Source organism: Winogradskyella costae (assembly GCF_013403865.1).
Taxonomy (GTDB): Bacteria; Bacteroidota; Bacteroidia; order Flavobacteriales; family Flavobacteriaceae; genus Winogradskyella; species Winogradskyella costae.
In genome coordinates, this window is record NZ_JABFDK010000010.1 from 1 (window position 1) to 57,671 (window position 57,671).

47 protein-coding genes and 5 tRNA genes (1 of these 52 running past the window's edge) are annotated in these 57,671 nt (G+C 33.6%); 11 read left to right on the top strand and 41 right to left on the bottom strand.

Annotated elements, in window-relative coordinates; all coding sequences use genetic code 11:
* Nucleotides 1-6,111, bottom strand: a 6,111-nt coding sequence (locus HM986_RS15740) for a DUF7507 domain-containing protein (RefSeq protein ID WP_449441499.1), incomplete at its 3' end; no start/stop codon positions are given.
* A gap of 359 nt (nucleotides 6,112-6,470) precedes the next feature.
* Between HM986_RS15740 and HM986_RS15745 the strand changes: the two genes are divergently transcribed.
* Nucleotides 6,471-8,060 carry a peptide chain release factor 3 gene (locus HM986_RS15745; protein ID WP_179336033.1) on the top strand — a complete coding sequence of 530 codons (1,590 nt, stop codon included), beginning with the start codon at nucleotides 6,471-6,473 and terminating at the stop codon, nucleotides 8,058-8,060.
* 139 nt (nucleotides 8,061-8,199) lie between these two features.
* Complete coding sequence (locus HM986_RS15750; protein ID WP_179336034.1) at nucleotides 8,200-8,430, top strand: (4Fe-4S)-binding protein; 231 nt, start codon at nucleotides 8,200-8,202, stop codon at nucleotides 8,428-8,430.
* 193 nt (nucleotides 8,431-8,623) lie between these two features.
* Here HM986_RS15750 and HM986_RS15755 read toward each other — a convergent pair whose 3' ends face one another.
* From HM986_RS15755 to HM986_RS15890, 28 genes are all read right to left on the bottom strand, one after another.
* On the bottom strand, nucleotides 8,624-8,947 hold the full coding sequence (locus tag HM986_RS15755; RefSeq protein ID WP_020896672.1) for a DUF3467 domain-containing protein: 324 nt from the start codon (nucleotides 8,945-8,947) through the stop codon (nucleotides 8,624-8,626).
* A 183-nt stretch (nucleotides 8,948-9,130) separates the two neighbouring features.
* Entirely contained in the window at nucleotides 9,131-13,432 is a 4,302-nt protein-coding gene (gene rpoC, locus HM986_RS15760; protein ID WP_179336035.1) for a DNA-directed RNA polymerase subunit beta', read from the bottom strand.
* A 44-nt stretch (nucleotides 13,433-13,476) separates the two neighbouring features.
* Nucleotides 13,477-17,289, bottom strand: coding sequence for a DNA-directed RNA polymerase subunit beta (rpoB, locus tag HM986_RS15765; protein ID WP_179336036.1), 3,813 nt, complete (start codon nucleotides 17,287-17,289; stop codon nucleotides 13,477-13,479).
* A 122-nt stretch (nucleotides 17,290-17,411) separates the two neighbouring features.
* Nucleotides 17,412-17,783 (bottom strand): 50S ribosomal protein L7/L12, encoded by a 372-nt coding sequence (gene rplL, locus HM986_RS15770; RefSeq protein ID WP_020896669.1) that lies wholly within the window; start codon nucleotides 17,781-17,783, stop codon nucleotides 17,412-17,414.
* Between the two features lie 59 nt (nucleotides 17,784-17,842).
* The gene (rplJ, locus tag HM986_RS15775; protein WP_020896668.1) at nucleotides 17,843-18,364 is read right to left on the bottom strand and encodes a 50S ribosomal protein L10; all 522 of its coding nucleotides are present in this window, start codon (nucleotides 18,362-18,364) and stop codon (nucleotides 17,843-17,845) included.
* 19 nt (nucleotides 18,365-18,383) lie between these two features.
* Nucleotides 18,384-19,073, bottom strand: a complete 690-nt coding sequence (rplA, locus tag HM986_RS15780) for a 50S ribosomal protein L1 (protein WP_020896667.1) — start codon at nucleotides 19,071-19,073, stop codon at nucleotides 18,384-18,386.
* Nucleotides 19,074-19,083: 10 nt separating this feature from the next.
* Complete coding sequence (gene rplK, locus HM986_RS15785; protein WP_020896666.1) at nucleotides 19,084-19,524, bottom strand: 50S ribosomal protein L11; 441 nt, start codon at nucleotides 19,522-19,524, stop codon at nucleotides 19,084-19,086.
* Nucleotides 19,525-19,590: 66 nt separating this feature from the next.
* Entirely contained in the window at nucleotides 19,591-20,136 is a 546-nt protein-coding gene (gene nusG, locus HM986_RS15790; RefSeq protein WP_092469059.1) for a transcription termination/antitermination protein NusG, read from the bottom strand.
* Nucleotides 20,137-20,156: 20 nt separating this feature from the next.
* Nucleotides 20,157-20,351, bottom strand: coding sequence for a preprotein translocase subunit SecE (gene secE / locus HM986_RS15795; protein ID WP_179336037.1), 195 nt, complete (start codon nucleotides 20,349-20,351; stop codon nucleotides 20,157-20,159).
* Between the two features lie 52 nt (nucleotides 20,352-20,403).
* Nucleotides 20,404-20,476 (bottom strand) — tRNA-Trp (locus HM986_RS15800).
* A gap of 63 nt (nucleotides 20,477-20,539) precedes the next feature.
* Entirely contained in the window at nucleotides 20,540-21,727 is a 1,188-nt protein-coding gene (gene tuf / locus HM986_RS15805; protein ID WP_179336038.1) for an elongation factor Tu, read from the bottom strand.
* Between the two features lie 70 nt (nucleotides 21,728-21,797).
* Nucleotides 21,798-21,869 (bottom strand) — tRNA-Thr (locus HM986_RS15810).
* Between the two features lie 71 nt (nucleotides 21,870-21,940).
* Nucleotides 21,941-22,013: transfer RNA gene (locus HM986_RS15815), tRNA-Gly, on the bottom strand.
* 138 nt (nucleotides 22,014-22,151) lie between these two features.
* A tRNA-Tyr gene (locus tag HM986_RS15820) sits at nucleotides 22,152-22,233 on the bottom strand.
* Nucleotides 22,234-22,299: 66 nt separating this feature from the next.
* Nucleotides 22,300-22,373 (bottom strand) — tRNA-Thr (locus HM986_RS15825).
* A gap of 110 nt (nucleotides 22,374-22,483) precedes the next feature.
* A complete protein-coding gene (gene hpf, locus HM986_RS15830; protein WP_092469053.1) occupies nucleotides 22,484-22,786 on the bottom strand; it encodes a ribosome hibernation-promoting factor, HPF/YfiA family in 303 nt (100 codons plus the stop codon).
* Nucleotides 22,787-22,859: 73 nt separating this feature from the next.
* Nucleotides 22,860-23,750 carry a tyrosine-type recombinase/integrase gene (locus HM986_RS15835; protein ID WP_179336039.1) on the bottom strand — a complete coding sequence of 297 codons (891 nt, stop codon included), beginning with the start codon at nucleotides 23,748-23,750 and terminating at the stop codon, nucleotides 22,860-22,862.
* A 114-nt stretch (nucleotides 23,751-23,864) separates the two neighbouring features.
* Nucleotides 23,865-25,031, bottom strand: a complete 1,167-nt coding sequence (locus tag HM986_RS15840; protein WP_179336040.1) for an acyl-CoA dehydrogenase family protein — start codon at nucleotides 25,029-25,031, stop codon at nucleotides 23,865-23,867.
* Between the two features lie 14 nt (nucleotides 25,032-25,045).
* The gene (locus tag HM986_RS15845; RefSeq protein WP_179336041.1) at nucleotides 25,046-25,933 is read right to left on the bottom strand and encodes a ComEA family DNA-binding protein; all 888 of its coding nucleotides are present in this window, start codon (nucleotides 25,931-25,933) and stop codon (nucleotides 25,046-25,048) included.
* Between the two features lie 16 nt (nucleotides 25,934-25,949).
* Nucleotides 25,950-27,650 (bottom strand): alanine/glycine:cation symporter family protein, encoded by a 1,701-nt coding sequence (locus tag HM986_RS15850; protein ID WP_179336042.1) that lies wholly within the window; start codon nucleotides 27,648-27,650, stop codon nucleotides 25,950-25,952.
* Nucleotides 27,651-27,760: 110 nt separating this feature from the next.
* Nucleotides 27,761-28,783, bottom strand: a complete 1,023-nt coding sequence (locus tag HM986_RS15855) for a potassium channel family protein (protein ID WP_179336043.1) — start codon at nucleotides 28,781-28,783, stop codon at nucleotides 27,761-27,763.
* Between the two features lie 15 nt (nucleotides 28,784-28,798).
* The gene (locus HM986_RS15860; protein ID WP_020896655.1) at nucleotides 28,799-29,026 is read right to left on the bottom strand and encodes a PspC domain-containing protein; all 228 of its coding nucleotides are present in this window, start codon (nucleotides 29,024-29,026) and stop codon (nucleotides 28,799-28,801) included.
* Nucleotides 29,027-29,065: 39 nt separating this feature from the next.
* A complete protein-coding gene (locus HM986_RS15865) occupies nucleotides 29,066-30,343 on the bottom strand; it encodes a DUF2851 family protein (RefSeq protein WP_179336044.1) in 1,278 nt (425 codons plus the stop codon).
* Nucleotides 30,344-30,386: 43 nt separating this feature from the next.
* Entirely contained in the window at nucleotides 30,387-32,108 is a 1,722-nt protein-coding gene (locus tag HM986_RS15870) for a PAS domain-containing hybrid sensor histidine kinase/response regulator (protein WP_179336045.1), read from the bottom strand.
* On the bottom strand, nucleotides 32,105-33,229 hold the full coding sequence (locus tag HM986_RS15875) for an FIST signal transduction protein (RefSeq protein ID WP_179336046.1): 1,125 nt from the start codon (nucleotides 33,227-33,229) through the stop codon (nucleotides 32,105-32,107). The genes HM986_RS15870 and HM986_RS15875 overlap by 4 nt, the downstream gene beginning before the upstream one ends.
* Before the next feature lie 327 nt (nucleotides 33,230-33,556).
* Complete coding sequence (locus HM986_RS15880) at nucleotides 33,557-34,672, bottom strand: methyltransferase (RefSeq protein WP_317167406.1); 1,116 nt, start codon at nucleotides 34,670-34,672, stop codon at nucleotides 33,557-33,559.
* A gap of 167 nt (nucleotides 34,673-34,839) precedes the next feature.
* The gene (locus HM986_RS15885; RefSeq protein ID WP_179336047.1) at nucleotides 34,840-35,820 is read right to left on the bottom strand and encodes a PLP-dependent cysteine synthase family protein; all 981 of its coding nucleotides are present in this window, start codon (nucleotides 35,818-35,820) and stop codon (nucleotides 34,840-34,842) included.
* 251 nt (nucleotides 35,821-36,071) lie between these two features.
* Nucleotides 36,072-37,304, bottom strand: a complete 1,233-nt coding sequence (locus HM986_RS15890; protein WP_179336048.1) for an ABC transporter permease — start codon at nucleotides 37,302-37,304, stop codon at nucleotides 36,072-36,074.
* A gap of 8 nt (nucleotides 37,305-37,312) precedes the next feature.
* On the opposite strand from HM986_RS15890, the gene HM986_RS15895 reads away from it, so the two are divergent.
* The gene (locus tag HM986_RS15895) at nucleotides 37,313-38,590 is read left to right on the top strand and encodes an exo-beta-N-acetylmuramidase NamZ family protein (protein WP_179336049.1); all 1,278 of its coding nucleotides are present in this window, start codon (nucleotides 37,313-37,315) and stop codon (nucleotides 38,588-38,590) included.
* Between the two features lie 2 nt (nucleotides 38,591-38,592).
* Here HM986_RS15895 and HM986_RS15900 read toward each other — a convergent pair whose 3' ends face one another.
* Genes HM986_RS15900 through HM986_RS15915 form a run of 4 tightly spaced genes read right to left on the bottom strand, consistent with a single transcriptional unit; the run spans nucleotide 38,593 to nucleotide 41,740 of the window.
* Nucleotides 38,593-39,483 (bottom strand): glycerophosphodiester phosphodiesterase, encoded by an 891-nt coding sequence (locus tag HM986_RS15900; RefSeq protein WP_246288524.1) that lies wholly within the window; start codon nucleotides 39,481-39,483, stop codon nucleotides 38,593-38,595.
* A complete protein-coding gene (locus HM986_RS15905; RefSeq protein ID WP_179336050.1) occupies nucleotides 39,449-40,288 on the bottom strand; it encodes a sterol desaturase family protein in 840 nt (279 codons plus the stop codon). Before HM986_RS15905 ends, HM986_RS15900 begins: the two co-directional genes overlap by 35 nt.
* 5 nt (nucleotides 40,289-40,293) lie before the next feature.
* On the bottom strand, nucleotides 40,294-41,193 hold the full coding sequence (locus HM986_RS15910; protein ID WP_179336051.1) for a hypothetical protein: 900 nt from the start codon (nucleotides 41,191-41,193) through the stop codon (nucleotides 40,294-40,296).
* A 52-nt stretch (nucleotides 41,194-41,245) separates the two neighbouring features.
* On the bottom strand, nucleotides 41,246-41,740 hold the full coding sequence (locus tag HM986_RS15915; RefSeq protein WP_179336052.1) for a YkgJ family cysteine cluster protein: 495 nt from the start codon (nucleotides 41,738-41,740) through the stop codon (nucleotides 41,246-41,248).
* Between the two features lie 80 nt (nucleotides 41,741-41,820).
* Here HM986_RS15915 and HM986_RS15920 point away from each other — a divergent pair, with 80 nt between their 5' ends.
* Nucleotides 41,821-42,516, top strand: a complete 696-nt coding sequence (locus tag HM986_RS15920) for a class I SAM-dependent methyltransferase (protein WP_179336053.1) — start codon at nucleotides 41,821-41,823, stop codon at nucleotides 42,514-42,516.
* Between the two features lie 142 nt (nucleotides 42,517-42,658).
* On the opposite strand, the gene HM986_RS15925 is transcribed toward HM986_RS15920, so the two are convergent.
* The 3 genes from HM986_RS15925 to HM986_RS15935 all read right to left on the bottom strand — a co-directional run bounded on the left by HM986_RS15925 (nucleotide 42,659) and on the right by HM986_RS15935 (nucleotide 49,293).
* Nucleotides 42,659-44,278, bottom strand: coding sequence for an amidohydrolase (locus HM986_RS15925; RefSeq protein ID WP_179336054.1), 1,620 nt, complete (start codon nucleotides 44,276-44,278; stop codon nucleotides 42,659-42,661).
* Nucleotides 44,279-44,482: 204 nt separating this feature from the next.
* Nucleotides 44,483-46,213, bottom strand: coding sequence for a TonB-dependent receptor (locus HM986_RS15930; protein WP_179336055.1), 1,731 nt, complete (start codon nucleotides 46,211-46,213; stop codon nucleotides 44,483-44,485).
* A 56-nt stretch (nucleotides 46,214-46,269) separates the two neighbouring features.
* A complete protein-coding gene (locus HM986_RS15935) occupies nucleotides 46,270-49,293 on the bottom strand; it encodes a tetratricopeptide repeat protein (RefSeq protein WP_179336056.1) in 3,024 nt (1,007 codons plus the stop codon).
* A gap of 333 nt (nucleotides 49,294-49,626) precedes the next feature.
* Between HM986_RS15935 and trpA the strand changes: the two genes are divergently transcribed.
* The 6 genes from trpA (at nucleotide 49,627) to HM986_RS15965 (ending at nucleotide 53,999) form a co-directional block, all read left to right on the top strand.
* Nucleotides 49,627-50,397, top strand: coding sequence for a tryptophan synthase subunit alpha (gene trpA / locus HM986_RS15940; protein ID WP_179336057.1), 771 nt, complete (start codon nucleotides 49,627-49,629; stop codon nucleotides 50,395-50,397).
* Nucleotides 50,398-50,698: 301 nt separating this feature from the next.
* Entirely contained in the window at nucleotides 50,699-50,932 is a 234-nt protein-coding gene (locus HM986_RS15945; protein WP_179336058.1) for a hypothetical protein, read from the top strand.
* Nucleotides 50,933-51,245: 313 nt separating this feature from the next.
* Complete coding sequence (locus tag HM986_RS15950; protein WP_179336059.1) at nucleotides 51,246-51,632, top strand: DUF805 domain-containing protein; 387 nt, start codon at nucleotides 51,246-51,248, stop codon at nucleotides 51,630-51,632.
* Nucleotides 51,633-51,703: 71 nt separating this feature from the next.
* The gene (locus tag HM986_RS15955; RefSeq protein WP_179336060.1) at nucleotides 51,704-52,156 is read left to right on the top strand and encodes a tRNA (cytidine(34)-2'-O)-methyltransferase; all 453 of its coding nucleotides are present in this window, start codon (nucleotides 51,704-51,706) and stop codon (nucleotides 52,154-52,156) included.
* Nucleotides 52,157-52,275: 119 nt separating this feature from the next.
* Nucleotides 52,276-53,166: a YitT family protein gene (locus HM986_RS15960; RefSeq protein WP_246288525.1), complete on the top strand. Its 891-nt coding sequence runs from the start codon at nucleotides 52,276-52,278 to the stop codon at nucleotides 53,164-53,166.
* A gap of 173 nt (nucleotides 53,167-53,339) precedes the next feature.
* The gene (locus HM986_RS15965; protein ID WP_179336061.1) at nucleotides 53,340-53,999 is read left to right on the top strand and encodes a hypothetical protein; all 660 of its coding nucleotides are present in this window, start codon (nucleotides 53,340-53,342) and stop codon (nucleotides 53,997-53,999) included.
* On the opposite strand, the gene HM986_RS15970 is transcribed toward HM986_RS15965, so the two are convergent.
* The 4 genes from HM986_RS15970 to HM986_RS15985 form a co-directional block, all read right to left on the bottom strand.
* On the bottom strand, nucleotides 53,996-54,223 hold the full coding sequence (locus HM986_RS15970) for a VF530 family protein (RefSeq protein ID WP_179336062.1): 228 nt from the start codon (nucleotides 54,221-54,223) through the stop codon (nucleotides 53,996-53,998). The genes HM986_RS15965 and HM986_RS15970 overlap by 4 nt on opposite strands.
* Before the next feature lie 95 nt (nucleotides 54,224-54,318).
* A complete protein-coding gene (locus tag HM986_RS15975) occupies nucleotides 54,319-54,531 on the bottom strand; it encodes a DUF6500 family protein (protein ID WP_179336063.1) in 213 nt (70 codons plus the stop codon).
* A 3-nt stretch (nucleotides 54,532-54,534) separates the two neighbouring features.
* Complete coding sequence (locus HM986_RS15980) at nucleotides 54,535-55,824, bottom strand: DEAD/DEAH box helicase (protein WP_179336064.1); 1,290 nt, start codon at nucleotides 55,822-55,824, stop codon at nucleotides 54,535-54,537.
* A 112-nt stretch (nucleotides 55,825-55,936) separates the two neighbouring features.
* Nucleotides 55,937-56,734: a tryptophan-rich sensory protein gene (locus HM986_RS15985; RefSeq protein ID WP_179336065.1), complete on the bottom strand. Its 798-nt coding sequence runs from the start codon at nucleotides 56,732-56,734 to the stop codon at nucleotides 55,937-55,939.
* 191 nt (nucleotides 56,735-56,925) lie between these two features.
* Between HM986_RS15985 and HM986_RS15990 the strand changes: the two genes are divergently transcribed.
* On the top strand, nucleotides 56,926-57,492 hold the full coding sequence (locus tag HM986_RS15990) for a hypothetical protein (protein ID WP_179336066.1): 567 nt from the start codon (nucleotides 56,926-56,928) through the stop codon (nucleotides 57,490-57,492).
* 83 nt (nucleotides 57,493-57,575) lie between these two features.
* Here the strand turns inward: HM986_RS15990 and HM986_RS15995 are convergent, their stop codons facing one another.
* Nucleotides 57,576-57,671 carry the end of a Lipl32 family lipoprotein gene (locus HM986_RS15995; protein WP_179336067.1) on the bottom strand. The gene runs 585 nt beyond the window's last position, so the window shows 96 of its 681 coding nt (coding positions 586-681); the start codon falls outside the window, past its right edge; its stop codon occupies nucleotides 57,576-57,578.

Here is a 57,671-nt window from a genome sequence, read left to right on the forward strand (position 1 = left end):
CCCTGTTGGTGAAGCATCAGTTGTGATGGCTACCGTTTTAGTTAAAGTTAATGCTGCATCTTGAACAATTGGTGTTATTGTTGGATCATTTGTTGGATCCGTATCTACATCTGGACCATCTACTGTTTCATCGCCATTATCACTCACATCACTTACATCATCTGTTCCACTTGGACTATCGCCTGTTGCGGTGGCACTGTTAGTGATTGATCCTAAATCTACATCGTCTTGATCAATTGTATAAGTTACTGTTGCTGTTCCTGTTGCACCTGGTACTAAACTTGATGGACTAATGGCCAATCCTGTTGTTCCTGTGAAAGCATCAGCAATAGTAATATTGTCTACCGTTACGTTTCCTGTGTTTGTTACGCTAAATGTATACGTTAATACATCCCCTAAACTTGTTCCTGTTGGTGAAGCATCAGTTGTGATGGCTACCGTTTTAGTTAAAGTTAATGCTGCATCTTGAACAATTGGTGTTACTGTTGGATCATTTGTTGGATCCGTATCTGCATCGGGACCATCTGCTAATTCATCACCATTATCACTCACATCACTTACATCATCTGTTCCACTTGGACTATCGCCTGTTGCGGTAGCACTGTTAGTGATTGATCCTAAATCTACATCGTCTTGATCAATTGTATAAGTTACTGTTGCTGTTCCTGTTGCACCTGGCACTAAACTTGATGGACTAATGGCCAATCCTGTTGTTCCTGTGAAAGCATCAGCAATAGTAATATTGTCTACCGTTACGTTTCCTGTGTTTGTTACGCTAAACGTATACGTTAATACATCTCCTAAACTTGTCCCTGTTGGTGAAGCATCAGTTGTGATAGCTACCGTTTTAGTTAAAGTTAATGCTGCATCTTGAACAATTGGTGTTACTGTTGGATCATTTGTTGGATCCGTATCTGCATCTGGACCATCTACTGTTTCATCGCCATTATCACTCACATCACTTACATCATCTGTTCCACTTGGACTATCGCCTGTTGCGGTGGCACTGTTAGTGATTGATCCTAAATCTACATCGTCTTGATCAATCGTATAAGTTACTGTTGCTGTTCCTGTTGCACCTGGTACTAAACTTGATGGACTAATGGCCAATCCTGTTGTTCCTGTGAAAGCATCAGCAATAGTAATATTGTCTACCGTTACGTTTCCTGTGTTTGTTACGCTAAACGTATACGTTAATACATCTCCTAAACTTGTCCCTGCTGGTGAAGCATCAGTTGTGATAGCTACCGTTTTAGTTAAAGTTAATGCTGCATCTTGAACAATTGGTGTTATTGTTGGATCATTTGTTGGATCCGTATCTGCATCGGGACCATCTGCTAATTCATCACCATTATCACTCACATCACTTACATCATCTGTTCCACTTGGACTATCGCCTGTTGCGGTAGCACTGTTAGTGATTGATCCTAAATCTACATCATCTTGATCAATCGTATAAGTTACTGTTGCTGTTCCTGTTGCACCTGGTACTAAACTTGATGGACTAATGGCCAATCCTGTTGTTCCTGTGAAAGCATCAGCAATAGTAATATTGTCTACCGTTACGTTTCCTGTGTTTGTTACACTAAATGTATACGTTAATACATCGCCTAAACTTGTCCCTGTTGGTGAAGCATCAGTTGTGATGGCTACCGTTTTAGTTAAAGTTAATGCTGGTGTTTGATCTAAATCAGTTCGTGTTGGATCGTCTGTTGTATCTGTTCCTGAATCAGGACCATCTACTGTTTCATTATCTGTAATTGAATCACCATCAGCATCAATATCTGTATCTGAAACGTCTGAAATATCATCAGTTCCACTTGGGCTATCTCCTGTTGCGCTTGCACTATTTTCCACAAAACCAGCATCAATATTTGTTTGTGTAATAGTCTGCTCTGCAGTTACCGTTACACTAACACCTGGTGCTAAACTTGCAATCGGACTTCCTACAATACTTCCTGAATCTGCATTTATATCAGCAACATCAATATCTGTTATCGTTGAATTACCAGTATTAGTAACGACTATATTATAACTAATGACATCATCTAAATCGCCAGATGCACCTTCTGAAGATACATTACTAATAGTTTTAGTTAAAGTTAATTCTACTGAACAAGCAAATGAATTATTAGCATCAATTACAGCAGAATTGGTACCTGTAGAATAATCTACACCTGTTTCTGTAACTAAACCATTTGCTGGATTTACCGTAGCTGGATCTGAATCACCAAACTGTCCTCCGTCTGAACCAGATGCAGTTGCGCTTACATAAGCCTCATTAGCATCTGTACAGCCATCTCCATCGCTATCCGTGTTTTGAAAATCGTAGCTACCATCAGTTAACGTATCGATAGGTGTTGTTATTTCTGCATCATCATCTGCACCATTATTAGTTGAATCACTAAAATCTGCATCATTAGCATCTATTACTCCATCGTTATTAGTGTCTAATGCCGTGTTCCCTGCTTCATCTACATCATATATTCCATCGTTATCTGAATCTAAATCTAAATAATCTGGAATACCATCATTATCAGTGTCTAAATCACAATCTGGTCCGAAAGTAGCATCAGAAAAATCTACACCTATAAATTCTCTAGCATAATCATGATCTATACCATCATTATTTAAAGTTCCTGTAATTGTAATAGATGTAATCCCATCTGGCAAAGTAATTTCAAAATCAAAATCATTAATCCAATTTGTTCCTTCCAAATTAGGACTCGTAGCCTCATAAAGTTCACCATTATCATCCAATACAAATTGGTAGCCATTCGTTAAAACTGAATCTGAAAACACAGGTGTAATGCTTGTTGAAGAAGGATCATAAATATTTGGCTGACTTCCATTTCTTGGGTTATTATCAACAACGAATCCTGTAGCACCAACATTACCACCAGTCCAATTTATAGTCCAAATTATAACATCTGAATTTTTCGTACGATCAGTTGGTAAACTTACTTTTATTCCTGATACACCTGAATTGAATGTTTCTGTTGAATAAAAAGTATCACCTGTTACTGCTGAATTAATTAAATAACCAATTTCTAAAAAATTCCCATTATGTATATTTAATTCAGAAGGTATATAATCTCCCCCTGAAGCTATTGTATTATCTATTATGTTACCTAATGCGTCTGTTAAAATAAAATCGGGATTTGTACCCGTTAGAGTAAGTCCTGGAGTTGTTGAGAACCCACATTCAACAGCATCAATAATACCATCATTATCACTGTCTATGTCCGTAGAATCACCAATTAAATCTCCGTCTGTATCTTGCTCTACAGTAATTGTTACCGTAGCTATTGAACAAATAGAAACTCCATTTGAATCATTACAAACTTCATAAATAACGGTTACTACAGAACCTACCTCACTTAATAAAGGTGTATATGTTAATATACCTGTATCTGAATCGAAAGTAATTGCTCCACCAGCAGTACCTGTAGTTGTATCTGTAATAGTTGTTGTCCCAATATTATTAATATCTATATTATCTAAATAATCATCATTACCTAAAATATTTATATAGCTCGGTCCATTAAGACCGATAAAAGCTGAGTCATCTAAAGCTGTTGGTATATTGGTATTTGGATCGGACGAATTTGGATTACCATCGCCATCATCGTCATCATTACATGCTGATGAATTTAAATTGTCAGTTACGTTAGCATTGGTACCAAGTGCATAATTAACACCTGTCTCTGTAACTAAACCATTTGCAGGATTTACACTTGCAGGATCTACAGAAAATTGGCCATCATCTCCGCCATCAGCAGATGAAATCCCGTAAGCCTCATTAGCATCTGTACAGCCATCTCCATCACTATCCGTATTTTGAAAATCGTAACTATCATCAGTTAACGTATCAATAGGTGTTGTTATTTCTGCATCATCATCAGCACCATTATTATCTGAATCACTAAAATCTATATCATTAGCATCTATTACTCCATCATTATTAGTATCTAATGCCGTGTTCCCTGCTTCATCTACATCATATATTCCATCGTTATCTGAATCTAAATCTAAATAATCAGGAATACCATCATTATCAGTGTCATTATCACAAACTGTTAAAGATGAAGAAAAAGTTACATTATCTAAAGCAAAATATTCTATATCTAAACAATTACCATCATGACCGCTGCCAATATTTTCAACACGAATACTTATCTCATTTAAATCGTTTAAAACATTAGTCAAATCTTCTAATGTTCCAGAAAAAGAAGCATCATCAATATTTATCAAAATTGAATTCCATATCCCGTTTTCCCAATTATTAAGTTCTGCAGAAGTCAGTAATCTTGTTGCATTAACAAAATTCCCTGCTGTATCATAAAAATACACGTTAACAGCAGATTTAGATCCAGTTGTTAACCAACCAGGATCTCCCGTATAACCAGCTCTGTAATTGTAATGATCATAAGAAAATGTTCCACCTATTAAACCACCATAATTTAGACCTCCTAAATCTGACTTTCTTAAATATGTTAATCCTGTATCGATATCAGCATCTACAGCGTAATCAGTTGCATCAGGACTTAATCCTGCAATATTAGTATTTGCTAAACCTGTAATATCAATGGTACAACTGTGGTTCCCTGTAAATGTTGAAGTTGAATTAGATATAGGATTTGATGCAATTTTACTTAAATCATTATCATTTAGTGAATACCAGCCAGCTGTACCGGTATTAAAAGTGAATTTAGCATCACAAGAGTTCTCAACGATATCAAGAATTCCGTCATTATCGTTATCAATATCAGAAGAATCAAATATACCATCACAATCAATATCATTTTCAGAAATACTAATAGAATTATTACTAGTACTAGTATCATCTTGTAACATGTTACTAATACTATTAGTATATGCAATTGGTAAAGATAAAGTTGAGACTGATACATTTACAGTCAAAACAACACTTTCACCAGCTTCTAAGCCAGATACACTCCATAAATTTGTTGTACTATTATAACTTGCAACAGCTATACCAGAAGAAAACACAGCACTACTACTAACATAATTAAGTCCTGATTCAATGGGCATATCAACATCAAAACCATTACTATCAATACCACTATTATTATAAACTGTAGTTACAAAATCTAAAGAATTAGTAGAGCACAAATCTGAAGGTGTCTCTATTTTAGAAGTAATAGCTAGATCAACTGGACTAAAACTAAGCGTATTTTTATTAAATGCTGTAAAAGCAATATCAGTATTTCCTGATGTATTATGTATAAATTTAGTTGCTTGAGATAAGTTATCTGTAGTAATTCCGAAATCATTAAGCTCAAAAGTTAATAATCTTAAATCTCTATATGTATTAATTCCATTATTAAATGTACCTGAAACAGCACCTGTACTTGTATCAACTTCATAAATAGTCCAATCCATTCCTCCAACAATAGGAACGCCTCCAAAACCAACACTAACTGCGTTTCCGACTGTATTACCTAAATCATCAACAAATTTAAAAACATCACTTCCTGATGGAGCACCAGTCTGTGTCGCTATTAAATCAGGTATACCATCATTAACACCCGATACAGCATTAATAAGTAAGTTATCATAAACAAAATCCTGAGCTTGTATATTAAAAAAGTTAGTTCCTAGTTCTAGTCCGCTAATTCCATCTCGAATAAAAAAACTAGGAATAATAGGATCGAATGTTTTAATATAATCTGAAGCAGAATTATTTTGTGGGTTACCATCCCAATTATAAGCAACACCAATTAATTCTTCACTAGTATAAGTTATATTTCCAGGTACAGGAAAAGCTGTAAATTCAAGAGCTGTAAAAGCTACACTATTAACAGTTAAAATAGAATTATCAACCCCAGTAGAATAAGTTACTCCATTTGAAGTAAAACCAATTAAATTATTTGAACCATCTGAAGTTATTGGCGTAGTAGTAGAAGACATAAAATACCCTCCTTGATCTCCATAGATAGCTGTGACATCTTGTTGAGCATTGATTACTAAACTAAAAAGAAAAAAGAAACTTAAAATGAGAATTTTTGAATGAGAATCAAAAACTTTATTTAAATAAAGATTAACTATAGTGTTTTTTGAACACCAGAATAGAGTAAAGATTTTCATATAGTATATAGTTGAAGTATAATTCAGTTTTACATCACTCAATAAGCAATGCTTTATATCGATAAAACGGTAAACATATCCGATAAAATGCAAATACGCAAATATATTGATACGATTATTCATTAAAAATAATCATCTCAGCTAGTGAGAATAAAGGAATCAAGAGGTAAATTTGTAACTTGCGTTACTGTAACAGACTAATTTTTAATAAAATAACACAAAAACTACACTATTTTATTTTATGTTAATTTTAACAAAAAAAAATATTATTTTTTTTTATTTTCTTCGCTTACAACTTAATTATTTTACGTTTTCTATATTTATACACCTATATTTGCACTCGATTTTTAAAACTATTTATGAGCTTTTTAGAGGAGATTAATAGAAGGAGAACATTTGGGATTATCTCTCACCCTGATGCAGGAAAGACAACTTTAACAGAAAAACTACTTTTATTTGGTGGTGCTATACAAGAAGCAGGTGCCGTAAAAAGTAATAAAATAAAAAAAGGAGCTACAAGTGACTTTATGGAAATTGAGCGTCAGCGTGGTATTTCTGTAGCAACATCTGTTTTAGCATTTGAATATAACGGGATAAAAATCAATATTTTAGATACACCTGGTCATAAAGATTTTGCTGAGGACACCTTTAGAACTTTAACTGCTGTAGATAGCGTTATTGTTGTAATTGATGTAGCAAAAGGTGTTGAGGAGCAAACTGAAAAGTTAGTAGAAGTTTGTAGAATGCGTAATATCCCGATGATTGTTTTTATCAATAAAATGGATAGAGAAGGTAAAGATGCCTTTGATCTATTAGATGAAATTGAACAAAAGCTTGGATTAAAAGTTGTGCCTTTAAGTTTTCCTATCGGAATGGGTTATGACTTTAAAGGGATCTACAACATCTGGGAAAAAAACATCAATCTATTTTCTGGAGATAATCGAAAAGATATTGAAGAAACTATCGAAATTTCAGATTTGTCCTCACCAGAATTGGATAAACTCGTAGGTGAAAAAGCAGCCAATACATTAAGAGAAGAAATAGAGTTAGTAGATGGCATTTATCCCCATTTTAATAAAGAAGATTATTTAAGTGGTAAGCAACAACCTGTTTTCTTTGGTTCTGCTTTAAACAATTTTGGAGTAAGAGAACTCTTAGATTGTTTTGTTGATATAGCACCCAAACCTAGATCAAAAAATAGTGAAGAGCGTTTAGTTAAACCAGAAGAAGCGCAATTTAGTGGATTCGTTTTTAAGATTCATGCAAACATGGATCCTAATCACAGAAACCGATTAGCATTCATAAAGATTGTTTCTGGTGAATTTAAGCGTAATACTCCCTATTTGCATGTAAGACATAATAAGAAAATGAAGTTCTCTAGTCCTAACGCCTTTTTTGCTGAAAAAAAAGAAATAGTTGATATTTCTTACCCTGGTGATATAGTTGGATTACAGGACACCGGAAGTTTTAAAATTGGAGATACACTAACGGAAGGAGAAATATTAAATTATAAAGGTGTGCCAAGCTTCTCACCAGAACACTTTAGGTACATTAACAATGCGGATCCCATGAAAGCCAAACAACTGTATAAAGGTATAGATCAGTTAATGGATGAAGGGGTTGCGCAATTATTCACTTTAGATTTAAACGGTCGAAAAGTAATTGGTACAGTTGGTGCTTTACAATATGAAGTTATTCAATACCGATTAGAGCATGAATATGGAGCTAAATGTACTTATGAGAACTTAAATGTACATAAAGCATGTTGGGTTGAAACTAAAGATAAAAAAAGCGAAGAATTTAAAGAGTTCTTACGTGTAAAACAGCGTTTCTTAGCTAAAGACAAACAAAATCAGCTTGTGTTTTTAGCTGATTCCATGTTTTCTTTACAAATGACACAGCAAAAATACCCAAGTATCATATTTCACATGACATCAGAATTTGAATAGAATTAGTAGCAACGTCTGCATAAAATGTTAAAACAATACACATTTTATCGAAGATTATTGTTTTTATATTTTGTTTCAATTAGGTTTGCTAACTATTTACAGCTTAAAACTAGGATTACCCCAAACTAATCTACTTATTATGGATAATAACGAAAACGTTTTCACTAACCGGGAGATAACTGTTACTTACGCACCTCGATGTTGTGTTAATGCAGGATTATGTGCAAACCAACTCTCAAATGTATTTAGAAGTTCTGTAATTCCTTGGATAGATTTAGAGGGTGCTCAAACTGATGTTATTATTAAACAGATAAACAAATGCCCGTCTGGTGCTTTAAAATATCACTTGAATAAAAAGGAAGTAGCTTAGACTTCAAAAATTAAATAAAAAAAACCTTTGAATGTTAAATTCAAAGGTTTTTCTGTTTAAAATACAACTCTATTTAAAACCGAAGCTTCACCAATTGGACCGATAGTCAACGGTGTTGATGGTTATAGTTGATGGTTATAATTAATCATTTCTCGACCACTCTAAAGTCATATATTAAATACAATCCTCTCAATTAAGCTTGACCAGTTGGGCCGAAATTCAACGGAATTGGGGGTTGTTCGTAATCTTTAATTTCACCATGTGCCTTTTCAAAGCGTGTTACATTTTCGCCTAATGCTTTTAATAATCGCTTGGCGTGTTGAGGCGTTAAGATAATCCGAGACTTTACTTTGCTTTTTGGTGTCCCTGGCATTATACTTACAAAATCTACCACAAATTCTGATACCGAGTGATTAATTATTGCCAAGTTAGAGTATGTCCCTTCTGCTATTTTCTCATCTAGCTCAATATTAATTTGTCCTTTTTTATTATTAGGATTGTTTTTTTCGTCTGCCATTATAAATTTATTTTATGCTTTCAAATGGTTGAAAACTTGTTTTTATTTTAATTAAATCAAAAAGCCTTCATGCAAATAAATGCTTGAAGGCCTTTTTGTTATTTAGATTTCTAGCGCAATCTTTGATTAATTATTCAAAATTAATGAATTTCTTAACGTCAGATTTCGTAGGAAAGACAAATACTAGTTGAAGTTCATTTCTTCTTTAGCCTTCATCATTTCATTAAACTCTTCTCTAGAACCTACAATGATGTTTTCGTATTCTCTAACACCTGTACCTGCTGGTATTCTATGACCAACAATTACATTTTCTTTAAGTCCTTCAAGTGAATCAACTTTACCATTTACCGCTGCTTCGTTAAGAACCTTAGTCGTTTCCTGGAACGATGCCGCAGATATAAACGACTTAGTTTGTAATGACGCTCTAGTAATACCTTGTAATATTGGAGTTGCAGTCGCAGAACTAGCATCTCTAGCGGTTACTAGATTTTTATCTTCTCTACGTAAGCTTGAGTTTTCGTCTCTTAAATCTCTAACTGTTACGATTTGACCAGATTTTAAATTCACAGAATCACCAGCATCTTCAACCACTTTCATTCCGAAAATTTTATCATTTTCTTCAATGAAGTCAGATTTATGAACCAATTGGTTTTCTAAGAAAATAGTATCACCAGAATCAATGATTCTAACTTTACGCATCATTTGTCTTACAACAACTTCGAAGTGCTTATCATTAATCTTCACACCTTGTAAACGATATACTTCTTGTACTTCATTAACTAAGTATTGTTGAACCGCAGATGGGCCTTTAATGTTAAGAATATCGTTTGGTGTTATAGAACCATCAGATAAAGGCATACCAGCTTTTACGTAATCATTTTCTTGAACAAGAATCTGGTTAGATAATTTAACTAAGTATTTCTTAACCTCACCTAATTTAGACTCAATAATGATTTCACGGTTACCACGCTTAATTTTACCGAACGAAACAACACCATCAATCTCACTTACAACAGCAGGATTAGAAGGGTTACGAGCTTCAAACAATTCTGTTACTCGAGGAAGACCACCTGTAATATCACCCGCTTTTGCAGATTTACGAGGTATCTTAACCAAAATCTTACCGATATCAATAGCGTCGCCATCATCAATCATAATGTGTGCGCCAACTGGTAAGTTGTATGAACGGATGGTTTCACCTTTCTTATCTACAATTAATAAGGTTGGGATTAACTTCTTGTTTCTAGATTCAGAAATTACTTTCTCTTGGAAACCTGTTTGTTCATCAATCTCTACTTGGTAAGTGATACCTTGTTCGATGTTTTCATACTTCACTTGACCAGCAAATTCAGATATAATTACACCGTTATATGGATCCCAAGAACAAACAACATCATCTTTCTTCAGTTTATCACCTGGTTTCACATAAATAAATGAACCGTAAGGAATATTATTTGTACTTAAAACAATTCCTGTTTTAGCATCCATTAACTTCAATTCTGAGGTTCTAGAGATTACTACATCAACCTCCTTACCTTCATTATCTTTAGACTTAACAGTTTTTAAATCTTCAATTTCTGCGATACCATCAAACTTAACAGTTAACTTATTATCTTCAGAAATGTTACCTGCAATACCACCTACGTGGAATGTACGTAATGTTAACTGTGTACCTGGTTCACCAATAGATTGGGCAGCAACTACACCTACAGCTTCACCTCTTTGTACTAATTTCCCAGTAGCAAGGTTACGTCCATAACATTTAACACAAATACCTTTCTTAGCTTCACAAGTTAACGGAGAACGCACTTCTATAGAATCTAATGGAGAGTTTCCAATTTTCTTAGCTATTGCATCATTAATATGACCGCCTGCTTCTACTAATAATTCTTCGGTTAATGGGTTATATACATCATTAAGAGAAGTTCTACCAACGATTCTATTTTCTAAGCTTTCAACGATTTCTTCATTTTTCTTAAGAGCAGAAACTTCAATTCCTCTTAATGTACCACAATCCTCTTCGTAAACGATTACATCTTGTGACACATCTACCAAACGACGTGTTAAGTAACCTGCATCGGCAGTTTTAAGAGCCGTATCCGCAAGTCCTTTACGTGCACCGTGTGTAGAAATAAAGTATTCTAAAATAGAAAGTCCTTCCTTAAAGTTAGAAAGAATTGGATTTTCAATAATTTCACCACCACCTGCATTAGATTTCTTAGGCTTAGCCATTAATCCACGCATACCTGTTAACTGACGAATCTGTTCTTTAGAACCCCTTGCACCAGAATCAAGCATCATAAACACCGAGTTAAATCCTTGTTGATCTTCACGAATACGCTTCATTGACAATTCAGTCAATTCAGCATTTGTAGACGTCCAGATATCAATAACTTGGTTATAACGTTCGTTGTTAGTAATAAGTCCCATGTTATAGTTACCCATAATACCATCAACCTGCTTGTTAGCAGCATCAATCATACCTTGCTTCTCCTTTGGAATAATAATATCACCTAAACTAAATGATAATCCACCTTGGAATGCAAACTTATAACCTTGAGTTTTAATAGCATCCAAGAAATCAGCTGTTTCAGGTACACTTGTCTTTTTAAGAATACCGTGAATAATTTCTCTTAAGGATTTCTTCGTTAAAACCTCATTTATATAACCAGCAGCTTCAGGTACATGTTCATTAAATAATACACGACCAACTGTAGTTTCAATAATTTGAGTAGTTAACTCTCCTTCGTCATTAAAGTCTTTTGTTCTTACTTTAATACCAGCATTTAAGTCAACTTTTCTCTCATTATAAGCAATATTTACTTCTTCTGGAGAATAGAACGTTAAACCTTCACCTTTTACAGTATAAGTTTCATCCGTTACACGCAGCTTAGTCATATAATATAAACCAAGTACCATATCCTGAGAAGGTACAGTTACTGGCGAACCATTTGCAGGGTTCAATATATTATGTGAAGCCAACATTAAAAGTTGACATTCTAAAATAGCTTCTGGCCCTAATGGTAAATGCACAGCCATCTGGTCACCATCGAAATCGGCATTAAATGCAGTACACACTAATGGGTGTAATTGAATTGCTTTACCTTCAATAAGTTTCGGTTGGAATGCTTGTATACCAAGTCTGTGTAACGTAGGAGCACGGTTTAAAAGAACTGGATGTCCTTTTAAAACATTCTCTAAGATATCCCAAACTACAGGCTCTTTTCTATCTATAATTTTCTTCGCAGATTTTACAGTTTTTACAATTCCTCTTTCAATTAGTTTTCTAATAACAAAAGGCTTGTAAAGCTCAGCAGCCATATCTTTTGGTAAACCACATTCGAATAATCTCAATTCTGGTCCAACAACAATTACAGAACGTGCTGAATAATCCACACGCTTACCAAGTAAGTTTTGACGGAAACGTCCTTGCTTACCTTTAAGTGAATCTGATAATGATTTTAATGGTCTGTTAGAATCTGTTTTTACTGCAGATGATTTACGTGTGTTATCAAACAATGAATCTACTGATTCTTGTAACATACGTTTTTCATTACGTAAAATAACTTCTGGTGCTTTTATCTCAACTAATCTCTTAAGACGGTTGTTACGGATAATGACACGACGGTATAAATCATTTAAATCTGAAGTCGCAAAACGACCACCATCTAAAGGCACTAAAGGTCTTAATTCTGGTGGAATTACAGGAACAGCCTTCATGATCATCCATTCTGGTCTGTTTTCTCTGTTTAAGTTCGAATCTCTAAACGCTTCAACAACTTGTAAACGTTTTAAAGCTTCTGTTTTACGTTGCTTAGATGTTTCATTATTAGCTTTATGTCTTAAATCGTAAGATAATTGATCTAAATCAATACGCGCTAATAAATCGATAAGACACTCAGCACCCATCTTAGCGATGAATTTGTTAGGATCTGTATCGTCTAAGTATTGGTTTTCTTTTTGAAGAGATTCTAAAATATTTAGATATTCTTCTTCAGTTAAGAAATCCATTTTTTGAACTGGTTCTCCTTCTGCATTAATGGCAATACCTGGTTGAATAACCACGTAACGCTCATAATAGATAATCATATCTAATTTCTTAGATGGTAATCCAAGAAGGTAACCTATTTTATTTGGTAACGAACGGAAGTACCAGATATGCGCAACAGGTACCACTAAATTAATGTGCCCTACTCTATCTCTACGTACTTTCTTTTCTGTTACTTCTACACCACAACGGTCACAAACAATACCTTTGTAACGGATTCTTTTATATTTACCACAAGCACATTCAAAATCCTTCACAGGACCAAAAATACGCTCACAGAACAAACCATCTCTTTCTGGTTTGTGTGTTCGATAATTAATAGTTTCTGGCTTTAATACCTCACCACGAGACGCTCCTAAAACAGACTCAGGTGACGCTAAACCAATAGAAATTTTGTTAAATTTCTGCACTGTATTTTTATCTTGTCTTCTTGCCATGTTATTTTTTGTTATGTATGGGCAACTCGAAAGTTGCCCTTACATTATTCTTCTAATCTAATATCTAATCCTAAACCTTTCAATTCGTGCATAAGTACGTTGAACGATTCTGGAAGTCCTGGTTCTGGCATTGGCTCTCCCTTAACGATTGCTTCGTAAGTTTTAGCTCTACCAATAACATCATCTGATTTTACAGTAAGGATCTCACGTAGTGTGCTTGATGCTCCATATGCCTCAAGTGCCCATACTTCCATCTCACCAAAACGTTGACCACCAAATTGTGCTTTACCACCTAATGGTTGTTGTGTAATTAATGAGTATGGTCCTATTGAACGTGCGTGCATTTTATCATCAATCATGTGACCAAGTTTAATCATATAAATCACACCAACTGTTGCTGGTTGATCAAAACGATCACCTGTTCCACCATCATAAAGATATGTATGTCCAAATCTTGGAATACCAGCTTCATCTGTGTAAGCATTAATTTGATCTAAAGTAGCACCATCAAAAATTGGAGTCGCATACTTTTTACCTAAATCTTTACCTGCCCAACCTAAAACGGTTTCATATATCTGACCAATATTCATACGAGACGGTACACCAAGTGGATTTAATACAATATCAACAGGAGTTCCATCTTCTAAGAATGGCATATCTTCTTGACGAACGATACGAGCAACAATACCTTTGTTACCGTGACGACCTGCCATTTTATCACCAACTTTTAGTTTACGTTTTTTAGCAATATAAACTTTAGCTAACTTAATGATACCTGCAGGTAATTCATCTCCAACAGAGATTGTAAACTTCTCACGTCTTAAAGAGCCTTGAAGATCATTTTCCTTAATCTTATAGTTATGGATTAAATCTGCAACAAGTTCATTTGTATGATCATCAGTAGTCCATTTTCCTGATGTTAAGTGCGTATAATCATCTACAGCATTTAACATTTTTAATGTATACTTCTTACCTTTAGGAATAATTTCTTCTCCTAAATCATTATAGATACCTTGAGCTGTTTTACCATTAACGATGTTGAATAATTTATCAACAAGAACATTTTTAAGATCATCGAATCTATTATCGTAAGCATCTTCTAGCTTTTCGATATCTTCTTTATCTTGTGCTCTCTTACGTTTATCTTTAACGGCTCTAGCAAATAATTTTTTATCAATAACAACACCATGAAGCGATGGAGACGCTTTTAAAGAAGCATCTTTAACATCACCTGCTTTATCACCGAAGATTGCTCTTAAAAGTTTTTCTTCAGGTGTAGGATCTGACTCCCCTTTAGGCGTAATTTTACCGATTAAGATATCACCTGGTTTGATTTCCGCACCAATGCGAATCATACCATTTTCATCTAAATCTTTGGTTGCTTCTTCAGAAACATTAGGAATATCATTAGTTAACTCTTCGTTACCTAATTTTGTATCTCTAACCTCTAAAGAATATTCATCAATATGGATAGATGTAAAAACATCTTCTCTAACAACTTTTTCTGAAATTACAATAGCATCCTCAAAGTTATACCCTTTCCAAGGCATAAAGGCCACTTTCATATTTCTACCAAGTGCTAATTCTCCATTTTCAGTAGCATAACCTTCACAAAGTACTTGTCCTTTTTCAACTTTATCACCTTTCTCAACGATTGGCTTTAAGTTAATAGACGTCCCTTGATTCGTTTTTCTGAATTTCACTAATGGATACGTTTTAGTATCACTCTCAAAGCTAACCATTGCAGCTTCTTCAGTGCGTTCGTATCTAATAGTAACTTTTTGAGCATCTACATACTCTACAGTACCAGCTCCTTCCGCATTAATTAATACTCTTGAATCTGACGCTACTTGACGCTCTAAACCAGTACCTACAATTGGTGCTTCAGGACGTAATAATGGTACAGCCTGACGCATCATGTTAGACCCCATCAATGCACGGTTGGCATCATCATGTTCCAAGAACGGAATTAATGACGCTGAAATCGATGCAATTTGGTTTGGTGCAACATCGGTATAGTTAACACTTGTTGGCTCAATAACAGGAAAATCTCCTTCTTGACGAGAAATAATTTTATCTGCTAATATCTTTCCATCTTCATCAACTTTAATCGTTGCCTGAGCAATCAACATATCCTCTTCCTCTTCTGCACTTAAGTATATAGGAGTATTCTTAATATCTACAACACCATTGTCAACTTTACGATATGGAGTTTCAATGAATCCCATAGCATTCACTTTCGCGAAACAAGATAAAGAAGAAATTAAACCAATGTTTGGTCCTTCTGGTGTTTCAATAGGACATAAACGACCGTAGTGTGTATAGTGAACATCACGTACTTCGAAACCGGCTCTTTCTCTAGATAAACCACCTGGTCCTAATGCTGAAAGACGACGCTTATGCGTAATCTCTGCAAGAGGATTCGTTTGATCCATAAATTGAGATAACTGATTTGTTCCAAAGAAAGAATTAATTACAGACGATAAAGTCTTCGCATTAATTAAATCAATAGGAGTAAACACTTCATTATCACGAACGTTCATACGTTCACGAATAGTACGTGCCATACGTGCTAAACCAACACCAAACTGAGAAGATAATTGTTCACCTACTGTACGTACACGACGGTTAGATAAGTGATCGATATCATCAATCTCTGCTTTTGAGTTGATAAGTTCAATTAAATATTTTATAATAGTTATGATATCTAATTTGGTCAAAACTTGTTTGTCCATTCCAATATCTAACTGTAATTTCTTGTTCATTCTATAACGACCTACTTCACCTAATGAGTAACGTTGGTCAGAGAAGAATAATTTGTCAATAATACCACGTGCAGTCTCTTCATCTGGCGGCTCAGCATTACGCAGTTGACGGTAAATGTGTTCAACAGCTTCTTTTTCAGAGTTTGTTGGATCCTTCTGTAATGTATTATGAATAATTGCGTAATCTCCTTGTTGCGCGCTTTCTTTATGTAAAAGAATCGTTTTTACATCTGCTTCAAGAATTTCTTCAATATTGTCTTTGTCTATAATTGTATCACGATCTAATACAATTTCGTTACGCTCAATAGATACAACTTCACCTGTATCTTCATCAACGAAATCTTCGTGCCATGTATTCAATACACGAGCAGCTAATTTACGACCGATAACTTTCTTTAATCCAGATTTTGAAACCTTTACTTCTTCAGCAAGGTCAAAAATCTCTAAAATATCTTTATCACGCTCAAAACCGATAGCACGGAAAAGCGTCGTAACTGGTAATTTTTTCTTTCTATCAATGTAAGCATACATTACTTGATTGATATCTGTGGCAAATTCTATCCAAGATCCTTTAAAAGGAATAACTCTAGCAGAATATAATTTTGTTCCATTAGCATGGAAAGACTGGCTAAAGAATACACCAGGTGATCTATGCAATTGAGAAACTACAACACGCTCTGCACCATTAATACAAAATGTACCGCTTGGAGTCATGTATGGAATAGTACCTAAATATACATCTTGAACGATTGTTTCGAAATCCTCATGCTCTGGATCCGTACAATACAATTTCAATCTTGCTTTTAAAGGCACACTGTATGTTAATCCTCTTTCAATACATTCTTCTATAGAATATCTAGGTGGATCGATAAAGTAATCTAAAAATTCTAGTACGAATTGATTACGCGTGTCTGTGATTGGGAAGTTCTCCATGAAGGTATTGTATAAACCTTCTGTACCTCTTTCTTCTGACTTTGTTTCTAATTGGAAAAAATCCTGGAAGGATTTAATTTGGATATCCAAAAAGTCTGGGTAATCTGTCCTATTTACAATAGAAGAGAAATTAATTCTTTCAGCCTTTTTTGCTAACATTGATGAACGAGATTTTATTAAAATAAAAACTAAAAAATGTATATAACGTTTATATACACAAAAGGGTTTAGGTCTTAGAGTACGACTCCAGACCTAAACCTTGTAGTGTTAAATGAGTAAGCTTACTTAAGCTCAACTTCAGCTCCAGCCTCTTCTAATTGAGATTTTAAAGCTTCTGCTTCGTCTTTTGTTACACCTTCCTTAATTGGGCTTGGTGCATCATCAACTAATCCTTTAGCTTCTTTTAAACCTAAACCAGTTAATTCTTTAACTAATTTTACAACAGCTAACTTAGAAGCACCTGCTGCTTTTAAGATAACATCAAATTCAGTTTGCTCTTCAGCAGCTTCTGCACCTGCAGCTGGACCAGCCATAGCTACTGCAGCAGCAGCAGGCTCGATACCGTACTCATCTTTTAATATTGTTGCTAATTCGTTAACTTCTTTTACTGTTAAGTTAACTAATTGTTCTGCGAAATCTTTTAAATCTGCCATTTTTCTATTGTTTAATAATGTGTGTTATAATATAATTTTCTATGTGTGTAATTCTAAAATTATCCTTCTCTTTCGGATAATGTTTTAACGATCCCTGCAATAGTTCCTCCACTTGATTTAAGTGCTGAGATAACGTTCTTAGCAGGAGACTGTAATAAGCCTACTATTTCGCCAATAAGTTCTTCTCTAGACTTAATATCAACTAAAGTATCTAATAAATCGTCGCCAATGTAAACCGTCTCCTCAATAAATGCTCCTTTTAATAAAGGCTTTTCAGATTTTTTACGGAATTCCTTGATTACTTTGGCTGGACCGTTACCTGTTTCAGAATACATTACTGATGTATTTCCTTTTAAAGTTGTAGGTAAGTCACCGAATTCTCTATCCGACGCTTCCATAGCTTTCTCTAAAAGTGTATTCTTTACAACTGCTAATTTGATGTTAGCTTTGAAACATGCTCTTCTTAAGTTTGAAGTTGCTACAGCATTTAATCCCGAAATATCTGTTAAATAGATATTTGAATTATCTGCTAATTGAGCAGTCAACTCTTCAATTACTTGGGATTTTTCTTCTCTTGTCATAATATTCTAAGTTTAACTACTATCCTATTTTTGTATCAACTGCTATACTTGGGCTCATAGTACTAGACATATAAATGCTCTTTACATAAACACCCTTTGAAGCGGTTGGCTTTAATTTCATAATTGTAGATAATAATTCTTGAGCATTCCCAATAATTTTATCAGTATCAAACGATGCTTTCCCTATTGGTGCATGTACGATACCTGTTTTATCTACTTTAAAATCTATCTTACCAGCTTTTACTTCTGCAACTGCTTTAGCTACATCCATAGTTACTGTTCCTGTCTTAGGGTTAGGCATAAGACCTCTTGGTCCTAATACTCTACCTAATGGTCCTAACTTACCCATAATGCTTGGCATAGTAACGATAACGTCAACATCTGTCCAACCATCTTTAATTTTCTGTAAGTATTCATCTAACCCAACATAATCCGCGCCAGCTGCTTTAGCCTCTTCTTCTTTATCTGGAGTTACAAGTGCAAGAACCTTCATATCTTTACCTGTACCGTGTGGTAATGAAACTACACCACGAACCATTTGATTGGCTTTACGCGGATCTACACCTAATCTGATTGCTAAATCAATAGAAGCATCAAACTTTGTGTATGTAATTTCTTTTAGTAAAGCTGAAGCTTCTTCTAAAGAGTAAATCTTGTTATTATCAACCTTTGCTCTTGCTTCTTTTTGCTTCTTTGTTAATCTTGCCATTTCTAAAAATTTAGTTTGGAGCTTCTCCTCCTTTAACAGTGATACCCATCGATCTTGCTGTACCGGCAACCATTTTCATAGCTGATCCGATTTCAAAGGCATTTAAATCTACCATCTTGTCTTCAGCAATCGCTTTTACTTGATCCCAAGTTACTTTTGCTACTTTACGTCGGTTTGGTTCTCCTGATCCTTTCTTTACTTTGGCCGCTTCTAATAATTGTACTGCTGCTGGTGGTGTCTTGATTACAAAGTCAAATGATTTGTCTTTGTAAACAGAGATTGCCACAGGTAAAACTTTACCTTGTTTATCTTGTGTTCTAGCATTAAACTGCTTACAGAACTCCATGATATTAACTCCAGCGGCACCTAAAGCGGGTCCTACCGGTGGCGATGGATTCGCAGCACCTCCCCGAACTTGTAGCTTAACTACTTTGTCTATTTCTTTTGCCATTTCTTAATGTTTATTACGCTTATCTATATTGGAAGCATAGATAATACGCTCTTTATGTAACAATTATTAAACTTTTTCTACTTGCATATAGCTTAACTCTAATGGCGTTTTTCTTCCAAAAATCTTAACCATCACTTCAAGCTTACGCTTTTCTTCATTAATTTTCTCGATCGTACCATCAAAACCATTGAATGGACCATCGATAACTTTAACAGTTTCACCTTTTGTAAACGGAATTGCTACATTAGCATCTGCTTCTACAGACAATTCATCCACTTTACCTAACATTCTGTTTACTTCAGACTGTCTTAACGGCACAGGATCACCTCCTTTTGTTTCACCTAAGAAACCGATGACATTTGTAATCGATTTAATAATGTGAGGAATTTCACCACTTAAATTGGCTTGAACCATAATGTAACCTGGAAAATAAACCTTCTCTTTGTTTATTTTTTTTCCGTTACGTATTTGAATTACTTTTTCGGTTGGGACTAAAACTTGATCAACAAAATCTTCTAAACCTAATCTTGAAATTTCATTTTCAATATAAGTTTTAATTTTGTTTTCTTGACCGCTTACCGCTCTAACAACATACCATTTTTTATCAGACATACTCTCTTCTTGTATAATTGTTAGTGAATCATTTCAAAATAAGCTTTTACTGCTCTACTAAAAACAGTATCAACTCCCCAAATGGCTAATGAAAAAATAATTGAAAACACAGCAACAATCACTGCTAATTTTTGAGCTTCTGGCCATGGTGTCCAAGACACGTTGTTCTTTAACTCTCCAAACGATTCCTTTATATATGTTATTAATCCTGCCATTTGATTATTACGTTTATTAAGGATTAAAAAAATAATCCATTTATACTTTTTGCACGGGTTGAGAGACTCGAACTCACGACACCTGGTTTTGGAGACCAGTGCTCTACCAACTGAGCTAAACCCGTAAACAATAATCAAGGCGTCCCGAATTATCGAGACACCTTAATTAAATATTTTAACTATATAGATTAGTCTAAAATCTCAGTAACCTGTCCAGCACCAACTGTTCTACCACCTTCACGGATAGCGAAACGTAAACCTACGTTCATTGCAATTGGTTGAATCAACTCAACAGTAATTGTTAAGTTATCTCCTGGCATTACCATTTCAACTCCATCAGGAAGCATAATGTTTCCAGTTACGTCAGTTGTACGAACGTAAAACTGTGGACGGTAGTTATTATGGAATGGTGTATGACGACCACCTTCTTCTTTCTTAAGAACGTAAACCTCAGCTTTAAATTTAGAGTGTGGTGTTACAGAACCTGGCTTAGTAATTACCATACCTCTAGAGATTTGAGACTTCTCAATACCTCTTAATAGGATACCAGCATTATCACCAGCTTCACCTCTATCTAATATTTGACGGAACATTTCAATACCAGTTATAGTAGATGTTAATTTCTCAGCACCCATACCAATAATCTCAACAGGATCACCTGTGTTAGCTACACCAGTTTCAATACGACCAGTTGCAACAGTACCACGACCAGTAATAGAGAATACATCTTCGATTGGCATTAAGAAAGGCTTGTCCATATCACGAACTGGCTCTTCAATCCAAGCATCAACTTCTTTCATTAACTCTAATACAGTATCAACCCACTTTTGCTCACCGTTAAGTGCACCTAAAGCAGAACCTGCTACTACAGGACCATTATCACCATCATATTCGTAGAATGATAATAAATCTCTGATTTCCATTTCAACTAACTCTAATAACTCTTCATCATCAACCATATCCACTTTATTCATGAATACAACCATACGAGGAATACCTACCTGACGACCAAGTAAGATATGCTCACGAGTTTGTGGCATAGGACCATCAGTTGCAGCAACAACTAAAATAGCACCATCCATTTGAGCAGCACCAGTAACCATGTTCTTTACGTAATCCGCGTGACCTGGACAGTCAACGTGCGCGTAGTGACGATTTAAAGTTGCATATTCTACGTGTGAAGTATTAATTGTAATACCTCTTTCTTTTTCTTCTGGTGCATTATCAATTTGATCAAATGATCTTGCTTCAGAATAACCTGCATCAGCTAATACTTTAGTAATAGCAGCAGTTAAAGTTGTTTTACCGTGATCTACGTGTCCAATAGTACCTATGTTTAAGTGCGGTTTTGAACGATCGAAAGTTGCCTTTGCCATGTTTAATTTATTTTAATCTTATTATATTATTAGTGTTCAATTGTTATTCTAAATGTATCTTAGAAAAAAGAGCCAATGACGAGAATTGAACTCGTGACCTCTTCCTTACCAAGGAAACGCTCTACCCCTGAGCTACACCGGCATTTCATTTACGATTACCGATTGGTTAGATTTACGAAGTGAAAATCACGCGTCTTAATTCGCAAATTTTAGAGCGAGAGACCGGGTTCGAACCGGCGACATTCAGCTTGGAAGGCTGACGCTCTACCAACTGAGCTACTCTCGCATTTCTTAATTAATCTTACTTAATTAATGGTTTTCAATATTTCAACATTAATCACTTCACTATACGTGTTGATTAACCCTCAACCTTTAGCTTTTTCAAAAACCAACCTTTGATTAACTAACTGTAAAAAATATTTTGTGGGGAGAGCAGGATTCGAACCTGCGAAGACGTAGTCAGCAGATTTACAGTCTGCCCTCGTTGGCCGCTTGAGTATCTCCCCAAAACTTAATATCAATATTTCAAAAAACATTAAGTGTTCGTTTAATTAAAAACCAAACTCTTAAAGAGCCGATGGAGGGACTCGAACCCACGACCTGCTGATTACAAATCAGCTGCTCTAGCCAGCTGAGCTACATCGGCTTTTTTTACTTTTTCATCTTCTAAAAGAGAGTATAAAAAAGTCCGCTATTTCTAACGGACTGCAAATGTAAGACTTTATTTTACTATTCAAAACATTTTTTAAAAAAAATTTAACTATGCGCCCTTAATTTTTCTTTTCGCTTTTTAATTTGCCTTCCTAATGAGGCAATTGCGGCATCTGCACCTTCTTCAAAAGATTTACATTGTTTCTTTACTACGAAGCTATCTCCTGGTACACTTAGCTTAACTTCAAAGATTTTATTCTCTTTATCGCTTGTATTTTCAACTTTCAGATATACATCTGACTGAATAATTTTATCATAGAACATATCTAGTTTGTCCATTCGTTTCTGAATAAACTCTATTAACTTGCTATCTGCTGTGAAATTTACGGATTGGGTGTTTACTTTCATTTAGTTTATTTTTAATTAAACATTAGCGTTAGATGGTTTTATCTAACACGGATTTGTATAAATTAAGCTAGGCTTAACTTTGATTTCTTGGATGTGCCTTAGTATGAACTTTTTTTAATTCGGCAATACTATTATGCGTATAGACTTGCGTTGCTGCCAAACTAGTATGTCCAAGAAGTTCCTTTATTGCGTTTAAATCTGCACCTTTATTTAGTAAGTGCGTTGCAAACGAATGTCTTAATACATGAGGGCTGCATTTTGCTTTCGTAGACGCCATACTAAAATACTTATTTATTATTCTGTAAACAAGCTTTTCGTAAATTTTAAGACCTTTTTTAGTTAAAAACAAAGCCTCCCTATCTTCTATATTAGTCAATTCGCTTCTATAACTTAAATAACGTTTTAATGATATAGTTATGGAACCGATCAAAGGAATATAACGCTCTTTGTTGCGTTTACCGACTACTTTTATCTGATCATTGCCATTATTGATATCTGACAACTTTAGGTCTACAAGTTCTATACGTCTAATTCCGGTGGCATAAAATAATTCAATAATTAAGTGATTTCTCGCGCTTTCAAAATCATCGATAATAATAGTGTCTTCTAACACCAATTTTAATTCTTGTTCTGAAAATGGCAGCTGAACCTTCTTCCCGACTTTTAAGGCTTTATGTTTTTTTAGAGGATTGACATCAATATCTTCCGTTTTTAGTAAGAATTTATAATAACTATTTAGCGATGATATTTTTCTATTAATCGTTCGATTAGAAATTTTGCGATCTACGAGCTCTACAATCCACTGCCTTAATTCAGAATACCCTACCTGAGATACATTTTCTGAATCGTGATGCTTATTCAAAAAATCTTGAAAATTATCAATATCTCTTGCATAAGCTAATACAGTATGCTTAGAGTATGCTTTTTCTAATAATAAATAATCTGAAAACGATTGTAGACTCATTAAACTTGTTTGATGAATTTTAAATATAACTATTAACTTCAACTAATATTGAGTATGTGCAAAAAAAATCCTGCCGATTAGCAGGATTTAGATTTATACATTCTGAATATTCTATTAAGTAGAAGGCTTATAATCCTTGTTGTCGATTACCATCTTAGCGATGATTTCTTTTAATATTTCTGATGTGCCACCACCTATTGGCCCTAATCGACTATCTCTAGACATTCTTGCGAGTGGATAATCTTCCATATAGCCATAACCTCCTAAAAATTGAAGACATTGGTAAATAACATCATCCGCCATCTTTGTTGATTGTAATTTAGACATCGTTGCTTCTTTTACCACATAGTCTCCCATGTCTAGACGTTTTGCGACATAATAGTTAAATTGTTTGCAAATTTCCATTTGCGTTTCACAATCGGCATATGTATGTCTTAAGGCCTGAAACTTATCTATAGTCCGTCCAAAAGCTGTTCTTTCAGACATATATTGTTTTGCATATTCCAATGCATATTGTGCTCTTGCATGAGAATTAATTCCCATAATTAATCTTTCTAAGGCAAAATGCTGCATTATATAAGGAAAGCCTAAATTTTCTTCTCCCATTAAGTTAGATGTTGGGATTACGACATTATCAAACGCAATTTCTCCTGTATCTGAAGCTCTCCAGCCTAATTTATCTAATTTGGTTGCAGATATACCAGGCGTATCTCTATCCATCACAAAAATACTAATCCCTTTATTTCCTAATTCAGGACTAGTTTTAGCTGCAACGACTAAATAATCGCTATAAACACCATTTGTAATAAAGGTTTTAGAACCGTTAATAACATAAGTATCTCCTTTCTTAACAGCTGTTGTGCGCATACCCGCCACATCACTTCCGCCAAAAGGTTCCGTAATACAGAGACAACCTATAGCATCACCTAACGCACTTGGTGTAAGATACTTTTCTTTTTGCTCGTGATTTCCTTCTTTATTTAAATGGGTCATCGCCAAATACGCATGTGCCCACATTGCTGCTGCAAAACCACCGGAGTTAATGCGTTGCATTTCTTCAAGAAAAATCACTGTGTAAAATAAATCTAAATCGAGTCCACCATAAGCTTCTGGCGTAGCAAGTCCAAAATACCCCATATCCCCAAACTTCTTCCAAATGAAACGCTCTATATGACCTGTCTCTTCCCACTTATCAATATGCGGTACCACTTCTTTTTGTAAGAAACTCCTGAGACTTTCTCGGAATAAATTGTGTTCTTCTGTGAAATATAAATTAGACATAAATTAGTGTTTATTTAGAGGTGCAAATATAACTTAATTATCTCGATTTTTTTAACAGGAAAATCTTCAACTTTTGATAATTCTTCTAAAGAATTAAAGCCATCCCTTAGTGTTCGCTCTTCAATAATATTATTAGCAACTTCGTAGTCTATATATTGAATGGTTACTAATTCATCTCTAGTTGCAGTATTGATATTAAAGGTTTGGATTGTTCTTGGTGTTTTAACCGTGAAGTCATTTTGAATACGTTCAATCACCTCTGGAGATAAACCATAAACTTCACTTAACTGCACATCTGCAATAAAACCACCGTTAAATTTATTACGATACGTAATAATGCGCTCTGATAACTTCTCACCCACTCCATAAACTTTCTTTAATTGCGTTTCTGTAGCTGTATTTAAGTCTGTTTTTTGAGTATACGACTTTGGTTTTGTAGTATTTGGATACGAATTATTAAAACTTTGAGATTTTGGTTTTGGATTGGTAACCCACTCTGGAAACTTAAAATATGGAGATATAGTTTTTAAGAAAGAATCTGAAACTTTAGTAACGTCTTGAAACTGCTTGACTGAATTTACCCATTGATTTGTTTCTCTAAACTTATGAAGCCTATCAATTTCTTCATTGGTCATACCTAATGAATACCCTTTATAATCTGTAATATAATTTGGATTGAAAGGATATATTTTCGGTTTATTATTCTCTATTTCAACTAAACGAAGGGAATCTAATTCGCTTTTAAAAGCCTTTAACTGATTGTTTTTTTTAGATAGTTCTTTATTTGAGATAGAAAAAATATTAGGTGCCAACCAATATACACATTGACCAATGAGCACAATTGCTAATAAAGACAAAATCCCATTCCGTTGTTGATTAGAAAACTGGAAATGGGATTTCATATGAGATTATTTTTATTTACAATATTTCATTTAGATCTTCTGCTCCTTCTTCAATAGCATCTTCCTTAACGTTAATTGCTTTATAGTATTTCTTTAGTTCCATTTTAATAACTGGTGACAATATAATAACACCAATTATGTTAGGCACCACCATTGCAAAAATCATAGCATCAGAGAAATTAATAACAGCACCTAAACTAATAGATGCACCCACAACTACAAAGAATAAGAATAAAACCTTATAAGCTAAGTCTGATATTTTACCTTTTCCGAATAAAAACACCCAACCTTGCATACCGTAGTACGACCAAGAAATCATAGTTGAAAATGCAAATAATATTACGGCGATTGTAAGTATGATTGAAAAGTGTGGAATTACAGAATCGAAAGCCGTAGCTGTAATTTCTACACCCTCTGTAATTTCAACGCCATACTCCATAAAACCACCATCAAAATTAGTGATCACAATTACTAAAGCCGTCATTGTACAAATTACAACCGTATCTACAAATGGTTCTAAAAGTGCCACAATTCCTTCTGATGCTGGGTATTTTGTACGAACAGCTGAATGTGCAATTGCTGCAGACCCCACACCTGCCTCGTTAGAGAAAGCACCTCTTCTAATACCTTGTATCATTACACCTACAAGTCCACCTGCTATTCCCAATCCTGAGAATGCACCTTCATATATTAATGCAAACGCATCATCAATTAAACTGAAATTAGCTCCTAATATAATTAAGGATGCTAGTACATATATTCCTGCCATAAACGGCACTACTTTTTCAGTCACTTTAGCAATACGCTTAATTCCACCGATAATTACGATAGCAACAAGCACAGCCATAACAATACCAAAATACATACCTGCGTTAGATGCTGGGTCTAAATCGAATACCTTAACAAATTGAGCAGCAGCTTGATTGGCTTGAAACATGTTTCCACCTCCAAAAGATCCTCCGATAACAAAAATGGCAAACAACACAGCCAACACTTTACCAAAACCACCCATACCTTTGGCTTTTAAACCTTTGGTTAAATAGTACATTGGACCACCGTAAACCGTACCATCTTCACCAACATCTCTATATTTTACACCAAGTGTACATTCTGCAAATTTTGAAGCCATACCTAATAAACCAGCAACAATCATCCAAAACGTTGCGCCAGGACCACCAATAGATAAGGCTACGGCAACACCTGCGATATTACCTAGACCTACCGTGGCAGATAGTGCTGCTGTTAAAGCTTGAAAGTGCGAAACTTCCCCGTCTGCACTTTCATCTCTTATCGTTTCAATCACATCTTCACCTTCATTACTTGTACTATCTCCATAAAGCGTATCTGCATTGGATTTCTCAGTTTCTATTTGTTGAATGTCAGCTAAATTATCTGATGCATTTTCTCCATATAAATTATCTGCTCCATGCTTTTCAATATCTTCATACTGTCCTCTAACAACTCTAATGGCCATTCTAAAACCTGTGACATTAATAAATTTAAAATAAATCGTAAAAAATAATGCACCACTAATTAATACTATAAGTACCCATGGAATTTTATAAGTTTCTGAAAATGGAATTTCGTAAAAAATAGCGTCAACAAACCAGCCTGTATAATCCTTGAAAATAGCATCAATCTTTTCGGAAGTTGTTTCTTGCGCGAAAGTCAAAAACGGTAATGAAATTGTAAAAATTGATAGAAGATATTTCTTCATGAGTTGTAGTTGTTAGTTAGTTTTAAGGTTAGTTATTGTATTTTAAAGATGACAAGATGCAAAAAAAAAATGAGCTTGTAAAGTATCGACTCATAAAATGGTTGCATTAATTATTCAATATTGTACTGAGAATTCAATTTTATAATCTGTTCGGGGCGTCCTAAAACAATGATTTTTGAGCCAGAAATCAATTTTGTATCTGCCTCAGGATTTACTATATATTCTCCTTTATCATCCTTAAATCCAATAACAGTACAACCTGTATTTTTACGTAAATCTAAGTCTCTTATTGTTTTAACTTCGCTCATATCATAAAGTTGTTCTACTTTTACTTCTTCGATATTAATGTTGCGTTCTCCTACAATACCTAAGTTATCAATAAACTCTACTAAGTCTGGAATCACCACCAAAGATGCCATATGATCTCCTCCTATTTTATCGGGTAAAATAACATTATTAGCACCTGCTAATTTCAATTTATTATAGGATGTCTCCTCTGAAGCTCTACTAATAATTGATAATTTTGCATTAATCTGGCGAGCCGACAATACCACAAATAAATTATCTGCATCATTTGGTAAGGCGCAAATGAGCGTACTAGCTTTTTCAATACCTGCAGTAAAAAGGGTTTCGTCCTCGTTGGCATTTCCTTCAATAAATGCTATAGTATCGTCTTGACATTTTTCTATAATATCCTTATCACGCTCTATAATAACGAACGGCTTTCCGTAATCACTTAACTTCTTTGCTGCTTGTTTACCGTTACGACCATACCCACATATAATGATATGATTAGTCATTGCATCAATTTTCTTTTGCATTTTTCGTTGTTTAATGTCTTCCATATTATTTCTACTAAGAATATAATCGGTAATGATTGAAATGGCATAACCAACAATTACCACACTCGTTAAAATTAAAAAAATAGTAAAAATTTTAGAGGTAGGATCGAGAGGAATTACTTCTGCAAAACCAACAGTTGTTACGGTAATTACTGTCATATAAACAGCATCGAGCCATAAATAGCCAGAAATAAATCTATACCCTAAAATACCAATGCAAAGCAATAACACCAACATCATTATAGCTGTGTATATCTTAGATCTATAAAGTTTTAATAACGGATTATCCATATTACACTAACAACATTATAAATCGAAAACTGAAGACCGTTTTGTGTAAACGATATCTTTAATACGCATCCAAAAGGCTAAGAATAAATAGAGTGCGAACCCAAAACCGACCGTAACAAACGTAAGGTATATAAAAGAAGTTCTTACAATTTTAGCTCTAATTCCTAAACGATCTGCTATACGTTGACAAACATAATAGCCGCGTTTCTGAAAATATAATAAGAGATTGTAAAACCAATTCATAAGTTTAATCTAATAATTAATTAGGGTAGATGTTGCAAGTTACTTATTTTTTACGATAAAGTTATTACCTATAGCACACTGCAAACACTTATTTTTATCACAATACTGATGTTTTAATTGCAATAAGGCTTGAGAGTTTAAGGCGTTTTTCTCTATAGGTTTTAAGTTTAGAAATTTAGATACAATACTATTGTTTTCCATTTTAATATCTTTTATAAGCTGAAAAACAATGTCGTCAATCGATTTTCCTTGAGCTTTTGCGTAACTAAATTTCAATGGAATAAGTGTATTGATAATTAATAAATCTATAAAGGACTTGGTAATTCCCTTTTTAAAAGGTTTAGACGTTTTAGCAAATGTGTAATGCGTCATCCAAAATTGCGTAACACCTTTATCGAAGAATTTATAAAACTCCTCCTTTGTATTTAAATTCATGACTTTTGAAAACAAATTAGGTTCTGAATTATATAAATTAGCAAATTGAGATAACCGTATTGTTGGAAAATTTGGAGGCCGTAATCTAAAAAACTGTAACGGTAAAACCCCGTTGTTGTCTAAGTCAAATTTTCGCTTCAGAAATCCATATCGTTGTTTTAGGTCTAAAAAATAAATATCTTCAATAATATTTTCCCCTAGTAAACCCGATTGTCCAAAAAACAATGCTTCTAGATTTAAAACATCATTCCGTAATTTCCGAATTATAGAAAAATCAAAAGAATTTGCCAAACTTAAGAAAGGATCACTATTTATTTTTAATCCAAAATTTTTCAATAGCATTTTGAATAATACCGCTTCCCAATCGTTATTAGAAGATTTTAATAAATGTTGAATCGTTTTTGATTTCGCCTCTAAGCGTTCTATATAGAGACGTTCTAACCAATTATGAAGCAAAAAATCATCAATGTCATTAAAATCAGATTCACAATTAATCCACGACTTTGATTGCATCAACTTTTGATACTTATGAAGTAGCGATTTATCAACATAATGTTTTAACTCTAAGGTTGGAATTTCTGAATTATCTTTCCTAAAAATCTCAGTATCATGTTCCCAAACCACATGAAGAATTACATTATCATAAGCTTTGTCTGTTTCATGATTATGAACATACCAATCTGAAGATTTAATATGAATTTCCACATTACCCGCCCAAAGCTGATTAGCAATGTGTAATTGTGCATTGAAGAAATCTGGACCTGCATTATGATTGTGTTGTCCTAAATTTGAAATACTAATTTGTTCATCTTTTGTAGATTTTAACAAGGATGAATCGAAGGCTTTATGTTTCCAGATATAATGAAGAAAATCTTCTTGCATCGACCTAAAGTACTAAAATCTTAAATAAAAACAATTATAATAATTATTGTTTCTTAAAACTGTAAAGACTAAGGACATCATATAATTCATTAACATCTAAAGGTTTGCTTAGATATCCATTCATTTTATACCGCTTTGTTTTATCTCTAACTTCGGACTCAGCAAAAGCTGTTAATGCAACAATTGGAATCGTAGATTTAACGTCATCTGACATTTTTCTGATTCTCATTGTTGTTTCGTAACCACATAAAATAGGCATTTGTAAATCCATTAAGATTAAATCGAAATCTTCATTTATATATATGTCTAAAAGTTCCTGTCCATTTTTAGCTATAGTATAATCCACTTTCCATTTTTTAAACAGTTTTTTAAGTAATAATGCATTGAGATTGTTGTCTTCTGCGACCAATACTTTTATATCAATTGGTTCTGTTTTAGACACATAATTGTGCCCATCAACTAATTTTACTTTAGAGTGCTTGTATGAAATTTCAAACCAGAATTTAGCCCCTCTTCCCTCTTCACTTTCTATGTGTAAATTACTACCATGAATTTTTATAAGTTCCTTACTAATATATAACCCTAAACCAGAACCGCCATAAAGCGCAGATGTATTATCATTGGCCTGAACAAAACTTTTAAATATATCTTTTTGCTTATTATACGAAACTCCAATTCCCGTATCTATAATACTAAAACGTATTTTAGTTTTATTTGAAACAGTTTCAACTACCTCTACTTTAAATACAACACCACCTTCATCTGTGAATTTAAAAGCATTACTTAATAAATTTCTTAAAACTTGTGATAATTTCAGACTATCTCCTTTTAAAACTAAAGGAATGTTACTATCAATAATGGTATCGAAATTGAGTTTCTTTTTTGTTGCTGTTTGCTTAAAGTGTAGTTGGATATTCTGAATAAATTCTGGAAGATTAAAATCTTTTTCAATAAGTTTTATTTCATCTGACTTAAATCTATTGAGATCTAGCAGATCATTAATTAATTCTAATAAATGTTCACCAGAATATTTTAATATTTGCAAATTCTCTAATTGTTCTGGTAAGTAATTCTCTAACAATAAGATATCAGACATACCAATTACAGCATTTAAAGGCGTCCTTATTTCGTGAGACATTGTAGACACAAATTCATCTTTTGTTTTATTAGCCTCACTTAACTCTAGTTCAATTTCTTTTAACTGAGTTACATCTGTCATAGTACCTATAGTGCCATTATACGCACCATTTGTATCGCTAAAAATGACTAATCGTAATTGAATCCAAATTTTTTCACCTGTGGATTTATTAAAACAAAATAAAGAGTTATAGTCATTCTCTTTTCCTCTTAAAAATTTCGAAATTTTAACTTGTTCTTTTTTATTAATTCCTATTGATAAATCTCTATAGTTCTTACCCAATACATCTTTAATAGGTATACCAATTAAATCTTCCCACGCTTTGTTTAGATATATAAAATTCCCATCCATATCTGTTTTAAAGATGACACCTTCAATAGTATTTACAATGGCATTTAAATTAGTCTCTACACTATTAACTTTAGATTTTAAAGCTAGATTGGCTCTGTAAAGTTCGTTAGAGCTTTGTTCAAAAATGATTTCATGATGTTTTACATCATCATCAAAACTTTTATAAGCTTCATTAACGACTTCAAAAAAGTCTTTAAACTTTCCTAAATCTGCTTCTTCAAAGCCTGCTTTGCGAATTTGTCTTCGTAATAATCTGTGCATGTTAGAATTTATCATTCTGATAATGTCGTAATTGTCATTGTTTGATTATGAAGCTCACAAGGTGAATGCAGCCCAAATGGGGCAATTTCTCCATAAGAATAAAAACCTGTAATTTTAGAATCTTTACCTATTACATCTCTAACAACCTCGACTTCTTCTTCTATCAGTTGTTTTAGCACCAATCTGCGACCAATACAACTAATTAATATTGCCAATTTCGTATCTTGCTTTGTAACTTCTAATGCTTTTTTTGCAGAATCTTCTGCGCCACCTATAAGCCGATCAACGTTTGCTTTCATTAAGCGTACATAAGAGCCTTCGGGTATATTACCTGCAAAAGTTAAACTTTGTTCTTCTTCATTAATGCCTAAAATAGTTCTTACAACAGGTGCATCTGTTTCATTTACACGCATACTTAAAGGAAATAATAAGCCTGAACTGGGTAGCTTTGTTGCATTACTTCCTAAAAAAGATTTATATAATTCTAGTGCTGGTAAGCCATCTAATTCATATAATACGTTTTTTTTAGATCTACTGACTAAGCGATCAATGCCGAAACTGTCCCATCCGCCTTTAGAGCTATAACCAATTTTTAACTGGTCTCCATAAAACCCTAACCCTACAATTATCTTATCCGTTATAGTGCTATTTGCTATTACAAACGTTTCGCTAAAATCGGCACCATCTGCCGCTAAACCACCAGTAATACTGACTTCTGACAAAACACTTTTTAAGCCTTCAACTAATTCAGCACCATTAACATTTAAGCCATCACTAAATACCAAAACATGTTTAAGATTCTCTGTATTAAGTTTTTTTGCGAGAGCAGCAGCGGCTTCATAACTCTTGTCCATGCTATCAACGCCAACTTTTACTAATCTATGATTTGTCTTTTCAAGTTCAATTGCTGTAAGTGAGACAGAATTATCAGATACATTTGTATTAGATATTTCTCCAGCTGTAGAGCAGCCTACAATTGTAGCTTCAGGATAAAGTTTAATTAATTTATTTACCAAATCATTCTTAGGAACAAATAAGGGCGATACAAATAATAAGAAAATAGTAGGTGCAATCTTAATATTATTTACCTCGTCATTCCATGTAGAATCGTTTAAGGATAGTTGTTCTACTTTCATGTTATATTAGGGCTAATTTCAAAAACACTTTGTCGATAAAAAATGCTCTTTAGCCAATATATAATAAATTATTGATACTTTCTAAAATCTATGATGAATACATCACATATTTAATATTTATGAGAAATTAATCTAATTAATTTTACAAATATTTACTAGAGGTGTCTAAATATTAAGATTTTAAATATTGCATAAAGTGCTTGAATTTCTTTCTTTAACCTTATTTATAGCCACAACGAACCGTTCATGAACTATTTAATTAATTAAAATTTAAAACAAAAAAGTCCTCATGTATTTACGTCTAAAAAAACTTAGCGTTACATCTTTTTACTTAACATGAGTGAGTACCCACAACTGAACCTCTTCCGTTTTTCGATAATGAGAATCGCGAGTTGTTTTGTTCGATGCTTTTTTAACGTTTTTTGTATAACATTTTTCTAACTGAAAGCGCCCGCCTACTGCTATTTCTCGTTCAATAGGATTTAATTTAGAGAAGCCAGTTATTTCTGCTAAATTAGAAAAGATGAGTACCAGCTTACCGTCTGGCAATAGCATTTCTTTTGCTGCCTCAAAGAAGTTTGAAAATAAGGGGTCATTATAATAAATAGCTTCATCTAAATTATTTGAATCTCTTGTTTCTGCCAACCAAGGCGGATTAAAAACAATTAATTCTGTTTTATTTTTCCACTTACCAAAAAGAGATCCAAAATCTAACTCTATTTTTCGAGAGAGTTTGGTATCTCTCATCATTTCAGCTAAACCAATTATAGCATTCGGATTTGTATCTGTTGCAAAAACCTTTTGAAAACCGTGTTTAATCATTTGTAATGCTAAAACACCGCTACCAACACCAACATCCACCGCTGTTTTTTTTGGGCCACCGTAACGTTTTAACCAATTATCAAACAATTCTAAATGCTCAAAGCGTGTTGGAAAATAGGTGCCATAATACGGATGAATTTTATTTCGTAATCCTGGTATTGAAATGCCATTTATGTACCATTGCCATGCACTGTTTAAACCTTGCACTTGCGGGAGTGTTAATAAAAAATCACTAGTTTCTGGATACAATTTCTTAAGCCAGCCTATAACTGGTGCCTTTTTTGCTACTATTTTATGGTTTTCAATTTCTACAATAATAAGGTTTGAAAGTTTATGGTAAACAGCTCTAAACGCACGTTGTTCTTTAAACGAAGTATTGGGCAAGGTTCGGGTGAGATGCTCTTGCAAACCATTAAGTAGTACGGATCCATTATTATAAAACTCAGTAATTAAAACAGGGCTTCCAGCTTCTAGTACATTTATTATGTTTTTAATATCTTCTCCTCTATTATATATAGTGACATCTTTAAGTGCTAAAAATGGATTTGGTTTATTTACTTTAAGATCCGTCATAATAGTAGGTTTCCCTTTTTGGTGAAGGTAGGCAAATGCTTCTGCCAACTATGATGAATTCAAAAATAATTGAAGTAAAACTATTTGTTATTTCACTGATATCAAATCAATTGGGAATTAGTGGGGCTTTTAAAATACTGGAAATAAAAAAAATCCTGATAATTACATCAGGATTTTTTTTTATGAGGTGAAATTCATGTATTAGCAGGAATTTGTTAATCAATATACCCCCTCTTACGCATCCAATCGTCATTAAACATTTTACCAACATAACGACTGCCATGATCATGAAATAAAACAACAACCACATCGTCTGGTTTAAAATGCTCTTTTAACTGCAAGACTCCTTTAATGGCAGAACCTGCAGAGTTCCCTAAAAACATTCCTTCTTCTTTGGCCAAGCGCTGCGTGTAAACACAAGCATCTTTATCTGTTACTTTAGTAAACCCATCAATAAGACTAAAATCTACATTCTTAGGTAAGATGTCTTCACCAATACCTTCGGTAACGTAAGGATAAATTTCTTTTTCATCGAATATTCCAGTTTCGTGATATTTTTTAAATACAGAACCATAAGTATCTACTCCCCAAACTTTAATATTCGGGTTTTGCTCTTTTAAGTATTTTCCAACACCTGAAATCGTACCGCCTGTACCCACTCCAACCACAAAATGCGTGATTTTACCGTCGGTTTGTTTCCAAATTTCTGGACCTGTACTTTCGTAATGTGCTTTGGTATTACTGGGGTTATCGTATTGGTTAACATACCAAGAATTTGGTGTTTCTTCTCCTAAACGTTTTGATACCGAATAATAACTACGAGGATCAGTTGGTTCTACATCTGTTGGACAAACAATAACTTCTGCACCTACAGCACGCATAATATCTACTTTTTCTTTAGATTGTTTATCTGCCATTACAAAAATACATTTGTAACCTTTTACAATGGCAGCCAATGCTAATCCCATTCCGGTGTTTCCAGATGTTCCTTCAATGATTGTTCCACCAGGCTTTAATCGTCCATCAGCTTCAGCATCTTCTATCATCTGTAAAGCCATTCGGTCTTTTACTGAATTCCCTGGGTTAAAAGTCTCGTATTTAGCAAGTACCAAACAAGGTAAATCCTCTACTAGTTTATTCATCTTCACTAGAGGTGTATTTCCTATTGTACCTAATATATTTTCTACGTAATCCATAATTTTATTTTGCGGAGCAAAGTTACGTTAAATGTTGTGTTATAAAAATCCAAAAAAAGTTAAATTCCATTAATCAAAAACTGTTACATTAAGTTTCAAAAAGAAATTACAGAGGTGCATGGAGAAATTGATTTTAAACGATACGCTGAATATTTCAAATTAAAACATTCTTACGAAGACGATAAGGCTCCAAGTTGAAATGGAAAAGTAAATATTAAATCTAATGTGGCGACTGAGGAATTTCCTCTTTATTAATCAAATCGAATCGCTTTTACAGGCGAGATTTTTGAAATAATCACCGAAGGGATTAAGAGCATTAGTAAACATGCGACAAATGTGCCTATATTTAGTAGAATTATATAATCCCAACTGATATAAACCGGAGCGTTATTTACATAATAGGTGTCCGGATTTAATGGAAATAATTTGAAGTACTTCTGCGCAAACAACAAGCCTAAGCCTATCGTATTTCCCCATAGTAAACCTAAACCAATTAAGTAAGATGCATTATAAAGAAATACTTTTCTAATCGTCCAATTAGAACTTCCTAAGGCTTTTAAAATGCCTATCATCTGGGTACGTTCTAAAATTAATACGAGTAATGCAGTAATCATGTTAATACCAGCTACAATAATCATAATAGCGATAATACCATATGTATTGTTATCAAAGATCTTAATCCATTCAAAAATTGTATAATATTTTCTAGTTATAGACGTGGCATTCATTAAGGAAGGAATCTCTTTAAAGATATCAACCGTTTTTTCTTCAATCTGGGAAAAGTCATCTATAAAAACTTCAAAGCTTCCTATTTGGTCAGATTCCCATTTATTGATGCGTTGAATATGTCTTAAATCTGCAATGCAAAACTTTTCATCGAGCTCTTGAAAACCAGAATTATATATGCCTACAATTTCATAGTTAATAATACGTGGTCTATCATTTAATGGATTGCCGAATAAGGTCTGAAATTTATCACCAACGCTAAAGCCTAGACGATTGGCTAAATAGTTAGAAATTAAAATTTCTTGGTTTATTTCTTTTGTAAAATCGGGGAGTCGGCCTTCAACTAAAAATTCTTTAAAATAGTCCCAATTATAATCGGATCCTACTCCTTTTACAACCACACCTTCAAAATCGGTTTCGGTTCTAATAACAGCAAACTTCTGAGCAACACCTTGTATATGCTTAACCCCTTCTACAGCCGTAAAATCTGGATAAAAATCTTGATTTATGGAAATTGCTACTTGTGATTCGTCTGAAGCATTAGAATCATAATTTGTAATTTCTATATGACCGTTAAATGCTACAACTTTATCTCTAATCTTTTGTTGCAAACCAATACCTGTTGCAATAGCAATGAGCATTACAATAATTCCAATAGCAATTGCTGCGATACCAATTTTAATTATTGGTGCCGAAACACTACTTTTATACGTTTTATTGCCAATTATACGTTTAGCTATAAATAACTCGAAATTCACTCTTAGATATGCTTTTAAAGGTTTTCAAAAATACAGTTTTATTCTCTATAATTATTGGGATTTCCCTTGTAACATTTTCATGCGGAAATAGTGTAAAGCGAGACGTTGAAAGCTCTGCTCTAAAAGACTTAGCAGATAACGATATTTCTACTCCTTATATGGTAAACAACGAAGTTGATAAACCAATTATTGTTGGAGCCAACAGAACATCAACATATTTACCGCTATTAAAAGGAAAGCGTGTTGCTGTAGTTGCTAATCAGACGAGTGTCATTTTTAAAAACCAAGGCTATACTCATATTGTAGATTCCTTGTTGAGTTTAGATGTAGATATCAAAAAAGTATTTTCTCCAGAACATGGTTTTAGAGGGACTGCTGATGCTGGTGAATTAGTAAAAGATGGAAAAGACACCAAAACCGGCTTAGCCATTTATTCACTTCATGGTACACATAAAAAACCAACCAAAGCACAACTTGAAGGTTTAGATATCATGATTTTTGATATTCAGGATGTTGGTGTTCGGTTTTACACTTACATTTCTACGTTACATTATATTATGGAAGCTTGTGCCGAACAAAATATTCCCGTTTTAATTTTAGATCGTCCAAACCCAAATGGTAATTATATTGACGGTCCTGTTTTAGAAAAAAAGCACAGTAGTTTTTTAGGCATGCATCCTATTCCTTTAGTACATGGTATGACCATTGGCGAATACGCCAAAATGATTAATGGTGAAGCGTGGTTAACTAATGAAGTGACTTGTGATATTACTATTATTGAAATGCAAAACTATAATCATAATCGTACTTATAGCTTAGCTTTAAGACCGTCTCCAAATTTACCGAACGACCAATCTATTGAGCTATATCCGAGTTTAGGTTTGTTTGAAGGCACCAATATTAATGCTGGTAGAGGCACAGAATTTCAGTTTCAACGCTATGGTGCTCCGTTTTTAAATAAGAGTCATTATACGTTTAATTATACTCCGATTCCTAATTTTGGGTCTAAACATCCAAAACATGAAAATGAAGTTTGTTATGGTGTTGATTTATCTAAAGTGAAAGCAGAGCGTCATTTTACTTTAAAATATATTATGGATGCTTATCACAATGCTACCGATAAAACCAAAGTATTTAATACGGCTAATTTTACTACGCATGCAGGAACGGCCAAATTGCAAAAACAGATTGAAGCTGGTCTAACTGAAGCTGAAATTAAAGCGACGTGGAAAGATGATTTAGACGCATACAAGAATGTACGTCGTCAGTATTTACTCTATAAATAAATCTACTGTTTTAGTATTTCAATAAGCTGATCGGGATAGTCCGTAATAATACCATCTACAGCCCAAGACTGCATGAGTTTCATGTCTTCTGTTGCGTTAATTGTCCAAGGAATTACTTGAAACCCTTTAGCTTGATATGCTTTTACCGATTCTGCGGTCAATAGCTTAAAATATGGACTAATAATTTCTGGTTTAAAGGATAACTCTTCTAGTTTTACTTCGATTGTTTCGTAATCTTCTACTAATAAGGCGACCTCCATTTTTGGTGATTGCTTTTTAATTTCTTCAAGAATGACAACATCAAAAGACTGAAGATTTATACGACTAAGCATGTCATTTTTTTCAATTTCGTCTAAAACTAATTTCACGTAAGTTTTAGGCTGTGGGGTAAAAATGCCATAATATGACGTTTCAGATTTAATTTCAATATTAAACTTAACATCAGAATCTTTAGCTTTAACCAAATCAAAAACTTCCGACAACAAAGGCTTATAAGTTTTTAGTTTTTCTTGATTAGGATATGTGGGATGAAATTTTGAACCACAATCAAATTGTTTAATCTCATCATAATTCATGTGATATAAATTATAATCTTTTTCTGAGTTATCAGTCAGAACGTCTCCATCAGGATTTAGACATATAATTGGATTCATATAAGGTTCATGAGACACCACAACCTCATGATCTTTAGAAATCACAATGTCTAATTCCAAAGTATGCACTCCTAAATCAATAGCCTTTTCAAAAGCTGGCAACGAATTCTCTGGCAATAAACCTCTGCATCCTCGGTGACCTTGAATATCAATTTGCTTTTTAGAATTACCACTCATACATAGGATTATTAAAACTACAATTGGACTAATTTTCATCTGCTGAAAGCGTTGATTTTTCATATTTCTGAAATGGTTGCTTTAATAACTCTTTGATATTTCCGTTTTTTACTTCATCTGGAAACACATCGACTCCATAGATTAACTTTTCACGATCCATATATCTATAGGTTCCTAGCATACGATCCCAAATACTAAAGATGTTTCCAAAATTGGAATCTGTATACGGCAATCTATAATGGTGATGAATTTTATGCATATCTGGCGATACTATTACATAACTTAATGCTTTATCCAAACCTTTTGGCATTTTAATATTAGCATGTGTAAGCTGAGTAAATATGAGCGACAGCGCTTGATAAATCATGACTAGAGCAATAGGAGTCCCAACCGCAAAAACACCGAATAAGGTAAATCCGAAACGAATTAAACTTTCTATAGGATGATGTCTATTCCCTGTCGTTGTATCTACACTATGATCTGTATGGTGCACTAAATGTACCATCCAAAGTGGCTTTATTCTGTGCTCTACATAATGTGCTAAGTAGGCTCCAAAGAAATCGAGTAATACGACACCAACTAACACATACAACCAAAGTGGCATCTGTGGTAACCAATTTATAATGCCGAAATTATTGACGGTTACCCAATCTGAAGACCATAATAACAAAACAGCCAAAGCAAAATTAATTATTATTGTCGTTAATGTAAAGAAGAGATTTGGAAGCGCGTGCCTCCACTTTTTGTATTTGAACTTAAATAATGGAATACCACCTTCTAACAGCCAAAAAAACGTTAAACCCCCAACTAATATAAGACTTCGGTGAGATGAAGGTATGGTTTCGAAGTATGTAATAATGGTTTCCAATACCGTTAAGAATTAAGATTAATAAGCAGTTGTGCTTTCTTCAAATTTACAGAAGAAATTTTAGATTTCCATAATGCTGCATTCGTTTCATCTTTTAATGCCTTATAAGTTGTGTAATATAAAAACGCTGCGAAGGACTGATTATTGGCATCAATTGTTTCAATATCCATTCGATTTAATTGTCTCAATACTTTTTTAGGACGTTCTTTTATTAAATATTGTTGCATATATAAAAGCGCTACACGTTCTGTTAACACTTTTTGATCTTCAGATGGGTGAATTGTAATAAACTCAGAAGCTTCATTTAAATAAATAATCCCTAATTCTATTAAAGCTGGTCTAATTTTTTCTTTTGTGTACATCGAAAAGTCAAAATACTTCGAAGCTAAATAATACGCCGAATAGAAATCTTTTTTAGTATTGTAACCTATTAATTCGGGTGCCACATATTCTGTATTTAAAGCATAATCATTGATTATCGTTGTAACATTTTGATAATTATCTGGATCACTAGAAAGGTTTAAAATATTCCCATTAGTATCCATTATTTTAATAGAGTCATCATTAAACTTATTTATATATTGTTGTGATCGCTTGTCTTTAATTTCCTCATATAACTCTGCATATTTGTACTCAGCAACAATTACAGGTACAAAATGCTTCCAGATTAATGGACTAAGAATTTCGCTTTCAAACAAATTTTCAACATAAATGGTTTTGCCTGTATTGTCATTGGCTAAAACAGCATAAGGATATTTAGTACTTTCCTCCCAAACCATCAACACCATTTTATTTTGAGTTACGGCTAATTTTTGTGCAATATCGATATTGGTCATCCAAGCTTGTGAATGCGATACATTGAACGCAAATAATAGAAACAATAATTTTAGAACTAAATTATTCATAGTATTTTTTTAATCTGTTAAGCATCAAAAATTATTCCGAATACGATACCGTTTACAACTGAATTCGTTTTTTCATTTCTTCAACAATATTATAAGCAGCAGGACAAATAGCAACATTCTTCAATGTCAAATTAGAAATCTGTTGAAATTTTTTTCGATCTGTATGAGGAAACTCACTACAGGCTTTGGGACGCACATCGTAAATAGAACAATAATTATCTGTACCTAAAAATGTGCATGGTACGGATTGCAACACATAATCGTTCTCGTCATCCAAGCGCAAATACGTTTCAATGAATTGCTGCTCTTTCATTTTAAAAAATTTAGCAATCCGTTGAATATCCTTTGGCGTGAATAAAGGCCCTGTGGTTTTACAGCAATTAGCACACTCTAAACAATCGGTGCGCTCAAATTCCTCTTCATGCAATTCTTGCATGAGATAATCTAACTGTTTTGGTGGTTTCTTTTTTAGCTTTGTAAAAAAGGTTTTATTCTCCTTATGCTTATCTTTGGCGAGCTTTGGAAGATTATTAATTTGGTCTTGCATGTAACAAATTTAAGTAAAGTTCTCGATACACTTAGAGAAAAATTGAAATCACTAAAACTAAGGTTCAATACCAATTATATATGAAAGATATTTTCGGAAAAGCATTATTAGACTATCAAAGCGGAAATTATTCAGTAGATCTTATCACGTCTACAAATATATCAGACGAGGATGTTTTACCATTACCTTATTTATTTAGAGGATTTTCTGAAATGCCTAAACTAGAACAAAAAGCATTACAGTTGGCTGAAGGACGGGTTTTAGATGTTGGATGTGGTTCTGGTAGTCACGCATTATGGTTACAAGATAAAGGCCAAAATGTAAAAGCTATAGATAATTCTGAAGGAGCCATTATTGTTGCAAAACAACGTGGTGTTTCAAATGTTGAATTGAAACCACTTTTAGAAGAAACCGAAAGTTTTGACACCATTTTACTATTGATGAATGGCACAGGAATTTTCCAAGAATTATCTGAAGTAGCAAGCTATTTAAAGCATTTAAAGTCACTTTTAAATCCTGACGGTCAAATTTTAATTGACTCCTCCGATATTTCATATATGTATGAAGATGACGATGGTGGCATGTGGCTAGATCTTAACCAAGGTTATCCTGGTGAATTAGATTATTTCCTATCGTATAAAGGCGAAAAAGAAGTGACTATGAAATGGTTATATCTCGATTTTGAAACCTTGAAAACAGCTTGTTTAACAGTTGGTTTGAAGTGTGAGAAAGTTATGGATGGTGAGCATTTTGATTATTTGGCGCGGATATTTTAGGTTATTGCACTGAGTTATTCGTTGGTTCGCAGAGAAATTAATTATCACGCAAAGACGCAGAGGCGCAAAATTATATTAGAAAATTGCGCTATATCTTTTTTTTCGTTTGAGTCTTTGCGACTTTGCGAGCTTCAACTTATAATTACTGCTCCTCACCGCCAACCACAGTCTTCAGAACTTTAATTTTTGGAATATCATTGGCTTCAACCGTCATAATATCATTATCGAGAATAATAAAATCAGCAAACTTCCCAACTTCAATACTTCCTTTTTCATCCTCTTCAAAATTAGAATAGGCAGCCCAAATCGTCATGCCTTTTAAAGTTTCTTCTCTGCTTAATCCATTTTCCATTTGAAAACCTCCTTCTGGATATCCTTCTAAATCCTGTCTTGCCACGGCAGCATAAAAGGTTAAAAAAGGACTAACACGCTCCACAGGAAAATCAGTTCCTAGAGCCACTTTACCATAAGCCTTTAAGAGCTGCTTAAAAGCATAAGCTCCTTTTATACGTTCTGCTCCCACTCTATCTTCTGCCCAATACATATCACTTGTTGCATGTGTTGGTTGTATGGATGGCATGATGTTCTTATACAACTCAAAATCCTCAGGAGATACAATTTGAGCATGCTCTACACGCCAACGTCTGTCTTCTTTTCCTTCTAATACTTTAGTATAGGTTTGTAAAACGGCATGATTTGCAGAATCGCCAATAGCATGTGTATTCATTTGAAATTCTGAATTTGCAATACGTTCAGCTGATCTTTTTAAAGTTTCTAAATCTGTAACTAGCAATCCTAAATGACCAGGTTTATCTGAATACGGTTCTCTTAACATCGCACCTCGAGACCCTAAAGCTCCATCAGCGTAAAACTTAAACGAACGCACATTTAGGTAATCTGTTTTAGTAACTCCTTTATCTAAAAAGTAATCCAGATTATCCTCAGACGCAGAAACCATAGCATAAACACGCATTTTTAAATCTCCAGATTTCTGAAGACTATCAATAAGTTCAATAGCTTCTTTATTTAATCCGGCATCATCAACAGTAGTTAACCCCAAATCGAAACATATTTTTTGTGCTTCTAATAAAGCATTAGTCACATCGTTTCGGGTGGGTTGTGGCCAGTGTTCCATCACCAACATTTCTGCATTGTCTACTAAAATACCGGTAAGCTCGCCATTTTCTACAACGACTTCTCCTCCTTCAATTTTAGAATTTACGGTTACATTTCCTAAATCTAAAGCCGCCTGATTTGCTAATATAGCATGGCCATCAATACGCACTAATGCAATAGGCGTATTTGGATAGAGTTTATCTAATAAGCGTTTATTAGGAAATTCTTTCTCTTCCCAATCATTTTGATCCCAACCTCTACCAAAAATAAATTCGTTATTTCTTTCATTCTGAAAATCTAAAACACGTTTTACAACGTCCTCAAAACTTTTTGTACCAACTAAATCTACTGCTTGTTGATCTAATCCTAAACCTAAAAAGTGACAATGTGCATCAATAAATCCTGGTACAATTGTTTTGCCTTCGGCATTAAGGGTATCTAGCGCATTGTATTTATTATCTATTTCAGAGGTCGTACCAACAGCAATTATTTTTCCATCTTTTACTGCGAATGCTTCAGCTTTACTAAAACTATCATCAACCGTATATATGTTTGCATTTGTAACAATTAAATCGGCTTGTTCTTTGTTTTCTTGACAAGCAAAAATGCTTAGTAAGACTAGGATTGTGAATAGTTTTTTACTCATGGCGATTCTATTATGTTTATTTGAATTCGTGAATTTTCGTTATCATTTTACCTAAAAATGTCGCGATACAATTTTATAAAATTGAAATCACTCGAAGTAACGAACACTGTAAAAATAAGAAAAGCGCTCCAAATTGGAACGCTTTTCAATATCTTCTATGTTGTTTAAGTAAATTCTGAGTCAAAACCAGAATACCATGTCCTGTTAAAAATCAAACTGATAAGTCGCACCTCCAAGAAGCTGTATACCTTGCACAGGGAAATTTGACCAACGGTTATAATTTTGGCTCGCTATGTTATTGGCTTTAACAAAAAATGATAATTGATCATTTGCTTTATAACCTACATGCGCATTAGCATCAAAATAACTATCTAAAGTGACTGTTGTGGTAGTGGTGTTCAAAGGATTCAAAACATCAAAATAAGTGCTTTGATCTTCACGTTCACCCACAAAGAACATACTTGCTCCCGCAAACCATTGCTCTGAAATTTGATAATCTAAAAATACAGAGGCTGTAAGGTCTGGTAAATTCCAAGCTTCAGATTCGTTATCTGTGCTGTAACCAAAGTATTCCCCTTTTACCCCTAAAGTAAAGTTTCTATTTAAATCTACATTCAACTCCCCTGCCACAGAAAACGTAGTCACATCATCATAAGCGACAAAAAATGAATTGCCATACTGATATTCTGTTAAAGCATCACTCGGCACATTGTTAGACTTGTATAAGGCTTTATTCTTTTCAGAACTGTAACTTCCTTTTAAGCTATAGCCGATATTACTAGAAAGCTTCCCCTTAGCACCCACAAACATTTTGTACTGTTGATCTGTTGGAATAACCAATAGCGTTGGGGATACAAATGGATTTTCGTTTACAAAATCGTAATATGAATTTTGGATTAAATCCCCTTTAAGTCCACCAAATGCAATTAAGATCTCATCCACCAATCGGTAAGATGCTTCTATGTTTGGATAGATGAAAAATTTATTCTCACTAAATTCTGTGTCGTTAAGGTAGGCTAATTTCACACCTAAATCAATTGTTAAATCATCTTGCACCAATTGATACGATGGTGCAAATCCGAACGTGACATTACCGTAATTAATTTCACCAATATTAGAATAATCGCGATCGAAAGTCCCGCTAATATAATCTATAGAAAACTCTGATTTGATAACAGCATCTTGCACCACAAAATCAAAGCCTGTCTTAGCAACTAATCTGTTTTCAGCAGAATCGTGGTTATCTCCAAAACGTCTAAAACGAAGACTTGCGTCTTTAACAATAGCGTCTTCAAAATCTATTTTCCCACCAACATACAAATCGTTATACGTCTGACCTGCATCAATACCATCTAAGTCACTTTCATCATAAAAATCTTGAGGCACACCATACCAATTATAAGTTTGTAAATTAAAACCTCCATCAACTTGCCATGTAAAATCTCTATCGCTCTTTTTATAATAAGCGTTTAACTTGGTTTTCGAAAAGTTATCATCTAACACCACATCATCAATACCACCTTGAGACGAATGGTGACTAAAATAACCACCGACATTTTCGTCTCTACTCAACTCATGGTTCAAATACACTTCACCCAAAATAGTAGTATAACTTCCAAATCCTAATGAGGCATAATTATCATATAATTTTATCGCTTTGGCTTTATCAACCGTTGCTGCTTTTCCTTTAGCTGGTGTAAACGTTGAAGCCACAGGAATAGAAAAAATATTGTACTTAATTTCCTTTTTCTTCACGGCATTAGAATCGTTCAACTTTGGATTATCTTTAATTTTAAAGGCATCCGAAATTGTTGGAGTGTATGGTTTTATAACGTTAACCGTTTGGTCTCCAATAGTGTCTTTGGTACGTTCTTGAGCATAACTAAATGTCAGACTCAAAGTAAACATTGCTAATACTATATATTTAATTTTCATGTGTATTAATTTGATTGAAAATAAGTTTAACGCTAATTAAATTGTCTTAATGTTTATTAATTATCGTCTGTTTCGATTGATGAATTCGTCTTCGCTTCCTCTGCTTTTATTTTGTTTAATTCTACTTTAGCTTCATTGACAACATCTGTGAAATCTGGGAAGTTACTAATCACGCTTTCTAAAATATAAGTCGCCTGAAACGCATCTCCTAAAGCATAGAAGTTCTTCGCCATAACTACCAATCCTTTTGCACTAAACAATTTATAGCTACCATAATCCTTAGCTAATTTTTGAATGGTTGTATTTGAAGCTTCGTAATCACCTGCTTTGTTTTTAAAATAACCATTGTAGAATAAAGCTTCCGCAGCAACGCTTCCTGTCGCTATTTTTTCAACTTCAGCATAAGCTATTTTTGCCTTGGCTTCATTCCCTGTTTCAATCGCAGAACGTGCAATCGTTAATTTAGCATCACTCTTAACTTTGTTATCTAATTTTGAATTGCTCAATACTTTTTCAGCATAGCTTTCTGCCTTAACGTAATCTTCGGTTTGGTAATAAGCGTTCATTAAATTGGACTGTGCATAAACTACATTCTGAGGATAATCAGCTTCTTGCTCTAAACGTTTTAATACAGGAATGGCTTTTTCCCAATTAGAAGTGCTTAAATAAATCTCGGTAAGTTTTACAATCGCTTGTTCTGTGTACTCACTTTTTGAAGCCTCAACAACAGCCTTATAATGTGGCTGTGCATTATCTAACAATTGTTTTTTATAGTACAATTGCGCTAAATAAAAATGTGCTTTTAGATTATGAATCCCTTTTGGAAACTGCGTCAAATAGTTATTAAATTGACGGATGGCTTTATCTGTTTCATTATCTAAATATGGCTTTTCTGCTGCTAAATAGGTGGTATTATCTAAGTCAACATCAGAAATCTCAACATAATCTAACGTTCTTACCCAAGTTGCATATTCATCTACTTTACCTAAATCGATATAAATTAAACGTACTGTAGAAACTGCCTGGACCGCTTCACCAGAACCCGGAAAATCAGTCGCTACTTTTTTGAATTTTGTCAATGCACGTGTGTTATCGTTGCCATTATAATACACTAAACCTTGACGCAATAAGGCTTTTGATGTAAAGGCACTTGTTTTGTATTCCGAGTTTAAGCGATCATACGTTTGCATGGCCTTATCTGTATCGTTAGATTTTACGTACGAATTTGCTAACTCATACATGGCATCATCTCGTAATGCTGATTTTGGATAGGTGTTTATAAACGATTGTAACGCTGAAATCTTATCAGAACCTTTTCCTAAATACCCTTCGCTCATCGCTACTTGAAACGCTGCGTAATCCGTTTCAATTTCATTAATTTGAATCGCTTTTTTATAAGCATCAATGGCATTATCATATTTACTAGACACAAAATAACCATCTGCCAATCTTAAATAAGCATCATTTTGACGCAATTTGTCATTCTGCTTTTGAGCTATAAATTTTTCAAAATAGTTTGAAGAATTCGTATAATCCTTCAATTTAAAATACGTGTATGCTAAATTATAATTGAGGTTTTCATTTTCAGCTAAACTTGAAGATTCGCTAAAGCCATCAAACTGCTTAAATCCAATTAAAGCAGCGTTGTAGTTGCTTAAATTGTATTCCGTTTCGGCTTTCCAAAACGTAGCTTTAGCCACAAAAATTGGATCTCTTGGTTCTTTTAGAGAGCCATTAAAAAGTGTTAAAGCATCGTTGTATTTGTTTTCATTGTACAATTCTACGGCTCTAAAAAATGCTACTTTTTGATAAGCTGCTTTATTTTCAAAACTATTTTTACCTTTTAAAAGTTCTAAGGCTTCCTTATAATTCTTTGAAGTAATGTATGAATCTATTAATAAGGTTTCAACTTCATCTTTGTAATTTGTGTTTGGATATTGTTTTAAATACCCCGTTAACACCTGAGGAACGGATTGGTATGGATTTCCAATATCATAACTAATCTTCGCATAATTTAACCACGCATCTTCTTGAATTTTTAAATCAAAATCCATTTGTGATGCATTTCTAAACGCGTTTAACGCTTCTGGTTTCTTCTCTAAATTAATATAACTCTCACCCAAATGGTAATAAGCATTCTGAGCTACTGGATTATTTCCACCTATAATTTTATTGAATTCTGAAATCGCACTTTCAAAATCGTTTTGTTTGTAATATGCATAGCCTAATTGGTAGTAATCAGTATTATTCCATTTTCTATCTTTTCCTTTATATTCTTTTAAATAGGGAATAGCTTCTGCATACTTCTCAAGATTAAAATAGCTTTCACCAATAATTTTAGATAACTCAGACTTTTCAGCAGCGTTACTTTTTGGTAATTGTGCTTCGGCAAGTTCAATGGCTTTCTCAAATTTTCCTAATTTGAAATTTAAATCAGCTTGATAATAAGACAACTTCTCTTTGTACTTTTCGTTATCACTAACTTGGTCAAAATACTCATTAGCTTTATCGTAATCGTCGCCTTGATACGCCATAAAACCAATATAATACTTGGCTTGCGAGCCGTATTCTTTAGAATTTATAACACGGTTAAAATACTTAGCGGCTTTCTTCTCGTCTTTAGTTGAATATAAGGCATAACCATAGTTAAAATTGAAACGCTCTTTCTCGACTTGTGCCATATTGCGTTCATCCACTTTATCATACCATTTGCGTGCATAGGCATATTTTCCGTTGTTAAAATAATAATCGGCAACATCTAAAAATGCTGTATTTCGTTTGGTACTTGTCGGATAGTCTTCTACAAATTCTGTAATAAGATTATCGGCATTATTTTGATTTAAACGCACTGCACAATTCGCTATATAATAAGCGCAATCGGATTCTATTGTGGCATCGTTTGTATTTAACTTTACATCGTCGAATAAAGTTTGGGCTGCTTTAAATTGCTTGTTATTATATAAAGTCAATGCCTTTTGATAATCTTGGAACTCATTGGTATAAATCGCAGATTTTTGCGCTATAGCAAGTGAAGAAAATACAAGAAAAACGATGATTAATTGTTTTTTAAAGAACATCATTTGTTAAGTGTTTTATTGATGATTTTATGTTGTGGCAAATATAATTCAATACCAAATCTATAACGATAGAAAACGCTTATAATTATACACGGAGTTATTAAATATCTATTTAACGTAAGCATCTGTGGTTATCGCTATGTAAAACAACTAATGAACTGTTGTAGAAGTTTGTAATGACATTGGGAGATTAGGTTTTTAAGTTCTATTTTTACATCTCGTAAAACCAGTGCTTTTATTAACGATAGCTACTGGTTTTTTAGTAATTGATTCAAACACCCAAGTCACTTCTGAAATTTTAAAAACTGCAGAATTGATTTGATAAAAACATATATTTTGAATAGAATAAATAAAAAGCTAAACGAAAGTCATAAACTATTATCTATATATTTTACAGCTGGCTATCCCAATGCAAACGACACTGTTACCATAATTGAAAGCTTAGAAAAAAGTGGTGTCGATATGCTAGAAATCGGATTACCTTTTAGTGATCCACTTGCTGATGGGCCAACCATACAAGCAAGTTCTACAGAAGCTTTAAAAAACGGAATGACAAGCGAATTGCTATTTGAACAACTGAAAGATATTCGGAAAACGGTATCCATTCCATTGATCATTATGGGGTATTTTAATCCGATGCTACAATATGGTGTTGAAGCCTTCTGTAAAAAATGTAAAGAGGTTGGGATTGATGGACTCATCATTCCTGATTTACCCGTAGATGTTTACCATTCAGAATACAAAGCTACGTTTGAAAAATATGGTTTAATTAATGTGCTTTTAATTACGCCTCAAACGTCTGAAGAACGCATTCGTTATATCGATTCTGTTTCTAACGGTTTTATTTATATGGTAAGTTCTGCAAGTGTAACAGGAAGTAATTCTGGCTTTAGCAACACACAAACCGATTACTTTAAACGCATCGCAGACATGAAATTAAAAAACCCTCAAATTGTAGGTTTTGGTATTTCAGATAATGAAACATTTACACAAGCCACCCAATATGGAAAAGGTGCTATTATTGGTAGTGCTTTTATTAAATATATAACATCGAATGGTATTGAAAATAGTGATAAGTTTATCACATCAATCCGTTCTAAGTCTTAAAATAGTTTAACATTTACTTTCAAGATTTTATGAAAGCATTATGAGACTAAAGGCCTTATTTGTTTTATATTATGATGAATCTAAAAAATGATAAATCATGGGAATTATAAAAGACAGAAAGAAATTTAAGGTAAGTAAAACACAGTCAAATCCAACAAATCCGACGGGTAATGTAAATCAAAAAACAAATGATTTTGACATTGATAAGTCAACTATAAAAAGTCAACAGACTAAAAAGTAAGTCTCAATCATTAAAAATTATAAAGTCTATTCATATCTTTGAATAGACTTTTTTTTTATTATGAAATTACTAAACGATTGGAAACTTGTTATTCTGCTGTGCCTAACCTTAGGCTTAGCTCCATTTTTTCCTGAACCGCATCTTCTAGGTAAAATTCAATGGATTGTTGGTGGAGCCATTGGCATGACTATAAGAGATTGGTTTGACATTTTGTTTCATGGGTTTCCGTTTATTCTTTTGTTCCGGCTCGTAATTTTAAAAATGACACCAGCAACATCTGATACTAAAAAGTAGATTAGTTAGAATACCACATTTGAATATCCCGTTCATTATTTTTATATACATGTGTCTTACATGGAATTTTAAAGTAATCAATCGTATAAAATATTAGAAACCTAGGCGCATACGCTTAATCCTTACTCTAAAATTCATTTAAGAAACCTCATTTTATTCAAAAGAATAATAAATTTATAAGTAACTAAAAACAATACACTTAAGACACATATACTCATCATTCATTAAAAATATTACAATACCAACACGACTCTATTTAAAATTAAAGTATATATTTAACCCTTATTAACTTAACCAATTAAAACTTAATTTTATGGAATGGTATTTAAAAGTCGTAAAAGATAATTACGCAAATTTCACAGGACGCGCTAGGCGTCAAGAGTACTGGATGTTTGTATTGTTTAATCTAATTTTTGTAATCGGTGTCGCAGTAGTCTCTGGTGTATTAACAGCGCTTACAGACGTTGCTGCATTTGCATCTCTTTATGTTATCTATGTTCTAGGAATTATTATACCTAGTTTAGCTGTCGCTGTAAGACGATTACATGATGTAGGTAAAAGTGGTTGGTTTTACTTTATTTCTTTAATACCTTTAATAGGAGGTATTTGGTTGATTATTCTTTTTGCAACAGAAGGAGATAAAGGACCTAATTCTTATGGAGCTGATCCAAAGCAAGAAAATCAACAAGCTATAGTTTAATAAAACGAAACCTTATTATATTTTATGCCTATTCATATTTAATGGATAGGCATTTTAAATTAAATCATAGTATGCCATTAAATATTGTACTTATAGAACCTGAAATTCCAAATAACACTGGCAATATTGGTCGACTAGCTTTAGCGTCTGGCTCAAAATTACATTTAGTAAAACCATTTGGGTTTGAAATTGACGACAAGCGTTTAAAACGTGCAGGACTCGATTATTGGCAACATCTAGAAGTTATATACTACGACAATATTGATGCGTTCTTCGCACAAAACAAAAGCGCCAAAATGGTGTTTTTATCTAGTCATGGCACCAATGATCATTGGGATATTGCATTTGAAGAGGATATGTTTTTAGTTTTTGGAAAAGAATCTGTTGGTTTACCTAAACCCTTAATAGAACGCCATAAAACGCAACTTTTTAAAATCCCACTCTATAGCGATTCTATACGGAGCTTAAATTTAGCCAACGCCGTTGGTATCGTTGTATATGAAGGTTTAAGACAAATAAAATAGAGACTTACACCTTATTGCAACGTTACACGTGTGGTTTTAAATATAATTCTAAATAACTTTTATAAATCAATCACATTGCAAATGGTTTTTGTAACTTTTCCTGAACAAAAACCTATCACTTGAAACACTCAAAAACTTATAATTTTTTTTCAGAATTTGGCCAAATTGTCCTAGGCATTGTATTGGCTAGTGTTGGTTTAAAAGCCTTTTTATTACCGAATGGTTTTATGGATGGTGGTGTAACCGGAATAGCACTATTGGTAAACAGACTCATTGGCGTAAATGTTTCACTGCTATTAGTTATCTTCAGTTTACCATTTCTAATTCTTGGCTATTATACGGTTTCGAAACGTATTGTTATTAAATCCATACTTAGTATTCTTGGTTTTGCATCTTTAATTCATTTTGGAGATTATGGAACTATTACCGATGATAAACTACTCATTTCAATCTTTGGAGGCTTATGTTTAGGTGGAGGTATTGGCATTGCTATTAGAAACGGATCGGTTTTAGATGGCTCAGAGATACTAGGGATTTACCTTAATGATAAATTTGGATTAAGCATTGGTAGAGTTATCCTTATGTTCAACATTGTATTATTTAGTATTACCGCAATGGTTGTTTCGTTAGAAATAGCCCTATATTCTATTCTCACCTATATTGTTACAGCAAAAGTGACAGATTTGACCATAGAGGGCTTTGAAGATTTTATTGGTGTTACGATTGTCTCTAATGAATATGCAGCCATAAAGCATGCTATTATGATTGAATTAGGCGTTGGTTTAACAACTTACAAAGGTTCTAAAGGGTTTGGAAGCAATGGACCTCAACAAGATTTTGATATTATTCATACCATAATTAACCGTATTGACATAAAGAAAATGCATCGTATTATTGAAGACATAGACGAAAATGCTTTTATCGTAGAGTTTGATGTTAACAACGTAAAAGGTGGGGTTTTACGACACTACTTAGATAAGAAGAAAGGCAAAACCTTAGGAAAAATATGAAACACCCATAACCAACTTTACTTCATTATGTCAATGTTAACATGGACGAACCGTGTGAACGTTGAAAAATAGTAGAAATAAACACATGAAACGAGCATGTTCAAAATTTCATCACTCAAGGGAATGATAAATAGCGAACAGCATGTGTCCAGAATAAAGAATAAAGAAAACACATGAAATACCACATCATTATCAATAGCGTAAAAACAGTTGACGAGCTTAAAAATGCTTGGACAAATAAGGATTATATTGTTCTATTAGAAAAATTTGGATTAGAAGACGTTAATGAATCTTCAACCTCAGAATTATTAGAATTGTTATTTATGGGCATTTCAGATTTTGATCCAGAAGAAGCTGCTTCAATTATCTTAAATTATAAATTATCAGAGCAACTTAATGAAAATCAGATTGAGCAAATTTCTCACGAAATGTTGTTAGATAAAATATCTGAAGAATATGCTGATATTACTTTACACCACCAACTCTTTAATATCAATCAGTTACTGCATAAAGCATTCAACGGTACATTTCCAAACGCGAAAGCTACGGTCGTTGAATTTGAAATAACACCAAATAAAGATATTACGAAAGAGGTTATTTTGAAAGCATTTGATAAAACTTTAGTGAATAACAACGTGATTAAACGGCTATTTTCAAATCATCTTGCAGGAAAAGAAGCCTTTGATGAAGCTGAATCTATTATTTGGAATTTAACTTCTGTCAGTGGTAATTCTTACAACTTAACAACCTCAGAATATTGGATGAGTAGAGACGAATTTAAAGATGCTGAATTTGATGCTATAGTCGTTGAGTTTGAAGACGAAGAAGACTAGTTCTTATTCTTTTTTAAATAATCCAAATACATATTTTCAACCTTAGTTCTTGCCCAAGGCGTACGTCTTAAAAACTTTAAACTCGATTTTATTGAAGGATTATCCGTAAAACAGCGAATGTTTATTTGATAGCCCATATATTCCCAACCATAATGCGCTTGCAACTCTGTAATAATCTGTTCTAGTTTTACTCCGTGAAGTGGGTTATTCGGTTGTGATGACATCGTTCTTCTTTGTCATTCCTGCGAAAGCAGGAAACTGTTTTTTTTTTTAATACTTAAGTGGATTCCTGCCTTCGCAAGAATGACAACAGAATTAATTAGTCTTGTATCAATTCCTTAATCTTAACCGCTTTTTCAAAATGATCTAATTGGTGCGTCTTAATCCACCAAACAGCTGCTTCCATTAATAGTTCTGGATTGTCATTTTTATTTTTAAAAAATGCATAAAAAGAAACACCAACATTAGTACCTTTTTGAGCAATCTTCTTATCGCAAACTTCTAGGATTTTATCTTTTAAAATTGAAGTCATTACCTAGCGTCTACTATCATTATTTCGATTACGACTTCTACTTTTATTGCGGTCGGAACTTGTACTTTTAGTCTTTCCTGAATTTCTATTATTAGAACCTCTTCCACGACCTTGATTTCTATTCTGCCCCGGCTTTATCGGTTCTGTTGAAGCATTAGGATCTGGCTCGAAACCTTCTAGGATTTCAACTTTAATCTTCATATCTATCAACTTCTCAATATCTCTTAAAAAGGTAGTTTCATCAGCACTTACCAATGAAATAGCTTCGCCACTGGCTCCTGCTCTACCTGTTCTACCAATTCTATGAACGTAATCTTCGGAAATATTCGGTAATTCAAAATTTATAACATGTGGCAATAATGGAATATCTAAACCTCTTGCTGCAATATCTGTAGCTACTAAAACTCTAACCGATCCATTTTTAAATCCTGCTAATGCTTTTGTTCTTGCTCCCTGACTTTTATTACCATGAATTGCTGCAGCTGTAATACCATCGCTTATCATCTTTTTACAAAGCTTATTGGCACCATGTTTAGTTCTTGTAAACACTAAAACTTGTTTCCAATCTCCTTCAGAAATTAACTTTATAATCAGTCCTGTTTTTTTGCCTTTAGCAACACGGTAAACTTTTTGCTCAATAACCTCAACAGCCGTATTTTCTGGCGTCGCTTCAACTTGAATTGGATTATTAAGAATTGAATACGCTAATTTCTTAATATCTTTAGAGAAGGTTGCAGAAAACATAAGGTTCTGACGCTTAGCTGGCATAAGCTTCATAACGCGTTCTATGTCGCGTAAAAAACCCATATCAAGCATACGATCTGCTTCATCTAAAACAAATATCTCAACTTTACTTAAAGATAAAACTCCTTGATTTTCTAAATCAATTAAACGCCCAGGTGTTGCTACTAAAACATCGACTCCTTGACTTAATTTATTAACTTGAGGTTTTTGATTAACTCCACCAAAAATAACAGTACTTCTAATGTTTAAAAACTCACTGTACTCTTTAACATTGGCGTAAACCTGTGCTGCTAACTCACGTGTTGGAGTTAAGATTAAAGCTCTGACTGGCCTGTGTCTTTGCTCTCTTGAGTTGCTAGATAAAAGGTGAAGCAACGGTAATGTAAAACCTGCTGTTTTACCTGTTCCGGTTTGTGCTGATGCTAAAACATCTTTTCCTTCTAATACAGGAGGAATTGCTTTTGCTTGAATTGGTGAAGGTGTTTCGTATCCTTTTTTCTGGATAGCTTTAAGTAAAGGCTCAGATAAGCCCAATGATTTAAATGACATAAATAGTGTTTATGAAGCAAACTCTATTTATTTAGGTCACTCCTTTAATTTGGCGCGAAGTTACAGCTATTTTATGCCCAACTCTAAAAAAATGGGCATTATATTCTACACGCTATGAATTCTTCCGTTCTTGAAACTTCTTGAATGGACTCGTATCACGATTTTTAAAACCGTGAATAGAACTACTAATAATTAAAATAGCTGCACTAATAAAAGCAATATACATTAAGGTTTCATTATTAGGTGTATTGGCATTTCCGATACCAACCAATGCCCACGCTCCAACAAGTGCAAATTCTCTCATATTTCGTTTCCATGTAACCATTACATTTATAACCACCGCAATTGCAATTAAGATTATAGTCCAAGTGACATCAGATACCCCTAGACCATCCCAACCAATTTTCACTAAATACGTTGACACATTAGCTATACTCGCTACAGTTACCCACCCCGAATAAATTACAAAAGGCCACCAAACAAAAGCAATAATGGGTAGTGGCTCATCATCTAACTCCATACGGTTGTTGACCACAATTTTTAATAATGAAAACAGTAACAAGAAAATAAAAATGCAAGACACACCTGTGTATTCATAAATCCATGCAAAAACCCAAAGGCTATTAAATAAACAAGAAAGCATAAACCACCAACCTGTTCTTAGTACAAAATCGTCGTTTTTAATGTTTTTAAATAGCCCTCGACCTTGATAAATAATAAAACCTATAAGAAATAGATATATAATTCCCCAAATAGAAAACGTATAACCTGCTGGTGTAAACAGGGATCTATAACTATCAGAAACGCCACCAATAGTGGTATTATTTAAAGCTCCAGTATTTGAAAGGTAATTAATGAAAATAGTTAAAAGTAGAGCTATTATATTTCCTATTTGTAGTGCTTTTTTCATGATATAATTTTTCTCTAATTTAAGAAACACGACATTATAGCTTATCTTATTTTTAAATTTCTTTAACTTAAATGGCATAATCTAAAACAATTGTATTTGCTAGGTGCGACAGAATACTTTACTCCTAGAATTCCTTATATTAGCTATAATATACGGCATCATAAGTCATTCTCATTTAATCATTTTCAAATATGAAAGCATTATTCTATTTATTACTCGTATTACCATTACACATTTTTGCGCAAGAACAAACCCCTTCAGAGCAATTTTGGCTACAGCTCGAAGCTCATTGTGGCAATGCTTACGAAGGTATCATTATAGAGGGAGGAAAAGAAGGTGATGGCTTTATGGGTAAAAAACTAGTGATGCATGTACGCTCTTGCGACACTAACGACATTAGAATTCCATTTTTTGTAGGTGAAAACAAATCGCGTACTTGGGTCTTAAAAATGAATGATGAAAAAATAATTAGTCTTAAACACGACCATAGACATGAAGATGGTTCGGAAGAAGATTTAACTCAATATGGAGGTACAAGTGCTAATCAAGGTTTAGCAAACTTACAAATGTTTCCTGCCGATGCTCATACTTCAGAAATATTACCAGCCGCCTCTACTAACATTTGGTGGTTTACAATTGATGAAACAAGCCTGACTTATAATCTACGTCGTTTGGGTACCGATCGTTTATTTACGGTTCGTTTTGATTTAACTAAAACTACTGAAACACCAGATGCCCCTTGGGGAACTGAGGATTAAAAATCAGCGAGTATTAAAACAAAAGACACCTCTTTATTTTTATAAAGAGGTGTCTTATTAAAATACGAATATCGATTCTTCTATTATAGTTCCTTTTTAAGGTCTTCAATAGTTTTAGCCATTACAACACCCGGTAGTTTTATTGGCGCTGCAACTTCTGCTAAAAATGTTCCTTTAAC

What these genes read in the sequence shown, in the direction of transcription:
- HM986_RS15930 (WP_179336055.1), bottom strand. Translation starts at nt 46,213, where the DNA reads ATGAAAATTAAATATATAGTATTAGCAATGTTTACTTTGAGTCTGACA.
- HM986_RS15920 (WP_179336053.1), top strand. Translation starts at nt 41,821, where the DNA reads ATGAAAGATATTTTCGGAAAAGCATTATTAGACTATCAAAGCGGAAAT.
- secE (WP_179336037.1), bottom strand. Translation starts at nt 20,351, where the DNA reads ATGGCAGGATTAATAACATATATAAAGGAATCGTTTGGAGAGTTAAAG.
- HM986_RS15935 (WP_179336056.1), bottom strand. Translation starts at nt 49,293, where the DNA reads ATGATGTTCTTTAAAAAACAATTAATCATCGTTTTTCTTGTATTTTCT.
- HM986_RS15925 (WP_179336054.1), bottom strand. Translation starts at nt 44,278, where the DNA reads ATGAGTAAAAAACTATTCACAATCCTAGTCTTACTAAGCATTTTTGCT.
- nusG (WP_092469059.1), bottom strand. Translation starts at nt 20,136, where the DNA reads ATGTCTGATAAAAAATGGTATGTTGTTAGAGCGGTAAGCGGTCAAGAA.
- rpoB (WP_179336036.1), bottom strand. Translation starts at nt 17,289, where the DNA reads ATGTTAGCAAAAAAGGCTGAAAGAATTAATTTCTCTTCTATTGTAAAT.
- HM986_RS15955 (WP_179336060.1), top strand. Translation starts at nt 51,704, where the DNA reads ATGCCATTAAATATTGTACTTATAGAACCTGAAATTCCAAATAACACT.
- HM986_RS15750 (WP_179336034.1), top strand. Translation starts at nt 8,200, where the DNA reads ATGGATAATAACGAAAACGTTTTCACTAACCGGGAGATAACTGTTACT.
- rplA (WP_020896667.1), bottom strand. Translation starts at nt 19,073, where the DNA reads ATGGCAAGATTAACAAAGAAGCAAAAAGAAGCAAGAGCAAAGGTTGAT.
- rplL (WP_020896669.1), bottom strand. Translation starts at nt 17,783, where the DNA reads ATGGCAGATTTAAAAGATTTCGCAGAACAATTAGTTAACTTAACAGTA.
- HM986_RS15975 (WP_179336063.1), bottom strand. Translation starts at nt 54,531, where the DNA reads ATGACTTCAATTTTAAAAGATAAAATCCTAGAAGTTTGCGATAAGAAG.
- HM986_RS15755 (WP_020896672.1), bottom strand. Translation starts at nt 8,947, where the DNA reads ATGGCAGACGAAAAAAACAATCCTAATAATAAAAAAGGACAAATTAAT.
- HM986_RS15915 (WP_179336052.1), bottom strand. Translation starts at nt 41,740, where the DNA reads ATGCAAGACCAAATTAATAATCTTCCAAAGCTCGCCAAAGATAAGCAT.
- HM986_RS15980 (WP_179336064.1), bottom strand. Translation starts at nt 55,824, where the DNA reads ATGTCATTTAAATCATTGGGCTTATCTGAGCCTTTACTTAAAGCTATC.
- HM986_RS15745 (WP_179336033.1), top strand. Translation starts at nt 6,471, where the DNA reads ATGAGCTTTTTAGAGGAGATTAATAGAAGGAGAACATTTGGGATTATC.
- rplJ (WP_020896668.1), bottom strand. Translation starts at nt 18,364, where the DNA reads ATGACAAGAGAAGAAAAATCCCAAGTAATTGAAGAGTTGACTGCTCAA.
- hpf (WP_092469053.1), bottom strand. Translation starts at nt 22,786, where the DNA reads ATGAAAGTAAACACCCAATCCGTAAATTTCACAGCAGATAGCAAGTTA.
- HM986_RS15845 (WP_179336041.1), bottom strand. Translation starts at nt 25,933, where the DNA reads ATGAAATCCCATTTCCAGTTTTCTAATCAACAACGGAATGGGATTTTG.
- HM986_RS15835 (WP_179336039.1), bottom strand. Translation starts at nt 23,750, where the DNA reads ATGAGTCTACAATCGTTTTCAGATTATTTATTATTAGAAAAAGCATAC.
- HM986_RS15900 (WP_246288524.1), bottom strand. Translation starts at nt 39,483, where the DNA reads ATGAAAAATCAACGCTTTCAGCAGATGAAAATTAGTCCAATTGTAGTT.
- HM986_RS15990 (WP_179336066.1), top strand. Translation starts at nt 56,926, where the DNA reads ATGAAAGCATTATTCTATTTATTACTCGTATTACCATTACACATTTTT.
- HM986_RS15850 (WP_179336042.1), bottom strand. Translation starts at nt 27,650, where the DNA reads ATGAAGAAATATCTTCTATCAATTTTTACAATTTCATTACCGTTTTTG.
- HM986_RS15950 (WP_179336059.1), top strand. Translation starts at nt 51,246, where the DNA reads ATGGAATGGTATTTAAAAGTCGTAAAAGATAATTACGCAAATTTCACA.
- HM986_RS15965 (WP_179336061.1), top strand. Translation starts at nt 53,340, where the DNA reads ATGAAATACCACATCATTATCAATAGCGTAAAAACAGTTGACGAGCTT.
- HM986_RS15885 (WP_179336047.1), bottom strand. Translation starts at nt 35,820, where the DNA reads ATGGATTACGTAGAAAATATATTAGGTACAATAGGAAATACACCTCTA.
- HM986_RS15875 (WP_179336046.1), bottom strand. Translation starts at nt 33,229, where the DNA reads ATGAAAGTAGAACAACTATCCTTAAACGATTCTACATGGAATGACGAG.
- HM986_RS15855 (WP_179336043.1), bottom strand. Translation starts at nt 28,783, where the DNA reads ATGGATAATCCGTTATTAAAACTTTATAGATCTAAGATATACACAGCT.
- HM986_RS15985 (WP_179336065.1), bottom strand. Translation starts at nt 56,734, where the DNA reads ATGAAAAAAGCACTACAAATAGGAAATATAATAGCTCTACTTTTAACT.
- HM986_RS15970 (WP_179336062.1), bottom strand. Translation starts at nt 54,223, where the DNA reads ATGTCATCACAACCGAATAACCCACTTCACGGAGTAAAACTAGAACAG.
- HM986_RS15840 (WP_179336040.1), bottom strand. Translation starts at nt 25,031, where the DNA reads ATGTCTAATTTATATTTCACAGAAGAACACAATTTATTCCGAGAAAGT.
- HM986_RS15865 (WP_179336044.1), bottom strand. Translation starts at nt 30,343, where the DNA reads ATGCAAGAAGATTTTCTTCATTATATCTGGAAACATAAAGCCTTCGAT.
- HM986_RS15870 (WP_179336045.1), bottom strand. Translation starts at nt 32,108, where the DNA reads ATGATAAATTCTAACATGCACAGATTATTACGAAGACAAATTCGCAAA.
- tuf (WP_179336038.1), bottom strand. Translation starts at nt 21,727, where the DNA reads ATGGCAAAGGCAACTTTCGATCGTTCAAAACCGCACTTAAACATAGGT.
- rplK (WP_020896666.1), bottom strand. Translation starts at nt 19,524, where the DNA reads ATGGCAAAAGAAATAGACAAAGTAGTTAAGCTACAAGTTCGGGGAGGT.
- HM986_RS15945 (WP_179336058.1), top strand. Translation starts at nt 50,699, where the DNA reads ATGAAATTACTAAACGATTGGAAACTTGTTATTCTGCTGTGCCTAACC.
- HM986_RS15860 (WP_020896655.1), bottom strand. Translation starts at nt 29,026, where the DNA reads ATGAATTGGTTTTACAATCTCTTATTATATTTTCAGAAACGCGGCTAT.
- HM986_RS15895 (WP_179336049.1), top strand. Translation starts at nt 37,313, where the DNA reads ATGCTTTTAAAGGTTTTCAAAAATACAGTTTTATTCTCTATAATTATT.
- HM986_RS15910 (WP_179336051.1), bottom strand. Translation starts at nt 41,193, where the DNA reads ATGAATAATTTAGTTCTAAAATTATTGTTTCTATTATTTGCGTTCAAT.
- rpoC (WP_179336035.1), bottom strand. Translation starts at nt 13,432, where the DNA reads ATGGCAAGAAGACAAGATAAAAATACAGTGCAGAAATTTAACAAAATT.